The organism is Stutzerimonas tarimensis, assembly GCF_042648805.1.
GTDB classification, from domain to species: Bacteria; Pseudomonadota; Gammaproteobacteria; order Pseudomonadales; family Pseudomonadaceae; genus Azomonas; species Azomonas tarimensis.
The window spans coordinates 144,928-192,551 of sequence record NZ_JBHRXZ010000029.1 but is presented as its reverse complement, the minus strand read 5'-3'; the positions used below and the strand labels follow the sequence as shown (position 1 = coordinate 192,551).

Below are 47,624 nucleotides of genomic sequence, written 5' to 3'. Positions count from 1 at the left end.
GGTGTGCAGGCGCGGCATCTTGTAGTTGACGACGGCAACGCCGACGGTGTCGGGACTGCTGGAAATATCTCCGTGACGCATGGTGTGCACCTCTTGAAACGAAGGCAGGTCAGGCCTGCGGTGGTGTAACCAGGGCGGGACACAGTCCCGGCCCACAGGCTGCCGGCGTACTAGCAGGCAGCTATTTTTTCGGTGCGGTCGCCAACCATCGGGCCGGCGCAATAGAGGAAGACGCATGAGGCATCCGGGCCGGGCTGGCTGCAGGGCGCGGTGGCCAGGCCGAAGCGCTCTTGAAAGAAGACGTGAACGCTTTCGGCGGCGCGCGCGCTGAGCGTTGGCTTCCACAGCCAGATGTCCTGGTCACGGTCCACCGCCCGGCTGGCGAACAGGGCCTGCTCGGCATCGCCGCACACGCCGACGAACCATTGCGGCCGGGCGGCCTCGAGTTCCTTGATGTAGCTGAGAAACTCGAACTTGATCTGCTGGACGCTGTAGGCCATTGCGGTTACCCCGGTATCGGTTGAAGGCGTGGAGAAGAACCGGCATCGCCGAGCCGCTTGCGCCGCTGCTCGACCAGCGCCGTGCCGCGCTGCTTTTCTTCGGCGGACATCAGCTCGATGACCCGCTCGAGCTGGACCAGCGCAGTGCCGACGCCGTGCTGCGCGGCCAGCGACAGCCAGGCGAAGGCCTCGACGCGATCCTTCGTCACGCCCTGCCCCTGCAGGTACAGGTAGCCCAGCCGTGCCTGGGACGGGTAATGCCCTTGCTCGGCCGCGCGCCGGTACCAGTAGGCAGCCTTGGCGGGGTCCTGCTCGGTTTGCTCTCCCTTGGAATACAGCGTCGCCAGGTTGAACTGAGCACCACAGTCGTCGGTGGCGGCGGCCCGTTCCAGCCAACCTAGGCCGGCCGCGACATCTACCTCGCAGCCCTGCCCCATCAGCAACATGGCGCCAACATTGGTCTGGGCCTGCGAGTGCCCGCCGCGCGCCGCCTGGAGATACCACTCGAAGGCCTGGCTGAGCGATGCCGGTGCGCCTTGGCCACCGGCAAGGCAGGCACCGACCCACATTTGCGCGGTGCTGTCACCGCTCTCGGCCAGGTGGCGGAAGAGATGCAGCGCCTGCGGGTAATCGCCGTTCTTGTAGCGCGCTTCGGCGATGGCCAGCGTGGGCTGGGCACCAAGAAGCGTGTCGGATGGGATGCTCATAACAGGTAATTCCTCACGTTGCCGTAGAGTTTCAGGTCACCCTCGTAGCGCGCCTCGGCCGTGATCCGGCGCACCAGGCAGCCCTGAGCCCAGCGGCCGGCGGGATCGGTTTGCAGGGGTGTGTGCTCGACGCTTGCCGGACTCGGTCGCTCCAGGCCCTGCAACTGGGCGCAGAAGGCGGCGGCGCGGATGCCACGCGGGTGAATCAATGCCAGCCAGCGATCACTCAAGGCTTGCTCATCGCCGTCTCCCGCCGGCGCGGTGGAGAACAGCTGTATGCGGCATAGCGTCTTGCCCAGCGCGGTGGGCTGCAGCAGCACCAGGCAGCTTTCGTTGCCCTGCGCCAGCAGCAGCAGGTTGGGAAAACCCCAGAAGGCCAACAGGGCATCGGATCGCACCTCGAAAACATCGTCATCGGGGATCGTCGAGCGCCCCTGCCCGGTCTCCAGCAGATGCTGGCCGAGTAGCTTCCAGTCAGCGTCGTACTCGCGCCAATGCACGGCGATGCGGGTGGCCTCGGCCTCCAGCACGACCGGGAGCGCCCCCAGGTCGGTGGTGGCGAGCGGCCCTGCCTCGGAGTCGAGGTTGACGAAGATCAGCTCGCCTAACGTCTGCACCCGCACCGGTAGCAAGCGCTCGGGGCGCAAGCCGAGGTACTGGTGCATGGCCGAAGCACCATCGCCAAGCTCATCGGCGGTGATCGGACCGCGGTCGCGGCTGTAGCCACAGGAAGTGAAGGAACAGCTGGTCTTGCGGCCGCCTTGACACTGCAGCGGCACGACGCGACAGCCACCATGCTGCGCCTTGTTGAAGGCGCCACGCAGCGAGCCATCTTCCTGGCGCTGGACATGGATGCCATGGTTGCCCAGCGTGTAAGGCAGCAGGTCGCCCGGCTGCGGAATGTCCCGCTGGGTGCCAATGCAAACCCAGTCGCGGGTCCAGATCCGCTCGTCCTCCAGGTAGGCGAAACTCAGTGAACGGTAGGCAGCCAGTGGCAACAGGCTTGCCGGCCCCGTCTGGGCGATGCAGTCGGTGTAGGTTTCCGGGGCACACAAATCCACTTCGCCCTCGAAATACCCCAGTTCTGGTCGACGCGACATGTCGTTACTCCCGTTCTCGTGAAAGCCGGAGGGGGTGCCCCCTCCGGGTACGCTCAGACGCGACGACGGTGCCGGTCTTCCGGCGCGTCGTAGTCCGCGCGGCCACGGTACTGGATGGAGTCCGACGGCGGCGGCGGCAGCGGGCCATCCATCGAGAAGCGGTCCAGCACGTTTTTCACCAGCCGGGAAATGTTGTTGTCGCAGTTGTTCCAGGGCAGCGAGCCGCAGAAAGCAATCGAACTGAAGGCAAAGCAGGCGCCGCCGTTGGGCGTCTCGTGATAGGCGATATCCGAGCGCACACGCGGATGCACGGTGCCGTCGAGACCCTGCTGGTTGAAGCCGAAGTCCTCCATGACCAACAGGTAGGCCTCGGTGTGGCGCCCGGCTGAGGTCGCCACCGTCAGGGTGTGCGGCGGTGAGCCAAGCATGGTGTCGACGATGTCCAGTTCGAGCCCTGCCGCTCCGCCGCCGACCAGACCGAAATTGCCGAGCTTCTCGTCGTAGTCGATGCCCTCGAACGCCCAGCTGACCCGTGGGTCATCGCTTTCCGGCGTACGCGAGTAGTAGGAAGAGATGTCGAAACCCTCCGACGACATGCCGGTACCAGCCACTGAGTGCAAGTAGCGTCCACGGTAGCGCCACATGCCCCCGAGCTCGCCGGTACCCTGGTGGTAGTACTCGCCGGGGTCCGCGCGCCAGGTGCGGATGCCCGACTCGCAACGGCGCATTTCGGTGATCACGCCACGGCCGGTGCCCTCGTAGGCGGGGTGGTACGAATGCACCCAGTACCAGGCGTCGGCCCCCATGTACATCAATCGGCCGCCGCGCTGGGTGTAGTTGTGCAACGCATCGAGCTGGGTGCCGCTGTTATGTTCGGGGTGCGATCCGGTGATGATGACGTTGTAGTTCTCCAGCCGGGCGAGCCCTTCGTAGGTCACGTCCTCGTCGGTGAACACGTCGTATTCATAGCCCATCGTTTCCAGCCAGTAGACCAGGTGCAGATCGGCCGGGTACTGCCAGGGCGCCTGGGCCAGAAAGTGATCGTACTTGGGGCGGATGCTGAGGATCGGACGCAGGCGCGACGACATGCAGATACCGCTGCCGTCGGTATGAGTGTCGTAAATCGACCCGCCATACTCGCGGTGCTCAGCCAGGTACATGTTCTGATGCTGCATGATCGGCACGCGGTAGACGAACAGTTCCGCACCACCAGCGTTACAGGCCACGTGTTCGTTGGCGTAGGCCATGTAGCTGATGGTCGGCACCATCACCGCGATCTTCGATTGCTCCTTGCCGATTTCCGGCACAACCCAGAACGGAATGTAGTCTTCGTCGCCGTCGGCGGTGGTCAGTTTGGCGGCGTAGAAACGGCTCTTGACGTCGGCCGGCACCTGCCACTCGAAGTCCACCTCCCAGCGCGCGTCATCGACGTCGTCGTCATGAAAGTGGATCGCGCCGTATTCCTTAGGTGACTGCTTCCAGTCGAACACGGTGCCGGACCAGTTGTAGCCGGTCAGCGCACGCGTCGGGCAATTCACCAGGCGTGCGTTGAGGTGATACGGGCCGTTGTCCTTGGCCACGATGGTGTTGATGCCGTCGGAGAAGTCCCATGCCGCCACGATGCACTCGGACAGCTCGGCGGTCGGGCCGGTGCTGCGTCGCTCGGTCATGCCCAACTGAGCGCCTTGCTTCATCGCCTCTATCTCGAAGCGGCTCAACGCCCGGCTGCACAGACGGGGCGAATCGATCTTGCCGTTGTACTTGCCAGCAAACACCACGCCAGAGGGCAGTGACGACTTGGCCAGCGGGCCGCCATCGGCCGTCTCTACATAGGCCGCGATCGCCAGCGGAATGGGTTTGTGCACGATCTGGGTGGCAATCGTTTCGCGAACCGGCTCGATGACCGGGTCAAGCGCATACATGATCTGCGGTTCGTGATAGAGGATCGCCTCGCCGGTGGTGGCATCGAAGGTCGCGGCCAGGAAGTGCCAGGCATGGTCTCGCAGCGGCAATGATGTGCTGATCTTCTGGTCGTTGATGCGCAACTCGGCGCAACCGTCTTCGTTGATGAACAGACCGAAGCCTTCTCCGCCGGACCACTTGGTCACCAGCCCCTGGGGTCCATGCTTCCAGTAGCGCGGGTGGGTCTTCGGCGCAGTCGGCCAGACCCAGCATTGAAGCGTGAAGCTTTCCACCTGCAACGGCTTGGCATCGGTGACAAAGCCATAGGAACCGCCGTGGATGACCTGCTTGCGACCCTGCACCTCGCCCTTGAAAGCGCCGGGTACCGCCTTCTCGATAAATCCCGGGCCTCGTGGATTGGTGTCTCCATGGATCATCTGGACGATTTCGGCTCGAAAACTTTCAGGACCATCGCAGTTGACATAGAACTTGATAGCTTCACCGGGATGTACGCTGAACTTGTCGGCATATCCGGTCAATCTCATGGCGGTCATTCTATTGGCTCCATTATTTTTGCACGCAGCTGCCCGGGCGGCTCAAGTTATGAGCCGCGTCGGCAAGGCTTAAATTAATTTAGCGAAGCGGGCTTACACGAACCCAAGTATGTCGTGATCAGGTAACCGGCCAGTTGTCATCCTTGCGTTTCCAGCCTTCGTGATAGTGCTCCGGCATACCCGCATCCTTCGGTAGTTCATCGAGTCGCATGAGAAAGATGTCATGCTGGATTTCCTGCTCGTCGTCATAAACCTTGTCATTGACGAATACCGGGGGCACTCCACGAATGCCCGAGAGGCGGGCAATACGCCACTCCTTTTCAATTTTGGTGCAGACGATGATCAGCTTCCCGGCCACGCTTTCGCCACGCATGCGCAACAGTACCCGCCGCAGATCGGGGTGGTCGATCCAACCCCCGCTGATATCGGTCGTATCACCCGGCGTCGCGCACTGGACGACGGAGAACCCCGCCACGCCTTTCATGGAGTCGACGCACCGGCGATGCTCTTCAATCATGGCGTCGCGTTCCGGTGTGCCCTTGTCAGGTATCGATATCATCTTTCATCTCCTCTTGTGGTCAAAACTACAGCCTGAACTGTTTGCTAAACCGTTAGATGTTCCTCCACCAACTCATCGGTAAGCTGGTCGATAGCGCCGCTGGCGACGATTCTTCCGTTATCCATCATTAGAAAATCGTCACCCAATGAACGGGCGACTTTTATATGCTGCTCGGAGAGAATCAAGGTAATGCCGTGGTCCCTGTTCAGCATCCGCAGCTTGTTTCCGATTTCCGCAACGATATTGGGCTGAATGCCCTCGGTAGGTTCGTCCAGCAACAGCATTTTCGGATTGACGGCAAGCGCCCGGGCAATGGCCAGTTGTTGCTGCTGACCACCGGAAAGCAGCCCGGCGCGGCGTTCGAGGTTATCCGCAAGATAGGGAAACAGTTCCAGGCACAAGTCGGGCACTTCAGTCTTGCCATCGGGGCGCGCGAACGAGCCCAGCAGGATGTTTTCCCTTACCGTGAACTTGCCGAAGATCTGCCGTCCCTGGGGGATGTAGCCGATGCCGTGGCGGCTACGCGCGTGGGTCGGTATGGAGCCCACTTCCTCCCCAAGCATCTTGATGCTTCCGGTGGTGCGATCGGCCAGCCCCATGATGGTCCGCATCAAGGTAGTCTTGCCCACCCCGTTGCGCCCCAGCACGCACAGGCACGAGCCCTGTTTCAAATCGAAGGAGATATCCCGGAGGATCTGCGTCTTGCCATAAAAGGAAGACACCCTGTCGAGGTTCATCAGCATCAGGCAATCTCCTCTTCGGTCCCCAGGTAGACATCGCGGACCTTGGGGTCGGCCTCGATCTCGTCGATGCGTCCCTGCGCCAGCAGGCTGCCCATGTGCATGACCGTGACCACGTCGGCAATCTGCCTGACGAAGCCCATGTCATGCTCGACCACGATCAGCGTGGCACTCTTGCGGATCTCGCGCAGCAAACGCGCCGTTTTTTCCACCTCCACTTCGGTCATGCCCGCAATCGGCTCGTCGAGCAGGAGCAACTGCGGCTCTTGCATCAGTACCATGCCGATCTCCAGCCACTGGGTTTCGCCGTGGGAAAGCAACCCAGCCTCGGTGTGTAGCCGATCCTGTAGGCCGACCAGCAAACAAACTTCGTCCAGGCGCCGCTTCATGCCCGCATCGCTGAACCGGAACATATTGCGGATCGGGTTGGTCACGTGGCTGTAGGCAACCTCAAGGTTTTCCTCAACGGAAAGATCCTTGAACACCGCCGGTACCTGGAACTTGCGCCCCACTCCGCACTTGGCGATCTGGTTCTCGCTCATACCGGTGAGCTCGAAGCCGCGGAAATTCACGCTTCCGCTGGTGGGTTTCAGGCGACCGCTGATCAAGTCCATCAACGTGGTCTTGCCGGCGCCGTTGGGACCGACCAGGCAGGACAAGGTGCCTTCCACCACATCCAAGCTGAAGCCGTTGATCACATGGTGGGTGTCGAACTTTTTATGAAGGTCACGGATTTCCAATACACCCGGCATATCAACCTCCTACCTTGAGCGACCGCGACTTGGTCGATTCGCGAGGTTTCGAACGTCCCGACGGGAGTCGGGCGAGGAGCATCTCGAGCAGGCCTGCCAGGCCACTCGGTAGAAAACGCACCACCAGGATGAAAAAGAAGCCCAGGATCAGTACCCAGGTGTTGAGGAAGGAGTCGCCCAGATAGCTCTGCCCGCCCTGGATCAAAAACGCACCGATGATCGCGCCCAAAAGCGACAGGCGACCTCCGATACCTGCCCAGATCACCATTGTGATACTGAAGGCTACGTCGAATTGCGCTGGCGACACGTACTGCATCAGCAGGGCGAAACAACAGCCGGCCACTGCGGCGATGAAGCCCGAGATGGTGTAGATCAGCGTCTCGTAAAGCGCCACGCTGTAACCCAGGAAGCGCACCCGTTCCGGATCGTTTTTCAGTGCCTTGACGACCTGCCCGAACTTGCTCTGTATCAGCAGTTTGGCCAGCAAAGTCAGGACGGCCAGCAGGACGAACACCAGCCAGAATACGGTCGGCGAATAGGGGTCGAGCATGGTTCCGAAGACTTCCAAGGGCATGGGCGGGCTGATCCCGTTGACGCCGTTGGTATAGGGCTGCACGTCGATCACCAGCGTATAGATCGCGCTGAGCATGGCCAACGAGATGATCGCGAAGAACGGCCCCGAGACGCGGGCCTGAAACATAAGCCCACCGAACAACAGGCAGAATGCAGTCGGTATGGCCAATGCCAGGAACAATCCTCCACCCGTGCTCCAGAACGGCTCCCAGAACCATGGCAGCAGCTCCAGGCCATTGTTCAGCATGAAGGGCGGGACGGGACTCATCTCTGGATCCTGGGACTGCATCTGCATCGTCATGGCCGTGCAGTATGCAGCCAGCCCAAAGGACACTCCCTGGCCCAAGTTGAGGATGCCGCCAATGCCCCAGCACAGGCTGATCGACATCGCCAGCAGGCCGTAGACGCCGTAGATCGCGAGCTGGTTGAGCAGAAACGCGTCTTCGACGGTGGACATGACCAAGGCGAGCACACCGAAAAAGGCCAGGTAGAGCGCCCACTGGGCACGCTTGTCATGGTAGAGATTGCGGGCTGGCATTGACTTCGCCTCCGATGCAGCAAGTTGGGTCGGGCGGTACGCGTTGTTCATCGACGTGTGGCTCCGGCAGCGAACAGTCCCTGCGGACGGAATCGGAGGAAAATCACGATAAGAATGAACAGCAGGAAGCGGGCAAAGGTGGAGTTGAAGAAGAAGGCGAACACCGACTGGATCTCACCCATCAGCGCCGCTGCCGCCACGCTGCCGGCCAACGCGCCCCCGCCGGTGACGACAACCAGGAACGACTCGACCACATAGCCGGCTCCCATGGTCGGCAAGACGATGTTCAATGCCGCGAACAGCGCGCCGGCCAGGCCCGCCAGCCCTGAGCCCAGGGCAAAGGTGTACATGTAGATCCGGCTCGAATTGATACCGAACGAGGCGGCCATCTCCTTGTTCTGGGTGACGGCGCGGATCTTGATGCCGAAATGGGTACGGTAGATCAGGTACCAGGTCGCGCCGACCAGCAACACCGCGCCAACCATCAGAAAGATGCGAAAGCTTGAGAGGCTCAGCGGCCCAAGCATTAAATTGCTGGAGAGAAACTCTGGCATGCTGATGTATTTGGGCTCGCTGCCGAAAATGATGCGTATGCCCTGCATCAGCACCAGCGAGACCCCCCAGGTCGCCAGTAGCGTGTCCAGGGGACGCGCATAGAGGTATCGAACCAGTACCCTCTCGATTACCAGACCGATCAGCCCGACGATCACGAAGGACAGTGGCAGGCACAAAAGGAACGGCACGCCCAGGAAGGCCTGCAGGCAGTAGGCGCTGTAGGCCCCGAGCATGATGAACTCGCCGTGGGCCATGTTGATCACCCCCGCCGTGCCATAAATGATGGTCAGCCCCAACGCGGCGATCAGCCATATGCTGCCGATGCTCAACCCCAGCACCAGCGAATTTGCGAAGGAAACCCACGCGAAATCCATGCCTTTTCCTCTCTCAATACGTAGTGGGCCGGGCAGGCCGGCCCGTTCTAGGGGGCGTCAGATCACGTTCGTGCGAACCGAACCGTTCGGTAACTGCAGACCTTCGGCCGTGCAGATGCCGGCATCCGGGTAGATGGAAAAAGGCTCGGGCGCAACGTGCTCGCTGGCTTGCTTGACGATCTTGAAGCTGCCGTCGGACTGGCACTGGCCGATCTTCGGGACCAGCCAGGTATTGAAGTTCTGCTCGTCGATCCAGGTAGGGCCTTCGGGTGAGATGTCCGCTTCCAGGCGCACTCCCGCCGCGGCGTCCCGAATCAACCTGGGCGTTACCTCTTCCATCCCGTGCTGCGCGATCGCTCGTTCCAGTGCGGCCTTGAACACATACGCGGAGGTATAGGTTTCCTCCATGTTGTAGTGTGTGGTGCCGTTCTTGCCGTATTTGCTGCTGAGGAAGTTTTCGACAAAACGCTGGTTGGTCGGGTTATCCAGTGCCTGAAAATATGGCGCCGAAAGGAAATGACCCGCGCCATACTCGTTGCCCATCGCACGGGTTTCGATCTCACCAGTGGTCAGCGAGGCGATCGGCATCGAGTCCGCACTTAAGCCGGCCTGGCGGAACTGGCGATGGAAGGCGATATCGGAGGAGCCGACCACCGTGGAAAAGATGAAATCCGGCTTGGCCGCGCGGATCTTGTTCAAGACCGGGCCGAATTCGGAGCTACCCAGCGGGATGTATTCCTCGCCTAGCAATTCACCCCCAGCCTGTTCCAGCCAGATCCGCGCGTTCTTGTTCGATTCCTTTGGCCAAACGTAGTTGGATCCCACGAAGAAGACCCGTTTGCCGAAGTTTTCCACCATGTAAGGGATCAGGTCCTTGGAGTGCTGATTGGCCAGCGGCCCAGTACAGACCGTGTTCTGCGTGCACTCCGCCCCCTCGTAGCAGGTCGGGTAGAACAGAAGGTTGTTCTGGCTCATCACCGTGGGTAGCACGGCCTTGCGGCTCGCCGAGGTATAGCAGCCGAACACCGAGATCACCTTGTCTCGCATAATCAGCTCGCGCATTCTCTGGGCATAGACGTTCATGTCCGACATGGCGTCGATGATGATCGGCTCGATCGGTGACCCATTGATGCCCCCCGCCGCATTGATCTCGTCAATGGCGTATTGCATGACCAGGGCCGAGTCTTCCTCTGGCACCGCCAGCCCACCAGTGAGCGAGAACAGAACACCGACCTTGATCGGCTTGCCGGTATCAAGCGTTGCCCCCCAAGCCTCGCGCGCGGAAGGAATGAAGATGCTCGGCGCAGCAACCGCTGCCGCCGCGGTAATGGAGGCATTACGAAGAAATCGGCGTCTTGTAGTGCTCATAATTTGCTCCCTTGATCCTCTGAATAAAGTTGTCACGTGAGGCTTTGATTACACTCAACAAGTTGCAGTAGCCGTGCCAAAAGCCATAACTCCTGGGAAGAATTATTTTTTCCAATGCTTCTATATACTTAGATCAATCCCCCACACTATGCACTCTAATTATTCGAAATTCCGGCCGATTTATTGCCCCAACCAAGTGCATCACGCACCACTTGTTTACAACACTTTAATTCGCAAACAAACAGCACAGCAGCACCCGCTTCTCGAGAATATTCTAGAAAAGTTTTTTATTTATAAATCCTTTTAAATCAACAGGTTATGTAATCAACAATCCGCATAACTCTAGCCCACTTTGACTCCTCCAAATAATTCGGAAGTATTCATGGAAGGAACTTCATCAGGACTGTCATGGCGAAAATCTAACGTACGCCTGCCAAACCGGAACGCGCCGGCTTTGCCTCCAACGCGTCCATCAGCAAGGGACGTATTGACCCGCGGATACACTTTAGTTGTTTCGCCATGACCACAGCACTTTTCGCCAGGACCCTTACCCAGACACCATTATTTCCGGGAAGCTCGCTTGTTCCGACATATACTTCTTCATCGGCGAATGAAACGTTGCGGATATATTCGACCAGTAAAGACGCATTTACCTTACGCGTTAAAATGAAAAATGTGCCCAGCGTGCCGAAACCTCCGTTTATCCCCGTCCGCGGCTCGCCTAGATCGGCTCCTTGTATGCGCATTCGGTCGAGAACCTGAAGGCGTCCCTCCGAATCCCGGACCCGTGTCACGCTGTGGTAATGACCGAAGCGCTCAAGATCACCGCCCGGTCCATGAGCCATACAGACATCCCAGAGAAGCAAGCTTGCCTGGGGGCTCAGGCTTACATCGACTTCGTTCAGCAACTGCGCCCTGGAAAACAGGACTGTTGGCTTGGGCAGGTATTCGAGCAGGGCATTCGCGCCGACTTCCAGGCAGGTGCGCTGGCGGGCCTCCCCCTCTCGCATACCATGAACGATCGTGGAAGCGCCGGTGGACAGGTGCGCCATCGCACCCGGTCCGACCGAGACGGAAAGCCCCAGTTCTTCACCTTCGAAAATGCCTCCCGAGCAGGACTGCAGTAGAACCGTGGCCATCGGCTCGGGGTCGGTCGGCAGCCGCAGCACCCGCCCGACGTGGTAGGGATAACTCACCTGCTGGCGGGCAAGAAAGGTCACGCCATCGGGGGAGCGGGTGAATGCCAGACGCGCCTGCGCCGGCAGCAAGGAAGCCACTCCTGACACTGGCGCGTTCATGCGGCGCGAAACAGCACAGCGGAGCAGATCACATCGACCACTTCGTCGACGCCCTCGCCTGTTGCGCAGTTCGTGAACAGCACAGGCTTGTGCCCACGCGCCTCGCCGGCTTCCCGGCGCATGCGCTCCAAATCCACGCCGACGTATGGCGCAAGGTCCTGCTTGTTGATCACCAACAGGTCGCAACCGAGCACGCCAGGCCCACGTTTTCGTGGAATATCATCGCCGCCGGAGACATCGATGACGAAGATCCAGTAATCCACCAAGTCCAGCGAAAAGGTCGAAGCGAGATTATCTCCACCCGACTCGATCAGTACCAACTCAAGCCCCGGAAAGGCGAGTTCCAGTTCGTCAGCCATCTGCTGGTTGACCGTCGGGTCCTCACGTATTGCGGTGTGTGGACAGGCCCCAGTTTCCACCGCACGCACACGTTGCGGGTCGATCAACCCGCTACGCTGGATACGCTCGGCATCCTCGCGGGTCACCAGATCATTTGTGATGACGGCGAGCTGCACATTGCGCTCGAGCAAGCGCGGGATCAGTCGCTCGAGCAGACGCGTCTTGCCGGAACCGACCGGACCGCCGATGCCGACGCGGGCTGCGCTCAGCTGGCGCCCAGCCGGATCGGCCGAAAGAATGGAAGGATGATCGGGCAGTGGCATGGTCACTTGGCTCTCCTTTTATCGTTATCGCAGCATGTAACGCTGGGTGAGCGGCAGTTCGCTGGCCGGGTCACACGTCAGCAATTCGCCGTCAGCGAAGACTTCGAAGGTCTGTGCATTAACCGTGATCGCCGGGCAGGCGTCGTTATGCAGCATGTCGGACTTGCGCAGAGTCCGCGTGCCGCTGCAGGGAAGCAGCTGCTTGCGCAGCCCGAGCCGGGACCGGGCATCATGCTCGATCGCCAACTGGCTGACGAAGTTGACTGATAACCCCTTCTGCGCCTCACCGAACGCGCCCCACTGCGGGCGCATGGCAAGCGGCTCGCAGGTGTACAGCGAGGCCGCCGAGTCGCCCATCGCCGCATGGACGATGAAACCGCCCTTGATCACCACCTCTGGCTTGATGCCGAAGAATTCCGGCCGCCACAGCACCAGGTCCGCCAGCTTGCCGGGCTCGATCGACCCCACGTAGCGGTCGATGCCGAACACCTTCGCGGCGTTGAGCGTGTACTTGGCTATGTACCGCTTGATCCGTTCGTTGTCGCCGATTCGCGTCTTTTCCTCCGGCAGCCGGCCGCGCTGGTCCTTCATCTTCGAGGCGAGCTGCCACGTCCGACAGATGACTTCATTTATACGGCCCATGCCCTGGCTATCCGAGCCGAGCATCGAAATCGCGCCGAGGTCGTGCAACACGTCCTCGGCCGCGATGGTCTGAGCGCGGACCCGCGACTCGGCGAAGGCGACGTCCTCCGGGACGTTCGGATTCAGGTGATGACACACCATGATCATGTCCAGGTGTTCGTCGAAGGTGTTCACCGTGTAGGGGTTGGTCGGATTGGTCGACGACGGCAGGCAGTTGTCCCGCCCGGCCACTGCGATGATGTCTGGCGCATGCCCGCCGCCGGCCCCTTCGGTGTGGTACATATGGATGGTGCGGTCGCCGATGGCGGCCAAGGTGTCTTCGAGAAAGCCGGACTCGTTCAGCGTGTCGGTATGCAGCTGCACCTGGAAGTCGTACTGGTCCGCCACACTCAGGCAGGTATCGATCACCGCGGGCATCGCACCCCAGTCCTCGTGGATCTTCAGCCCCAGGCAGCCGCCGCGCAGTTGGCCGAGCAGCGATTCGGGCTTGCTCGAATTGCCGCGACCGAGGAAGCCGAAGTTGATCGGCCAGGCTTCCGAAGCCTGCAGCATCTTGCCGACGTTCCATTCGCCGCCGCAGTCGATACCGACGGTGATCGGCCCCAGCGAACCGCCGATCAGCGTGGTCAGCCCCGAGGCGAGCGCGTGCTCGCACAGCTGCGCCGAGTCGAAATGCACATGAACGTCGATCCCGCCTGGCGTGACGATCATCCCTTCCGCATCACGTACGGTGGTCGATACGCCGCAGATCAGGCCAGGCGTGACGCCATCCATAATCTGCGGGTTGCCGGCCTTGCCGACGGCCACGATCAGCCCTTCCTTTATACCGATGTCGCCCTTCACCACGCCCAGCACCGGGTCGATAATGGTGGCGTTGCACAACAGCATGTCCAGCGCGCCGTCGGCGCTGTCGTGACCCGGCATCAAGCCCATGCCGTCGCGCAGGGTCTTGCCACCGCCGTGCAGACATTCGTCGCCCGGCACCGCATGGTCGAACTCGACTTCCGCCAGCAACGAGGTGTCGCCTAGTCGCAGCGCATCGCCGGTCGTGGGGCCGAACATTTCCGCGTAGGCCTTGCGGCTCATCCTGGTCATCTCAAGCTCCCGAGAAATTTTTATCGCGGGCTCGCTGCAACGCGGCCGCCTTGCATGCCGGATCGGCGATCGATCCGTTGGCGAGGCCGCTGAAGCCGTACACCTCGCCAGTGCCGCCGAAGGCCACCAGCTCGATCTCGCGCTCCTCGCCTGGCTCGAAGCGCACCGCGGTGCCGGCCGGAATATCCAGATGCATACCGAACGCGGCCTCACGGTCGAAGCGAAGGTTCCGGTTCACCTCGAAAAAGTGGTAATGGCTACCAACCTGGATGGGCCGGTCCCCCCCATTGAGCGCATTCAATCGGCAGCGGCGCCGCCCTGGGCTCAGTTCGATATCGCCGTCAGCTGGAATCAGTTCTCCTGGCCGGCGATAGTCGCCCTGCGCCAACCGCCCTGGCCGAATCGGCTGATGCACCGTGACCAACTTGGTACCGTCCGGGAAAGTAGCCTCGACCTGCAGTACCGGCATCAGCTCGGCCACCCCGGACATCACCGCGTCGGTGTCGAGCAGGGTGGCGCCAAAGCCGATCAGCTCCGCCACGCTTCGTCCTTCGCGGGCGCCCTCGATGATTTCGTCCGCGATCAGCGCGGTCGCTTCGGGATGGTTGAGGCGTAACCCTTTGGCGCGTCGCTTTCGGGCGATTTCGGCTGCCGTGTAAAGCGTCAGGCGTTCGAGTTCAGTAGGTGTCAGCAGCATGAACGGCTCCGGTCAGTTGAAGAACAGGCGAAGGGCCTGATGCTCATGACGCATCACGGCGATTTCGGTAAGGGGAACGAAGCTGTGGGCGTCCACCACGTCCAGCGGCGGCTTGTCGAGCAACGCCAGCAGGTCACCGCGCACCTCGGCCAGCACCCGCTGGGCTTCGATGTGGCCGAACAGCCCCAGCCGCAACGCGGCGCTCGCCAGCGTGGTGCAGAAACCATGGACGGACGCGACTTCAGCGTCGCCCCAGGCGAGACCGAGATGGCGCCAAAGCGCGCCTTGCACGATCGGCAGGTGGCCCTGCAGCGAGCCATCTCCGACGCACTGCTGCAGGCGCCCCGCCCCAGGTGTGCCGAGCTCGGCATGTACCCGGAGCAAGGACCCGCCATTGCGCCGGGATCCTTCACGCATTTCCTTCGCCAAGGTCATCGCCTCGATCTGACCATCCAGCTCGATCAGCTCCGCCTCATCATTGGCCCCCTGCCAGGCCGCGAACAGGAAGGGACGATCGAAGCTATTCCAGCGGTGGCTCAGCTGGAAACGAATAAAATCCGCGACCACGTCGCCCCGCTCCTGGCGCTGCACGCGGCGGCTGCGCCGTTGCCCGGTCGGTTCGACGGCTGGGAGCCAGTGGTCGGCGAACAACGTCTCAAGGCCCCACGAACAGCCGAGCGTTCCCGCCGGGAAGAAACTGTCGGCCTGCTGGAGCGCGGCCAGGCGACTGGCCAGGGCGCTCACGGCTCGAGGATCCGGGCGCGACCGTCCGCCAGAATCGGCTCGAGACGGGCAAGATAATCGGCGCGCGACCCGCTCTGCGCGATCAGCAGGTGGCCGCCTTCGAAGCGGACGGTCCAGTGCATGTTGCCGGCGAAGTAACCCAACTCCAGCGCCGCTTCGGCATCGAGCGGAGCAATACGAAGCCATTGCTGGTCCTGGGTGCGTACCACGATCGCCCGCTGCGCCTCGATCAGCAACACAGCGCCATTGAACAGATTCAAGCGGCGATCGAGGGCAATCGCACAGTCAGTGCCTTTGTCGCTCAGCAGGCGCAACCGATGCCGCTGGGTATCTTCCGGCGCCAGCCAGAGGCTCTCGACGCGGCCCTCATGCTCGAGGTGATGCAGCTGATCGCCGATATCCGGATCGACCGCCGACCCAAGGATCCGAGTGAGCGTAAGCATGCAAACCCTCCACTGTTCTGTCGCGCCCAAGGTCACCGCTCACGGCGCCCTGATGGGCAAAAAAAAAGCCTGACGCCCAAGTCTGCGAACGCAGGTCGGGTGTCAGGCTTTCTGTGCCTGGGCTGGGGAGACGTCTTTGTCTGACCCAGTTCGTGCATCACCGATCCCATACATGCCGAAGGGCGTATGGCCAAGCGGTGGTGCTAGCGGCAAGGGTCTATCAAGAAATGGGCCAACCGCTGAAGGAGGCATTCCTGCTGGGAAACCTTAATTCTGCACAGGAAAAAGTGCACCATAAGCGTGCTTTTTGGAGCCTGTGCGCACCATCGGCGGTCAGAATCCAAGCGGTAGCCACCCTTCGCCATGCATCCTTACAGAAGCAGCTGCACCCACGAATACGCCGATGGCACCGCTCTTGCAGCACCACCTGCGACTGGACTCATTATTCGCCCGCAACTCAAGGCCGCACAATGTCGAATAACCCCATCTTACTGGGCGGATTGTTTTCTGAATCGGGCCCTCTCAGGGACATTGAGGTCTCTATGCGGCGAGGCACCGAACTTGCCATCGCCGAAGTCAACGAGCAGGGCGGAATCGACGGCCGCCCTTTCCAGCTTTGCCAGCGCGACCCAAGGTCGAAAACTGCACTTTACGTCGAGCATGCCGAGTCGTTAATCCGCGACCAGGGCATCAACTTTTTGCTGGGCTGCTATATGTCCAGGATGCGCAAGATGGTGCTCCCCATCGTCGAACGCTATAACGCCCTCCTGTTCTATCCGGTGTTCTACGAAGGTTTTGAATACTCCGAAAATGTCATCTACACCGGCTCCACGTCGCACCTTAACAACGTGCCACTGGCGAACTACATGTTCGAGCATTACGGCAAGCGTGTCCTGATGATCGGCACCGACTACATCTACCCTTATGAGTCCAATCGCATCATGAGCGATCTTATTTACGAGGAGGAAGGAGAGAAACTTGGAGAATATTATGTACCACTGGATGCATGCCGCGAAGATTATTCAAAACTGTTAAGCCATATCGAAAAGGACCCGCCTTCCTTCATCTTCTGCACCGTGGTAGGTGAAAGCCTCGGCTATCTATACGAAGGGTATCGCCAACTTGGCCTGACGCCTGAAGAGTTGCCGATCGCCAGTTTGACCACCAGCGAAACGGAGATCAGGCGAATTGGCGCACAGGACGTTGCCGGGCATATCACCGCAGCCAGTTACTTCCAGTCCGTAGACACCGAAGCCAATCGCAGGGCGGTGGAACGTCACAAGCAAATGTTCGGTGAGGACCAAGTGACGGATATGTGCTGGGAAGCGGCCTATTTCCAGGTCCACCTGCTTGCAATGGCCATGCGCAGGGCGCGTAGTGAACGCGTCGACATGATCCGCGAGATCCTTCCCTCGCTGGAATACCAAGCCCCCCAGGGAACAATTCGGGTCAACGGCAACAACCATCATACTTACTTGCACGCCCGCATCGGACGCGCCCGGCCGGATGGCCAGTTCGATATCCTCTTTCAAACCACGCACAACGTGGCGCCCGACCCCTACCTCATCTCGCCGAAGCTCGGCTCCTGGGCAACGAGAAGAAGGCGCGGCTGATGACTTTGCGCTCAGGCAAGAAGCGGCGTTTCACACAGGGGTCGGAACCGACGCCCCTGAAAACATTGCGCGAACTGACGGTACTGGTGATTCACCCGGACAATGAAGACGGCCAGAACCTTACCGCGCAACTTCAACGCATCGGTTGTCAAGTACGTACCCAGTGGCCGATTCCGGACCGGGCGCCGGCGGAAACGGACCTCATCATTCTGGCGGTCACGCCGGAAACCCTATCGATCAATGCACCTTGGCTATTTAAGCGCGCGATCCCCATCCTTCCGGTCATCCGATTCGAGAATCCAATCATAATCGAAGCACTGCAACAGTTGGATGCCTTCGCAGTCATCCCCGCGCCGGTGAGATCCTTCGGTGTGCTGGCCTCAATCGTCTTGACACTCAACCAGGCCCAAAAGGCGCGAGACCGGGAGAAGCATGTCAAGCGCCTGGAAGGTCGACTGGCGGTCAACCGGACCATCCAGAATGCGAAAAACATCCTTATCGAGACGCAGGGTCTGAGCGAGCGCGAGGCTTATAATGCGCTACGGGACCAGGCGATGGCCAAACGCGAGCCCGTGGAAAAGATCGCCGAGGCTCTGATCAACGCCCGCAGCTTTTTCGTCAAATGACAGGGCGAGGCCAAGACAACGCTGCTACGCCACGAGCGCATTACTTCTATACCGGAGATCTCACTCGCCAACGCTCGTCGGCTCTGCGGTCATTGCATCGAAGTGCGCGCTGAGGTCTTCTCGAAACCTCGCCGCTCACCCGGCTCCGGCATCTCCTGGGCTGGACAAGTAGACCAGGAAAGTCCGCCACAGGCGCTCGTCGGCCCTCTCGCCCGCCAGCATTGCCCCAGGTCAAACAGGTCATGGGGGCTGCCGGGACAGCGCCGCTGCCATCTTGCGAGTGCCCTCCGCCGCCGAGGGAAACTCTGAAGAAGACTTCCTGATTTGGCAAAATGCCCAGACTCTCACCACGCCCGAGTTCCGATGAAGCAGCTGACCTTCGCTGACGCCGAGTACGCCGGCAAGCGCAAACAGACCCGCAAAGAGTTGTTCCTGATCGAAATGGATCGGGTGGTGCCGTGGAAGGGTTTGATTGCCTTGATCGAGCCGCATTACCCCAAGGGTGAAGGCGGCCGACCGGCCTATCCGCTGATGGCGATGCTGCGTGTCCATCTGATGCAAAACTGGTTCGGCTACAGCGACCCGGCGATGGAGGAAGCCCTGTACGAGACCACTATCCTGCGCCAGTTTGCGGGGTTGAATCTGGAGCGCATCCCTGACGAGACCACCATCCTCAACTTCCGTCGTTTGCTGGAGAAACACGAGCTGGCTGCTGGCATCCTGGCAGTGATCAATGGCTACTTGGGTGACCGTGGTTTGTCGCTGCGCCAAGGTACCATCGTCGATGCCACGCTGATCAATGCGCCGTGTTCGACCAAGAACAAGGACGGCAAACGCGATCCGGAAATGCACCAGGCCAAGAAGGGCAACCAGTATTACTTCGGTATGAAGGCACATATCGGTGTGGACGACGAGTCGGGCCTGGTGCACAGCGTGGTGGGTACGGCGGCCAACGTTGCTGACGTTACCCAGGTCGACAAACTGCTGCACGGCGAGGAAAACATGGTCGGTGCCGACGCGGGTTACACCGGCGTAGAGAAACGCCCAGAACATGAAGGCCGGGAGATGATCTGGCAGATCGCTGCCCGCCGCAGTACATATAAGAAGCTGAGTAAGCGCAGCGCACTGTACAAAGCCAAGCGCAAGGTCGAAAAGGCCAAGGCGCAGGTGCGGGCCAAGGTCGAGCACCCCTTCCGGGTAATCAAGCGCCAGTTTGGTTACACCAAGGTGCGTTTTCGCGGACTGGTGAAGAACACGGCGCAACTGGTGACGCTGTTCGCGCTGTCGAATCTGTGGATGGCTCGCCGACATTTGCTGACGAATGCAGGAGAGGTGCGCCTGTAAGGTGGGAAATGGCCTCCGCGAGGTGCTCTCGGCGGCCAGAAACACCGAAATGGGCGGGTTATCTGATCGTTTTTGGTCGAGTCGCCGCTTTTAAATCGGCAGAGCGGAAATCTGCTGGAGATACAGGGCTACTTCAGACCATCCCGAGGTCTGCACCTCCAGGAAGAGGCGTTGGCCTTGATGCTGGGAGTTTGATCACTGGTAATGACTAAAATCCAGTCTAGACAAACCACATGCAAACGCTGCCAGTTTATTAAATAGAAAATTAAGTCACTCTTAGTGACTAAAGAGACCCCATATGATTCACCCTAAATGACAACGGCTTGCGCTTGCCGCGGCACTTGGCCGGGGGAGTCGTCTTCCCCCGGGTTTCTTCTGCAAACGCTTCAGGTGCGGCTTCGATCAGTTCCTCGGCCTCGTTGAACATGGCCACTGAGGAATCGGCATCCTCGGGACTACGCCCGGATTTGGGTAAGAACAGTTTGCGTTCTCTTCCTGCAACTGCAGAATCAGAGCTGAGCAGGACGGGATCGTCGGGAAGGTTGTCGGCGCCCAAATTTCATGGCGCCGGATTACACCGGCTCAGGCCACGAAGCGCGGTGTCAGAACCTATACAGGTCGACCTCCTGGACCTTAGCGTCGGGACGCATCATGGCAGTGAACTCCAGTGAAAACGGGAGCTCAGCATCCCTGCCGCCGGGGAACATTGTAGGCGGGGTTTATGGAGCGCTTACCGAGCGTATCTTCACGTGCCCATCGATTGCTCACGCGAGGCTTTCACCTGCATTCGGTCAGATATCCGGGACGTATTGCCTGCCAAGCGCTGCAGCTTCAGGAATATTGAAATGTTGGGGCTGCGGAGAGTTCAGTTTCCTCACTCATAACCCAACCGCGACGGATCTAATGGGAGGCGCTTTCAACCAGCCACTCAGGAATGTCCCGCATGCCATGTAATACGCGCCATACGTCGACATGGTCATCGCGTTCAACGTAGAACACCAGATAGGGATAGCGTTTCAGCGGCCAGTAGAGCACCCCTGGTAAATCCAGCTCATGGGCGTACCGAGGCATACCCGAGGCCGGATGGCGGCTGATGTGGGTATACGCGTTTTCCAGGGCATCGATGAAATCGAGCGCAGCCTGCTCGGCCTGCTCACCCAGGTAATAGCCGACAGCGTCCTCTACATCCTGGCTGGCAAGGGCTCGCGGAATGACTGGCTTGGCCTTCATCCTCGAGCCTTACGAACCTTGGCGCGCAGGGATTCGAAGTAGTCGCCATCCACAGGAGCAGTGGGAGCCGACTCAGCCCCGGCCAGTAGCAGACCACGCAGGTGCTGCCGATCCTGATCCTTACGAATCAGCTCCCGTACATATTCGCTACTGGTGCTGTAGCCTCGCTGGCTGACCTGGTCATCGACGAAGGTCTTGAGGGCGTCCGGCAGGGAGATGTTCATGGTGCTCATGGCTCTGTCCGCCTTTGACAAAATTTGCCAAAGTATACACCCCTAGCCCTACCTCACCAGTATCGAAACCACTATGCCGACTTGCGACAAACGAGTGATGGGGCTTGGCCGCAACACCCCTGCAAACCGTGCAGACAGTGCACGGCCATGCCAAGAATGGCGACAGTACAGCGGGGGTTCTACCCCATTTCCACGGACGGTTTGAAAAGGGCTGAAAACTTCAGATCTTGCCTGGCGACTCTACGACGCATTCGTGGGTTATGAAACCGCTCGATGTAGTCGAATAAATCCGCCCGTGCTTCATCACGAGTTCGATACGACTGATGGACAACGCGCTCCCGTTTGAGCTGACCGAAGAAGCCTTCACAGGCTGCGTTGTCGCCGCAATGCCCGACGGCACTCATGCTGCAGACCAGCGTGTTGCGATTCAGAAAGCGCTGGTAGTCGGTGCTGGTGAATTGGCTACCGCGATCCGAATGCAGGATTACTGACCAGTCACCCTGGCGCTGCCAAATCGCCATCTCCACTGCTCGAATCACCATCTGCCGATCCTGGCGGTGATGCATCGACCAACCGATCACCAGCTTGCTGTACAAGTCGAGCACCACACATAGGAAAAGCTTGCCGTCCAGTGTGGCTATTTCCGTGATGTCCGTGACCCACTTGCGCTCCGGCTCCTGCGCGGTGAAATCGCGCTCCAGCAGGTTTTTCACGCCTGCTGGACGGCCACTGGCGACTCGTCCAAAACCACGCCTCTTACGGCGTGGCCAGCCTTGAATTCGCTCAGCCGCCATCAGGCGAGCAACGCGGTTCAAGCTGACGATTTCGGCCTCGTCGAGCAAATCCTCATGCATGCGCGGTGCGCCGATCACGCCACGGCTGTCCTCATGAATCTCACGAATGCGCCTGACCAGACGTGCATTCTCTTGAGTTCGCGGGCTTGGATCACGATCCTGCCAGGCGTAATAGCCACTGGCAGAAACCTTCAGGCAACGGCACATCAGACGTACCGGGTACTCGTTGCGGCAGCGCTGGATCACCGTGTACCGCTCGATGACTCCCTGGCAAAGTACGCTGCCGCGTCTCTTAAAAAATCACGTTCCTTAGTCACCCGGGCCAACTCACGCTTGAGGCGGGCCAGCTCCTCATCTCGCGGACTACCTGTTCCGGGAAAGGCCCTTTCTGTGCCTGGCTGTGCTTCTCGAACCCAGCGTGTGAGCAGGTTCGGAGCCACACCAATCTCCAGGGCCACCTGTCGACAGCTCGCCCCTGAACGACGAACCAACTCGATGGCTTCCCGCTTGAACTCGGGGCTGTATTTCTTGCGCTTCATGAACACTCCTTCAGCTCGGCATGAGCTTACTCGAAAGTGTCCGTGCTAACGGAGTAGAACCCCCCAGCGCCCTGACCTGCCCCTGCGCGTGATCGTCAACCGAGTTCTGGTGCTGCGCCCCTACCAACCCGTCACAGCTCAACAAGGGAGCCTGCAATGAGCACGACCAAACTGCGTCTCGGCCCACTGCCAAAAACCGAGAGCCTGAAGCTGACTTTCACCTGCCCGGCCAGCCTGAAGGCCGACCTCGAGCGCTACGCGGCGCTGCACTCACAGACCTACGGTGAAGAGGTCGACGCCCTGACGCTCGTTCCGCACATGCTAGAGGCCTTCATGGCGAGGGATCGGGTGTTCAGGAGACTTGGTACAACGAGCTGACAACCGAATCGGTTTACCCTGGCTGGCCGCCTGTTATGCCCTTGCCTCCGAAGAGGCTGGTAACAAACGTGAGCGCGGACCTTCGCCCCAAAGGCACTCGAACGAAATTGGCCTGCGTGAATTAAGAAAAAATCAGTAGAATCGAAAAAAATGAAGATTTTCTTGTCGCACTCAAGAAAATCTGGGGGCCAGAGCCAAGCCAAAGGAATTTTTGACATGCACCTAGTCGGTTACGCTTGGCTACGCGAAGCCATGCAGCTGTCCGCATTCCCCTTGCATCTGCCAGCGATTGTGCAGCCTGTCACTCGTTTGAAGAAGATAGGCCAGACCTTGGCTGTACCATCTGCCATCGCACCGGCTGCTGATGACTTGCTCGGCCATGTCCTCTTTGCGCTGAAGCATGAGGGGGTCAATCTTGCCATTCTGGCTCAGGCTCTCCCCAAGATACCAGTCGCAGCCCTGGAGAATGCCCTGCAGGAGGCGCCCAACGGCATCTACATTCGCAAGGCGTGCTATCTGAGAGAAGCATTCACCGGCGAGGAGGTTCCTCAGCATGCTCCGGTTCGGGGGGCTTTCGTGCCGCTCTTCGATCCCAAGCGCTACGTGACCCGCCCGGGAACAAGAAACTCCCGGTGGCGGGTGGAATTCAACGGCCTTGGCGACGTGGGCTACTGCGCCACCGTGGAAAGAACCGCCAGGCTGATCGAACTTCAGGAACACGACATACTTGGCCGGGCGAAAGCCTTCATGGAGTCCCTGCCTCCGGTCATGATGGATCGGGCGATCAACTGGGCCTATTTGCATGAAACCAAGGATTCGTTCGCTATAGAACGCGAAGCGCCGAACGAGGACAAGTCGCGGCGATTCATTCACCTGCTACGCCAGGCACACGAACGCCAGCCGCTGACCGAGGACTATCTGGTAGCTCTGCAGAACGCCACGGTATCGAACCCTTATGATCTAGCTGCGGCATTCAGGCATGAACAAAACCACCTCGCAGGAGCCCTTCAAGGGGCTGCCGGGGTGACTTACGTTCCCCCACCACCAGAGCTGTGCCGCGAACTGATGGAGCACCTCATGCAGTTTGCGAATGAGGCCCCCACCCAGATCGACCCGCTGGTAGCAGCTGGAATCATTTCCTTTGGTTTCGTATTCCTCCACCCGTTTATGGATGGAAACGGACGCCTATCCCGATTCCTGATCCACCAGGCACTTTGCCGCGCAGGCGCCTTGGAGAATGGCCTGCTACTGCCAGTGTCGGTGGCAATGAAACGTGAGGAGCGCCTGTATCTGGAGGCCCTGCAGGGATTCTCCCGCCCAGCCCGGGATTTCTGGGATGTGCAGTGGATCGACTTTGGCAAGTTGGCTTTCGACTTCCAGGGGGATGCCGCGATCTACCGCTACTGGGACGCAACTGCCTGCGTCATCTTCACCATGGAAATGGCTCAGCACGCCCTGGAGGTCGAACTCCGGGAAGAAGCCGCTTTTCTGGAGTGCTACGACGCCGTCTACAGGGCTGTGGATGAACGATTCGACATCCGCGGCAGCGACTTGGCGAATCTGGTGATGATGTGCCTAACCAATGATGGCTTTGTTTCGAAGCACCGTCGTAAACAATACCAGTACAGGGTACCCCCTGAAGTCTTCGACTACATAGAACAGACTGCCCAGCAGGTTCTTAGCGAGCAACACGCGGCTCAAGAAAAACGTCAATAGCCGCATCTTTTTATCGTTTAGGCGAGCTGGACAAACCAATGCATTCAGAGCAGGCAACAGGTTTAAGAAATATAAAAAATGCTCACCATCAGTGAGCATTTTCCGAATTTCGTAAACCCAGACAGAATCAGTCTCAGCGCTCCCGAGGCCCCTTCCATTCCAGCAACGCCTGTAGCGGATCCAGCTCGCCAACAAGCTCACGCGCTTGGGCGAGCTTGTCCATAGCAACACACCGCTCGGCTTCGGGCAGATTCGATACGGAGCTCTCAGCATCACTGAAAAAGGCCTGGATCCGCTTGATGTCATCCCACTGTTTGATGGCGCTCAGCAAATCAGCTCTCGCCTGCTCCCTTGCCTCGTTTTGACGTCGAATCCGTTCTCTCTCCTCGAGCCGGCGTAACTGCTCCCTCCACTCCTGCTGCCGAATCCTGGCCTGCTCCTCGGCCTCTTCTATCAATCGAGCAATTACAGGCGCGGCGTCTGTGAGCTGCTGAACGATGTCATCCAACTGGCCACGCAGCTGGCTTTGCTTGACCTCCTTCCAACTTTGAGACCAATCCGCACCTGGGTATGGAGAGAAAGCCCTTATGCATAGACGGCCGGTCGCGAAGTCCATTCGGGTCGTCCAGTTCCAAGCAGAGCTCAAGCGGCGCAGTTGCTGCGACGAAATCTTAGAGGTAGGGATGTACTCACCATCGATATTCCGAGCTTCCAGTTCCTCAGTCATCTCAAACAACGTCAGCCCGATGGCAACCGTCCCGATGAAGACCACTGTGGGCTTGGAGGGTGACCACAACGCCGGATGCCGGTGCCTTGGCTTCTTGGGTGGGTGCTCATGCTCATCAAACGAGGCCCGGGCATAGGTTCGGTCACTCGGTGCAAACATCACGCTATGGCCAGCAGCCTCCAGCTTGAGAAACAGCTGATTCGCCAGTTTCAGGGCAGGCTCAAGCTGAGGCTTGGTCACCACGACATCCACCAGACGCTGTCTCCCGGGCTTGAGGAACCCCTGGTCGATGACGCGTCCCTGCTCAAAGACCTCATACGCCCCCGCGACAACAGGGTGCTGCCTTGATCGCGATATGCGGAGCTGTTCGGGTTTGATTTTGCGCGGTGCAGGTGCCTTCGGTACCGGTCGAGGAACAGCACCAAGAGCATCTCCCCTGCGCCAGACCTGAAGATCACCAGGCCCAGCCTCAGGCAGCGGTGGCTGAGGACTCGGTATTCCATTCTCCAGCTTTACCCAGTGCCCACGCGGCGGCCGCGGGACATTCATGCGGGTACACACGCGCGCCAAGAAGCTGGAAGAAACACGATGGTGATCCGCGATCTTGGTCATGGGACGCCGCCACACCTCTGCGTACATCTCCTCACGACTGACTGGGCCACCAGGGCTGGAACCAGGTTGCTGGGCTACCTCTTCGGAAGACACGTATCAATCCTCAAGCCTGATATCGCCGACCAGCCAACGGCTGGCCATACGCCACGATCTATCAGGTCAAACCGAACCAAAAAGGTTGTTGTACCAAACCCTCCGTAGCTCCCTCCACCACGTTGTTCGCCCGGCGAGCAGGGGACAGCATCTGCAGAACGGATCAGGGTCGATAAGGAGGCGATATTCATGCCCGCATCATCTGAGCAGATAGCCGCACGCTTGATCACCTGCCCATCCCGAATCCTGCGAGCCAGTGCGGCCCCCGCCTACCTCGGCATGTGCCGCACAGAGTTCAACAAAACCGTCCGGCCTTACGTGCGGGAATTTCGCGTTGGCGTGCAAGGCATCGGCTTTGATCGCGAAGAGCTGGATGCCTGGGCAGACGCCTACATCGACCGGGCCATCATTGAAAAGGAAGGTGCCAAGGGACATGATCACTCCCGCAGCGAGCGCCAAGGAGAAAAACCATGGCGCGAAAAACCATTAGCGGCCTCTACAAAAGGAACGGGACCTGGCACATCGACAAGGTCTTCAGAGGTCAGCGAATTCAGGAAAGCACTGGATCAAGCGATAGGAAGGAGGCAGAGCAGTACCTGATACACAAGCTGGAAAAGCTCCGGGAACAGAAGATCTACGGCGTCCGCACGATCAGAACCTGGCGGGAAGCCGCTACGCGTTACCTGACCGAGTACAAGGATCAGCCGTCGATAGGCCTCACAGCCATCTATCTGGAGCAGTTGGACCCGTATATTGGCGACCAGCCTCTGACTCATGTCGACGACGAGACCCTGGCTCCCTACATAAGGGATCGACTCAAGAGCACCAGAACCCGCGATGGCAAGTTGAAACCTGGCGTCTCACACCGCACGGTGAACATCGCCCTAGAGCGCGTCATACGCATCCTGAACCTGTGCGCCCGAAAATGGCGTGATGAGCAGAAGCGTCCCTGGCTCGACGTAGTGCCAATGATCACCAAGCTGGAAGAGAAGAAAACCAGACGCATGCCCTATCCGATGTCCTGGGAAGAGCAGTCGATTCTCTTCGCGGAATTGCCGGATCATTTGCGCCGCATGGCCCTGTACAAGGTCAACAGCGGCTCACGCGAGCAGGAGGTCGTGAAGCTTCGCTGGGATTGGGAAATACCGATTCCTGAGCTCAACACCAGCGTCTTTCTCATACCGGCGGATTTTGGTGGCCGACATGAGAGCTCCGGGGTCAAGAACGGCGACGAGCGCCTCGTTGTGCTCAACAACGTAGCCAAGTCGGTCATCGAGGGACAGCGTGGGCTTGATCCGGTTTGGGTATTTCCTTACGGACAACCCGATCGAAACGGCAAGGCCACTCCAGTTCACCGGATGAACGATTCGGCATGGAAGAAAGCCAGAGTCAGAGCAGCGAAGAAGTTCCAGGAGCGCTTCATGCGCCCTGCTCCACCTGGGTTTGCTTCGATCCGTGTTCACGATCTGAAGCACACCTTCGGTCGAAGACTTCGGGCATCTGGTGTGACAGAGGAAGACAGGAAGGCTCTGCTGGGCCACAAGAACGGCAGCATCACCAGTCACTATTCAGCCGCCGAGCTGGGCAAACTGATAGATGAAGCCAACAGGATTTCGGCTACCGACTCGCGTGGGCCGGCCCTGACAATTTTGAGGAGGATGGCAGGATGAAAAAAAGTCCCGCAAAAGTCCCTACGCTTCTACGTGTGAAGCGCCCATAAAAAAATCCAGCCACCGCTAAGTGACTGGATTTTCTAGGGATTTTTTGGTCGGGACGGAGTGATTCGAACACTCGACCCCTTGCACCCCATGCAAGTGCGCTACCAGGCTGCGCTACGCCCCGACAATGCTTCCCGCTTGGCTGAAAGCGGGAGAGACTATACCCTAACTGACTGAAAAGAGAAACTTTTTCTATTCACTTGCGCAGGACGACGAGAATATCCTCCAGCTCGGTGATCATCTGGCGAATCAACTGCCGATACTGGGTGCTGTCTTCCCGCGCCTCCTCTCCCGAGAGGCGCTGACGGGCACCGCCGATGGTGAAGCCCTGCTCGTACAGCAGCGCGCGGATCTGCCGGATCATCAGCACATCCTGACGCTGGTAGTACCGGCGATTGCCGCGCCGCTTGACTGGATTGAGCTGCGGAAACTCCTGTTCCCAGTACCTCAGGACGTGCGGCTTGACCGCGCAAAGCTCGCTGACCTCACCAATGGTGAAGTAGCGCTTGCCCGGAATCGGCAGGAGCTCGTCGTTATGACTTGCTTCCAGCATAGGCCTCTACTCTGGCTTTGAGCTTCTGGCCTGGGCGGAAGGTAACGACGCGGCGAGCGGTAATCGGGATTTCTTCACCCGTCTTGGGGTTTCTGCCGGGCCGCTGGCGCTTGTTTCGCAGGTCGAAATTACCGAAGCCCGAGAGCTTGACCTGCTCATTGTGCTCAAGCGCCTGGCGAATCTCCTCGAAAAACAGCTCGACCAATTCCTTGGCTTCACGCTTGTTCAGGCCTAGCTCTTCGTAAAGACGTTCAGCCATCTCAGCTTTCGTCAGAGCCCCCATATGCTATTTCCTTAACGTAGCACCGAACCCTTCTTCCAGTGAGGTGACGATCTCGTGCATGCAGGCGTTCACCTCGTCGTCATTAAGAGTGCGCGAAGGGTGCTGCCAGGTCAAGCTGACAGCCAGGCTTTTTCTAGCCGGATCAACACCTTTGCCCCGGTACACATCAAACAGCTTTAGACCGATCAGGTGCTCGCCACCGCTACGGCGAATGACCTGCAGCAGCGCTTCGCCCTCGACGCCCTCATCCACCACCACCGCCAGATCGCGATTCACTTCCGGGAACCGGGACAGCTCGGCAAAGCGCGGCAGGAGCCCCTTCTCTATCGCTGCCAACGACAGCTCGAAAAGGTAGACAGACTGATCAATGCCCAACTTTGCCGCCAGCTCGGGGTGCAGCGCACCGACCAGGCCGACCGTTTCACCGGCCCGCTCGATCCTTGCCGTCTGGCCGGGATGCAGCGCCGGGTGCCCGCCCTTGACGAAGCTGAACGAGGCGCCGGCGCCAGCCGCGGCCAGCAGCGCCTCGACATCGGCCTTGATGTCGTAGAAATCTACGTTGCCCTTGTCGTTGGCCCAGCCATCCGGGAACCTGCGCCCGGTAATCAGGCCAGCGACCATCGGCTCCTGGCGCAGCGACTCCAGCCTGCCCACGAAGCGCAGGCCACTCTCGAACAGGCGGATACGGCTCTGCTGGCGGTTGAGGTTGTGCTCCATGGCCTTGATCAGGCCCGGCCAGAGCGAAGCGCGCATGGCGGCCATGTCCGATGAGATCGGATTGGCCAGCATCAGCGGCTCGACACCCGGCGAAAACAGCTGGAACAGCTTGGGATCGATGAAGCTGTAGGTGATCGCTTCCTGATAGCCACGGGCCACCAGCAGCCGGCGGATATCGGGTAACTCGATCTGCGCCTCGGCACGAACGCTCGGCGCAAGACGGGCCCGGGGATAGCGCACGGGAAGGCGGTTGTAGCCATAGAGGCGCCCCAGTTCTTCGATGAGGTCGATTTCCAGCGAAATGTCGAAGCGATGGCTCGGCACCGTCACGCTCCAGCCCTGCTCGCCGAGGCTGCAGCTCAAGCCGAGCGCGCCAAGCATCTGCTCGATATCGGCCGGCGGGATATGCAGCCCGAGGACCTGCTCCACCCGCTCTGCGCGCAGGGTAATGGGGGCGACCGCTGGCAGGTCGCGGGTCGAGCAGACTTCAACCAGCGGGCCGGGCTCGCCGCCGGCGATCTCCAGCAGCAGCGCGGTGGCGCGCTCCATGGCGGTGGCCGCCAGCTGCGCGTCGACGCCGCGCTCGAAGCGATGGGACGAATCGGTGTGCAGCCCGTAGGAGCGGGCCTTGCCAGCCAGCGCGATGGTGTCGAAAAAGGCGCTCTCGAGGAACAGGTCGCGTGTATCCCCGGCGACACCGCTGTGCTCGCCACCCATGACCCCGGCGATGGCCAGCGGCCGCTGATGGTCGGCGATCACCAAGGTATCGTCACGCAGACCGATTTCCAGGCCATCCAGGAGGACGAGCTTCTCATCCGCCGAGGCCATCCGCACCCGGATGCCGCCCTGAATCTGCTTCAGGTCGAAGGCATGCATCGGCTGACCCAGTTCGAGCATCACATAGTTGGTGATGTCGACCACGGCATCGATGCTGCGGACATCGGAGCGCCGCAAGCGCTCCACCATCCAGCGCGGGGTCGGCCTGGACAGATCGACGTTGCGTACCACGCGCCCGACATAACGCGGGCAGGCCGCAGGAGCCAGGACCTCGACCGGCAGGCTGGCATCATGGGTCGCCTGTACCGGCTCGATGCCTACCGGCGACACCTCCGCACCGTAGATGGCACCCACTTCGCGCGCCAGCCCCGCGATTGACAGGCAGTCGCCGCGATTGGGGGTGAGGCCGATCTCGATGGCGACATCGTCCAGCCCCAGGTAATCGCGCAGGCTGTTACCTACCGGTGCGTCGGCCGGAAGCTCGAGCAACCCGTCGTTGTCGTCACTGATGCCCAGCTCGGAAGCCGAACAGAGCATGCCGTTCGATTCGGCACCGCGCAGCTTGGCCTTCTTGATCTTGAAGTCGCCGGGCAGCACCGCCCCGAGCGTGGCAAACGGAACCTTCAATCCGGCGCGCACATTGGGCGCACCGCAAACCACCTGGAGCGTCTCGTCGCCCTTGCTGACCTGGCATACGCGCAGCTTGTCGGCGTCCGGGTGCTGCTCGACGCTCAGCACCTCCCCCACCACGACACCGTCGAACGCGGCGGCCACCGGGGTCACGGCATCGACTTCGAGACCAACCATCGACAAGCGGGCCACCAGCTCGTCGCGCGAAACCTGCGGAGCCACCCAGGTCCGCAGCCATTGTTCACTGAACTTCATCCTGCTCTCCTCGTAATCTCTTGGGCCGTGGCGGTACTAGCGAAACTGCGCCAGAAACCGCAGGTCGTTGTCGAAGAACAGGCGCAAATCGTTGACGCCGTAACGCAGCATGGCCAACCGCTCCACGCCCATGCCAAAGGCGAAGCCCTGGTATTTCTCCGGGTCGATCCCCGACATCTTCAGCACGTTGGGATGCACCATCCCGCAGCCCATGACCTCGAGCCAGCCGGTGTGCTTGCAGACCCGGCAGCCCTTTCCGCTGCACATGACACACTGCATGTCGACTTCGGCCGAAGGCTCGGTGAAGGGGAAGAACGAAGGCCGGAAGCGCACGCCCAGATCCTTCTCGAAGAACACCTGGAGAAACTGCTCGATGGTGCCCTTCAGATCCGCGAAGCTTATCCCTTCATCGATCAGCAACCCCTCGACCTGATGGAACATCGGCGAGTGGGTGATATCCGAATCGCAGCGATAGACGCGGCCCGGGCAGACGATACGGATCGGCGGCTGCTGGGACTCCATGGTGCGCACCTGTACCGGCGAAGTGTGGGTACGCAGCAGCATGTTGGCGTTGAAGTAGAAGGTGTCGTGCATCGCCCGTGCAGGATGATGCCCGGGAATGTTGAGCGCCTCGAAGTTGTGATAGTCGTCCTCGACTTCAGGACCCTCGGCGACGCGATAGCCGATACGCGTGAAGAACTGCTCGACCCGCTCAAGCGTGCGCGTGACGGGGTGCAGGCCGCCGGACACCTGGCCGCGACCAGGCAGCGAGACGTCGATGGTTTCCGCCGCGAGGCGCTCGTTCAGCGCCAGCGCTTCGAGATTCGCCTTGCGGGCATTGAGCGCTTCCTGGACACGCTCCTTGGCCGCATTGATCAGCGCGCCGACTTTCGGCCGCTCTTCGGCAGGCAGGCCAGCCAGGCTCTTCATCACCTGTGTCAGGTCGCCTTTCTTGCCGAGATACTGCACCCTGAGCTGTTCGAGGGCAGTGACATCTTCACTTTGTTGCACGGCCTCGAGCGCTTGCGAGACCAATGCATCCAGGTTTTCCATGTACAACCTCCAGAGGGTCTTGCAGAACAGCCATGGGCTGTCTTCACGAGCCGTTTCGCAAAAGCCCCTAATCCCATACGAAATAGGGGAAGGGCCGAAAAGCCCTTCCCCTATCGATAACGCCGCTACGGATTCCGAAGAATCGTGACTGCCAAGGGCTTAAGCCAGATTCGCTTTAGCTTTCTCGACAATCGCAGCGAATGCCGCTTTTTCGTTCACTGCCAGGTCGGCCAGAACCTTGCGGTCGATCTCGATGGATGCCTTTTTCAGGCCAGCGATCAGGCGGCTGTAGGACAGGCCGTTCTGACGAGCACCAGCGTTGATACGAGCAATCCACAGAGCGCGGAACTGGCGCTTGCGCTGACGGCGGTCACGGTAGGCGTATTGGCCAGCCTTGATTACCGCCTGCTTGGCAACGCGGAACACGCGTGAGCGTGCGCCGTAGTAGCCTTTGGCGAGTTTCAGAATCTTTTTGTGACGACGGCGAGCGATGACGCCACGCTTAACACGAGCCATGAGTAATTTCCTCTAGTCTTGACCGATCAACGAACGCGCAGCATGCGCTCCACCTTGGCAACATCAGACGGGTGCAGCAGCGAAGTGCCCCGCAGCTGACGCTTACGCTTGGTGGTCATCTTGGTCAGGATGTGGCTCTTGAAAGCGTGCTTGTGCTTGAAGCCGTTTGCAGTCGGCTTGAAGCGCTTCTTGGCACCACTCTTGGTTTTCATCTTTGGCATGTTCGGTACTCCACGTAGTGGGTGATTACAAATAACCGCAAGGCCTGCCAGTGCCCTGGTGGTTACTTCTTCTTCTTGGGAGCGATGACCATGATCAGTTGGCGTCCTTCCATCTTCGGATGCTGCTCAACCGAACCGTATTCGGCGAGGTCGGCTTCGACCCGCTTCAACAGCTCCATGCCCAGCTCCTGGTGGGCCATCTCACGACCGCGGAATCGCAATGAAACCTTGGCCCTGTCCCCTTCATTGAGGAAGCGCATCAGGTTACGCAATTTGACCTGATAGTCTCCCTCTTCCGTCCCTGGACGAAACTTGATTTCCTTGACCTGAACCTGCTTCTGGTTCTTCTTGGCCGCGGCGACCTGCTTCTTCTTTTCGAACAGGTGCTTGCCGTAATCCATGATCCGGCAGACTGGCGGAACGGCATCTGCCGAGATTTCCACCAGATCCAATTTGGCTTCTTCAGCTACGCGAAGCGCTTCATCAATCGAGACGATGCCTATCTGCTCACCGTCCGCACCAATTAACCGAACCTCGCGTGCCGAGATATTCTCGTTGATCGGGGGTTTCGGCTGAGCTCGTTTGTCTTGTCTCATTTCACGCTTAATAGTCTTTACTCCGTTATTTTTCGGCCACGTCGGGAAACCGCCTGCGCAAGCATCTCCATGAACTGCTCGACCGGCATGGAGCCCAGGTCGACGCCTTCGCGGGTGCGCACAGCCACGGACCCCGTCTCGAGCTCCCGGTCACCGATAACCAACAGGTAGGGAAGCTTGAGCAAAGTATGCTCGCGGATTTTAAAACCGATCTTTTCGTTTCTCAAGTCAGCCTTTGCCCGGAACCCCTGTTGATTCAGGCGTTTCTCGACTGACTGGGCAAATTCGGCCTGTTTGTCGGTGATATTCATCACCGCCACCTGGACCGGGGCCAACCACGCCGGGAAGGCTCCCTCGTAATGCTCGATGAGAATGCCGATGAACCGCTCGAAGGATCCGAGGATCGCCCGGTGCAACATGACCGGATGCTTGCGCGCGTTATCCTCGCTGACATACTCGGCGCCCAGGCGAACCGGCAGGTTGAAGTCGAGTTGCAGGGTACCGCACTGCCATACACGACCGAGACAGTCCTTGAGCGAGAACTCGATCTTCGGCCCGTAGAAGGCGCCCTCACCCGGCTGCAGGTCGTAGGGCAGGCCGGCGCTGTTTAGCGCGGCGGCCAGTGCCGCTTCGGCGCGATCCCAGAGCTCATCAGTGCCGACGCGTTTTTCCGGACGAGTGGACAGCTTGAGCTGGATATCGTGGAAGCCGAAGTCCGCATAGACCTCCTGGGTCAGCTTGATGAAGGCTGCCGACTCGGCCTGCATTTGATCTTCAGTGCAGAAGATGTGCGCGTCGTCCTGGGTGAAACCCCGCACCCGCATGATCCCGTGGAGCGCACCGGAGGGCTCGTTGCGGTGGCAGGCACCGAACTCGGCCAGGCGCAGCGGCAGCTCGCGGTAGCTCTTGAGCCCCTGGTTGTACACCTGCACGTGGCACGGGCAGTTCATCGGCTTGATCGCGTAGTCGCGGCTTTCCGACTCGGTGGTGAACATGTTCTCGGCATAGTTCGCCCAGTGCCCGGACTTCTCCCACAGCACCCGGTCCACCACCTGCGGGGTGCGGATCTCCAGGTAGCCGTTTTCGCGCTGGACGTTACGCATGTACTGCTCGAGCACCTGGTAGATGGTCCAGCCGTTGGGATGCCAGAACACCATCCCCGGCGCTTCTTCCTGGGTATGGAAAAGGTCGAGGCGCTTGCCCAGCTTGCGATGGTCGCGCTTCTCGGCTTCCTCGATGCGCTGGATGTAGGCGGCCAGCTGCTTCTTGTCAGCCCAGGCGGTGCCATAGATGCGCTGCAGCTGCTCGTTCTTGGAGTCGCCGCGCCAGTAGGCTCCCGATAGCTTGGTCAGCTTGAAAGCCTTGAGGAAACGCGTGTTCGGCACGTGCGGACCGCGGCACATGTCGACGTATTCTTCGTGGTAGTACAGCCCCATAGCGGTCTCGTCGACCATGTCGTCGATCAGCCGCAGCTTGTAATCCTCGCCACGCGCCTTGAACACCTCGACCACCTCATCACGCGGCGTCATCTTCTTGATGACGTCGTACTCGGTGTCGATGAGGCTCTTCATGCGTTCTTCGATGGCAGCCAGATCATCCAGGGTAAAGGGGCGCTCGAAGGCAATGTCGTAGTAGAAGCCTTCGTCGATCACCGGCCCGATGACCATTCTCGCCCCCGGAAACAGCTGCTTTACCGCATGTCCCACCAGGTGCGCGCATGAGTGGCGAATGATCTCCACCCCTTCCTCGTCCTTGGCGGTGACGATCTGCAGCGAGGCGTCACCTTCGATCAGGTCGCTGGCATCGACCAGGCGGCCGTCGACCTTGCCGGCGATGGTCGCCTTGGCCAGGCCCGGGCCGATCGACTGGGCGACCTCGGCCACTGAAACCGGCCGCTCGAACGAACGCTGACTGCCGTCGGGAAGAGTGATGGTGGGCATGGCGCCTCCTCTCCTAGTGGTGACCCCTACCAAAGGCCACGTGGGTTGGGATGAGCCAGTAAAGCTGGTCAGGGGCATTCTGCCGCACGGAGGCAGAGGCGAAAGCCGAGTCGCGCCGGACCTGAGTCACTGGGGAAATATCGAATCGTTCCGATCGCAGGCAGAGGGATGACAGCAAGCGGGTCGCAGCCAATGGCTAGCGATAGGCCAACCTCCTGCGCCCGTCCTTGTGCGCCCGAAGACTGGATGGGGCCTGAATAGGCGACGAGGCCTGTTTCAAGCCGACGGATACTAGCACAGCCCTGTGCTGACGCAGCGTTTTTTCGCGGTCTATCTCAGCGACCTGCCCCTGCCTGGGCGAGGGCCGAGCAGCAGCCAGGCCACCAGGCCGACAATCGGGAACAGCGAGATGCCAATAGCCCACAGCGCCTTGACCCCAACACTGGCGTCACTGCGAAATACGCCGATGATTGCCCACAGGTTCAGCAGCAGGACGGCTGCCAGCGCCAGCATCAGCCAGACCTGCATGCCGGTGTTGGTGGGATCGAACAGGGCGGTCATGGGCAATCCTTGTCGAGGGGCATGCTCAACTGGTCTCGTCCAGCAGTGCCTTGGCCTCGCCGATGAGCTCCATGGCACCGTCATGGTCGCCGGCCAGGTGCGCTTCCTCTGCGTCGTCACGCAACGACTGCACCCGCTGCTGGAACGCGGGGTCCACCGGCGGATTGGCTTCCACTCGCTCGTCGATCCTGGCGATCTCGGACGGGCACTGATGGGCCCAGGCAGGCCCGGCGACCAGCGCCGCGGCTATCAATAACGCATGCAGTTTCATCGTAGTTTTCCTCGCAGCTGTACTGAATGGGTACCGGCCCTGTCCGCAGCCGGTCAGACCGAGGCCCACCACAAAACGGGCGGTGCCAGCGACTGAGTGATGGACAGCTCCCTTCTTGGACCGCCCTCGATGGATTTGCTCCCCGGCGCGCGCATCGCTCGTCCGGGTCAGTCCAGATCCGAAGCCTCGTGGCGTTCAGGCACCTGTTCGCTGGCCTCGCCCCAGGTCCGGTTCACCTTGCGTCCGCGAATCACCGCGGGGCGCTGGGCCAGTTCATTGGCCCAGCGCTGAAGATGTTGATAATCCTGCACCGAGAGGAATTCCGCCGCCTTGTACAGATCGCCCCGTACCAGCGCGCCGTACCAGGGCCAGATCGCCATGTCGGCGATGCTGTAGGCGTCCCCGGCGATGTAGCGCCGCTCGGCCAGTGCCCGGTCGAGTACATCGAGCTGGCGCTTGGCCTCCATTGCGTAGCGGTTGATCGGGTATTCCAGCTTTTCCGGCGCGTAGGCGTAGAAGTGGCCGAAGCCACCGCCAACAAAGGGCGCCGAGCCCATCTGCCAGAACAGCCAGTTCAGCGTCTCGGTACGTGCCCGCGCTTCGGTGGGCAGGAAGGCCCCGAATTTCTCCGCCAGATAGACGAGGATCGAGCCAGACTCGAAGACCCGCACAGGCGTCTCGCCGCTGTGGTCGGCCAGCGCCGGAATCTTCGAGTTCGGGTTGATCTCGACGAAGCCGCTGGAAAACTGATCGCCCTCGCTGATGCGGATCAGCCAGGCATCGTATTCGGCGCCGGTGTGGCCAAGGGCAAGCAGCTCCTCGAGCATGATGGTGACCTTCACCCCGTTGGGCGTGCCCATCGAATACAGCTGCAGCGGATGCCTGCCCACCGGTAGTGGCTTGTCGTGGGTAGGGCCAGCAACCGGGCGGTTGATGCTGGCGAAGGTGCCGCCCGAGGCGGCGGGCTCCCAGACCCGGGGCGGCTGATAAGAGGTGGTGTCGCTCATGTGTGCTCCCTAATATGGATGTCCGTCACGGGGACCAAGTCCAGACAGGCTGAGAGGCGCTGTCAAGCCTTGCCCAGCGTCCGGCGCAGGCTGGCGTTGCCGATGGCCAGCGCCAGGCAATCCTCGGCCAGGCCCAGGGCGGCATTGGCCACTTCGCCCGAACGGCCGTAACGCTTGCGCAGACGAATCGCCACGACGGACGAGACACAGGCGGCCGTCGCCCCGATCAGCGCAGGCGCCAATACGGGCTCGCGCCGCACACCGGCCAGCGCTGCCGCGCAGAAGCCACCCGACACCGCACGCGCCAGCAGGGACGGGGCGATCGTCCGGTCCGGTGCGAAGGGCATCTTGTCGCCCAGGAGCTCACCCACCGCCAACGGCAGCAGCCACCGTTGCGTCCTTGGCGCCGCCAACCGCTCGGCCGGCCCGCCCGCGCCGTCGATGTCCGACCTTTCGGCCAACGCTGCCCCGACCATCGTTGGCGCCAGCATGCTGCGCATACCCGTCACCACCCCAATGGCCAACGCACCCCATAAAAGGCTGCCTGATCCTGTCATGTTCCGGTCTCCCGATGATTGAAGGGTTCGACCGGGTCAGGTGGGGTGGCGTTCAGGTGTGAGGACGGGCAGTTGAGGCATGCCCTGCCCCATAAGCCGGTCGATGGCCGCGCCTGGCCCCCGCTTGTTTGTAGGCGCGAGCTCGCTCCCGAATGGGCGAGATTGCTTGGCCCCGGCGCGGCCCCGTTCGCGAGCAAGCTCGCTCCTACAGGAGTAAGGACCCGGGCCGATAAGCAGGTGCGGGGCACGACCGGTTCGCGGAGCTGGAGTTACGCGCTGCCGATCCCTAATGGCCTATTGCAACTTCCCGGGAAAAAAATGCTAAAGCCTTTCGGGCAGGCGCCGATAAGGATTTGGAACGCGAACTCATCGGGCTTCTGAAGCCACCGACCTAGAGGTCGCAAGCTCAGGCAAACACAGGTCCTTCGGAGGACAGCATCATGGCCTTGACCGTCAACAGCAACATCACTTCCCTGAACGTTCAGAAGAACCTGAACAAGGCTGCCGGCAACCTCGGCGAGAGCATGCAGCGCCTGTCCAGCGGCCTGAAGATCAACAGCGCCAAGGACGATGCCGCCGGCCTGCAGATCTCCAACCGTCTGACCAACCAGATCAGCGGCCTGAACACCGCGGTCAAGAACGCCAACGACGGTATCTCCATCGCCCAGACGGCCGAAGGCGCGATGCAGGAATCCACCAACCTGCTGCAGCGCATGCGCGAACTGTCCCTGCAGTCGGCCAACGGTTCCAACAGCGAAGACGACCGCAAGGCCCTGCAGGAAGAATTCACCGCCCTGTCCGGTGAACTGACCCGTATCGCCAAGACCACCAGCTTTGGTGGCAAGAATCTGTTGGACGGCACCTTCGGCAGCACCAGCTTCCAGATCGGCGCCAATGCGAATCAGACCGTTTCTTTCGGACTGAGCAGTGTCGCGTCCAAAGATCTGAAGGGCACTTACAGCAGCGCTTCTGCTGAAGGAGCTGCGCCTGCTGGTCTGCAGGCTAAGACGACCGGGGATGTGGTGAATGTCAGCACCGTGGATGCAGCTGCGGTAGCCTCCACCTACACCAGCGGCGGCACAGGCGCGATTACCGACTTCAGCGGTGCCAACGCAGCCACCTTCCAGATTGGCGGCACCAGCATTACCCTGAACACGAACCTGACCAACACGGCAGGCGTTGCGGGCGAGATCCAGGCACAATTGACCGCAGCCGGCAACACCAGCATCACAGCAGCGGAAAGTGGCGGTAACATTGTTCTGACCAATGCCGCTGGCACAGGTGTGACCGTCACAGGCGGTGAAACGGTGTTTGGCAACGCGCCGACCAGCGTTGAAGGCTCTCCAGCAACAACCGCAGGCACCGCCCCCATTACCGGCACTTCCGTCATCGGCTCTGCTGGCGCCATAAAGGTGAACGACCAAGACGTCACCTTTACTGCCGCCGATGACGTCGACACTATCCTTAGTGCCATCTCCACCGCCACCGGCGGCGCCGTAACCGGCACCGTGGAAAATGGCCGGATCACGCTGACCTCCAGCGATGGAGCACCGGTCAAGCTGGAAGATGCCACCGGCACCGCCGGTCAAGGTGCCCTGGCGAAGCTGGGCCTGAAGGCCGGTGAAACCGATGCCAAGCTCCAGTCTGCCACTTCCATAACCCTGAACGGCACGGAGATCAAGTTGGGCGAAGGCGACGACATGGACACCATCGTCACTGCCATCAACACCGCCAGCACCGGTGTTACCGCCAGCAAGAACGAAGACGGCACCCTGAAGCTGAGTTCGGACAAGGATTTCACTGTCGCCGATGGCGCCAAGGGCACCGGCTTGGCAGCGCTGGGCCTGGCCGCAGGTTCCTCGGCAGCCGTTACCCAGGAAACGACCGTCAGCAACCTGGACATCAGCACCGCCGAAGGCTCCCAACAAGCCATCCAAGTCCTCGACGGCGCCATGCAGCAGATCGACAGTGAGCGTGCCAAGCTCGGTGCGGTGCAGAACCGCTTCGACAGCACTGTTTCCAACCTGCAGAACATCGCTGAGAACGCTTCTGCCGCCCGTAGCCGGATCCAGGACGTGGACTTCGCTTCGGAAACCGCGGAAATGGCCAAGCAGCAGACCCTGCAGCAGGCCTCCACCTCGGTATTGGCGCAGGCCAATCAGCTGCCCTCCTCGGTCCTCAGCCTGCTGGGCTAAGATCAGGGTTTCGGGTGAACCACGGGGGAGGTGCGAGAGCGCCTCTCCCGTCTTTGCATGGGTAGATCGCCATGGATCTTTCATCGATTGGCAGCAACAACCTGATGTCGGCACCCGCGAACGCGGGCGCGACCCACGCCGCCAGCTTGCCCGCCAAGCAGGCCCCAAGCGCACAAGCCGAGGCCGCCCGCGCCGAGGAAGGCACCCGTCCGGCCAACCTGGACGATGCCGTTTCGCAGATTCAGGACTTCATTCAGTCCATCGATCGCAGCCTTCATTTCAAGCTGGACGACAGCAGCGGTCAGGTGGTGGTGCAGGTCTATGCCGGTAGCGGCAATGATCTGATCCGGCAGATTCCCAGCGAAGAGGCCCTGCGTCTCGCCGAGCAGTTGGAAGAAGCCCGCAGCCTGTTGTTCAGGGCCCAGGCATGATCATCTTTAGCGTCTGGCTCGATTCCTGCTGGTAAAGAGGATATCGACGCAGCGCGTCAGAATTCCAGCGAGGAGGCTCCATGTCAGGCACCACGATCACAGGGCTCGGCTCCGGCCTTGATATCGACGGGCTGGTCAAGGCGATGGTGACGGCCGAGAAGGCGCCCAAGGCCGCCCAGATCAACCGCCAGACGGCCATCGCCAGCACCACTCTCTCGGCCGTGGGCACCCTGAAAAGCGCCGTCGACACCTTCCAGACCACCCTCAGTGGGCTCACGCGCAACGCCTCCAACTTCGCTCCGCTGACGGCCAAATCCACCAAAGAGGACGTGGCCACCGTCACTGTCGGCAACGGCGCCGCGCCGGGCAAATACGCCCTGGAAGTCGAGCAATTGGCCACAGGCTCCAAGATTGCCAGTCAGGTGATCAGTGGCGGCTCCTCGGCCAGCTTTGGCGGCGGCAGCCTGTCCATCTCCCTCGGGTCGGCCACGTACTCGGTCAACGTCAACGATGGTGCGACGCTTTCGGAAATCCGTGACAGCATCAATACTCGGCTATCCAGTTCGGCGGGCATCAGTGCCAACATCGTGACCGACTCCTCCGGCTCGCGCCTGGTGCTCAGCTCCGAGACCACTGGTGAGGGCACGGATCTCACCATCAGCGGCAGCAACCCCAGCCTGTCGCAACTGAACGTCGAGGCGGGTGTACAGCAGAGCGGCACCGGCGCCGGTTATCTGGTTCAGGCGCAGGATGCCCGGTTCAGCATTGACGGCCTGTCCATGACCAGCGCCACCAATACGGTGAGCAATGCCATCAGCGGGCTGACCATCAAGCTTGAAGGCACCGAGTCGACCACCCTCAACGTCGGCGCCAACACCGAAGGGATGAAGACCTCGGTGGAGAGCTTCGTCACCGCCTACAACACGCTGGTGACCATGACCAACGCGCTGACCAAGGTCACGCCGGGCGCCAATGGTGAAGTCGCGGACGCCGGCGCGCTGCTGGGCGACGCCTCGGTGCGGACCATGATGAACTCGCTGCGCAACGCCATGGCCACGCCCTCTGACGCCAGCGGCGAGCTCAAGGTGCTGTCGCAGCTGGGTGTCAGCACTCAGAAGGACGGCACCTTGGCCATCGACAGCGCCAAGCTGGAAAAAGCCCTGGCGACCAACCACGCTGCGGTAGGCGAGTTCTTTTCCGGTGACGAGGGGCTGCTGACGCGTATGGGCAAGTCGGTCAGTGCCTACAGCGAGACCGGCGGCATCCTTTCCAAACGCCAGGACAACCTGCAGGCGAACCTGACCAAGCTGTCGGAGGAGCAGGCGGCCCTGGACCGTCGGGTCGAGAAGCTCGAGACCTCGCTCTATTCCAAGTTCAACAGCATGGACATCCTGCTCGGGCAGATGGAAAGCACCCGCAACAGCATCTACTCGATGTTCGACGCGCTGATCGCCCAGCAGCGCAGCCGTTAAACAGGCCGTTCAATAACGTAGGCGAGGCAGGCAGGACAAGGCCGATGGCGGCCCGCAAAAACGGCCGAAAAAGCGGAGTCTAACTTTTGTGCCTGAGGGTTTTGACCTGGCTCGTGATCGGGGCTGTTTAACGCAGTATTGCCAAGGCAGGTAGTTTCGACGGCCTGGTAAACGCGCGCCTGCGCCAGCTCTCTTGCGCTGCAGTCTCATCGCTATCACGGCCTAAAGTTCATGAGTACCACGTCGATATAGAGGTTAATCCAGCCACTCTTGCGCAAGGAACCTCACATGAACGCCTCGGCCGCACTTCGCCAATACCAGACCGTCAACCGCAACGCCCAGGTGCTGGAAGCCAGCCCGCACCGCCTCATCCAGATGCTGATGGAGGGCGGGCTCGAGCGCATCGCCCAGGCCCGCGGCGCGCTGGAGCGTGGGCAGGTGGCCCTGAAGGGTGAGCTGATCGGCAAGGCCGTGGCCATCATCGGCGGGCTGCGCGAGGCGCTGAACCCGGAAGTGGGTGGTGAATATGCCGCCAACCTCGACAGCCTCTACGAGTACATGATGCGCCGCCTGACCGAAGCCAACCGCCACAGCGACGTGGAGCGCCTGGACGAGGTTTCCGGCCTGCTGCGCAAGGTCAAGGAAGGCTGGGACGGCATCGCCGGCGCCTGATCGCCACGCACATCGAACAACAGAGCCCGGCAACCGCCGGGCTCTGTTGTTTTGGCCGTGTGGGAGCGGCGTCGGCAGCGCAGTTCTTGTAAGAGCGGGCCCTGACCGCGATTGGGCGGCGCGGTGGTTGCACGAGCGGTGCGGTGGTTGCAAAGCGTCGCGGTCGGGGCCCGCTCCTACAGGGTAGTGGCGAAACGCCCCGATTTCGCGCCTGAAGCCCGCACGATCACTGCGCTTTTGTAGGAGCGGGCCCTGACAGCGAATGGGCGGCGCGGTGGCTGCACGAGCGGCGCGGGGGCGAAAAAACGTCGCGGTCTGGGCCCGCTCCTACAGGGGTGGTGGCTGCTGGTCGTGGCGAAAACCCCGATTTGCGCCTATTCCACAGGCGTCATTGGCGGCCAGGTCAACCCTGCTTCTTGCGTATCCAGTACAGATAACTGCCCTCGCCTTCTTCCTGGCCGACCAGTTCGTGGCCGAGGAACAGGCAGAACTTGGGGATGTCGCGCTGGGTGGAGGGGTCGGTGGCGATTACCTTGAGCATGTCGCCTGGGCCCAGGTCGCGCACCTTGTTGTGCAGCATCATCACAGGCTCCGGGCAGTTCAGGCCGGTGGCGTCGAGGGTGGCATCGACGGGCAGGTCGTTGGGGCTGGTCATGGAACCTCCGATTCAGACGCCGGGATTTTCACCCATTGCCGGCGCGGGGTCGAGGCATCGCGCCGGCAAGCGGTACGAACGCGCTGCTGCCCGGGTCACAACCGCCTGAGATGGCAGGTCACTTCTTCCCGGTCGTGGTAGAGCTGCTTGCAGGCGATGCTGGCGCGCACGCCGCGGGCATCGAGGCCATCGGCGATTCGCTCCAGCAGGCGCTTCACTTCGGCGTAACGCTGTTTCATCGGCAGCTTGAGGTTGACCACCGCCTCGCGGCACAGCCCCTCGCCGATCCAGGTTTCCAACAAGGCGGCGTTGCGTGCGGGCTTTTCGACGATGTCGCAGACCATCCAGTCCACCGGCCGGCGTGGGCGGAAGGCGAAGCCGTCGACCCGCTGGTGATCCACCAGACCCGAGTCCATCAGCTCCTCGTTCATCGGGCCGTTGTCGACGGCGGTCACGCGCATGTGCCGGTTGACCAGCTGCCAGGTCCAGCCTCCGGGCGCGGCGCCGAGGTCGACGGCGGTCATGGCCGGTGCCAGGCGTGCGTCCCATTGGTCGCGGGGGATGAAATGGTGCCAGGCTTCCTCCAGTTTGAGGGTCGAGCGGCTGGGCGCCTGACGGGGAAACTTCAGCCGTGGGATGCCCATGGGCCAGAGCGCGCTGTTATCGGCATCTGCGACCCCGACGAAGGCTTCGCGGCCGCTACGGAACGTCAGCAGCAGGCGCGGCCCATGACCGTCGTCCTTCAAGCGCCCCGCCTTTTCCAGTGCGCGGCGCAGCGGCCCTTCGAACTTGCGGCAGAAGGTGGACAGCTCCTTGCCATCATTGGTGTCCATGACCTCGAGCCAGAGGCCTGAAAACACCGGAGCCTCGGCCAATTGATCGAGCAGGACGCCAATGCGATCGCGCTCCGGCAGTTCGACCCAGGTGCCCCTGGCCCACTGACGGACAAAGATCAGGCTGGAAAAGGACACCGCCTCCATAAGCCGCTGCGCCCCACCCGGCTCGGTGCAGACGAATTCAGCACAGGCCGTGCCGGCCTTGGATTTGGCGTAGCCAGGCACGCCGACACGCGCCGCCTGATCGCCGATCTCGGCGCAGACCTCGGCCTCGAAGCCGGGGCGGCAATGCAGAAGAAGAGTATTCGTGGCGGTTTCCATGGGTAGCTGACCAGAGAGCGTGGCCGCGCATCATAGCCGAGGACGGGAACCCCTGCCGCCCCGGTCAGTCCAGAGCTAGGTTAAGCCAAATGCGACGGCGCCAGGCCTGTACCGATCGAGCGTCTACCGGGCGGAATCATCAACCCATTCGGTTATGCCTGGCCGCCTCTTCGCTTCCAACGGCCCACAGGGGTCAAGGAGAACGACATGCCCTCGCTGGATAGCCTGAACTGCCGCCGCACCCTCGAGGTGAACGGCAAGACCTACCATTACTTCAGCCTCCCCGAGGCCGCCCACCAGCTTGGCGACATTAGCCGCCTGCCCGCCTCGCTGAAGGTGCTGCTGGAAAACCTGCTGCGCCATGAAGATGGCGTGACCGTGCAACCCGGCGATCTGGACGCGCTGGCCGGCTGGCTGAAGACCCGCAGTGCCGATCAGGAAATCCAGTATCGACCGGCGCGGGTACTGATGCAGGACTTCACCGGCGTGCCGGCGGTGGTCGATCTCACCGCCATGCGCGATGCGGTTTCCAAGGCGGGTGCCGACCCTCAGCAAATCAATCCGCTCTCGCCGGTGGATCTGGTGATCGATCACTCGGTAATGGTCGATCGCTTCGGCAATGCCGACGCCTACGAGCAGAACGTCGAGATCGAGATGCAGCGCAACGGCGAACGCTACGAGTTTTTGCGCTGGGGCCAGCAGGCGTTCGACAATTTCCAGGTGGTGCCGCCAGGCACCGGCATCTGCCATCAGGTCAACCTCGAATACCTCGCCCAAGTTGCCTGGACCCGTGATGAGGACGGCGAAACGGTGGTGTATCCCGACACGCTGGTCGGCACCGACTCGCACACCACCATGGTCAACGGTCTTGGCGTGCTGGGCTGGGGCGTTGGCGGTATCGAGGCTGAAGCGGCGATGCTCGGCCAGCCGGTGTCGATGCTGATTCCGGAAGTCGTGGGCTTTCGCCTGACCGGCGAGTTGAAGGAAGGCGTGACCGCCACCGACCTGGTGCTGACGGTTACCCAGATGCTGCGCAAGCAGGGCGTGGTGGGCAAGTTCGTGGAATTCTACGGCCCAGGCCTGGACACCCTGCCGCTGGCCGACCGCGCCACCATCGGCAACATGGCGCCCGAGTATGGCGCTACCTGCGGCTTCTTCCCGGTCGACGGCATCACCCTCGATTACCTGCGCCTGACCGGCCGCGACGAGGATCGAATCGCCCTGGTGGAGGCCTATTACAAGGCCCAGGGGCTGTGGCGCGACAGCAATTCGCCTGACCCGGAATTCACCCACACCCTGGAGCTCGAGCTGGGCAGCGTGGTGCCGTCCCTCGCCGGCCCGAAGCGCCCCCAGGACCGCGTCGCCCTGACCGATATCGGCTCGAATTTCGATCTGCTGCTGGAGACAAGCGGCAAGAAAGCCGAAGCCGACCGGGATTTTCCGGTCTCCGGAGAAGCCCATGGTCTCAAGCATGGCGACGTGGTGATCGCCGCCATTACCTCCTGCACCAACACCTCCAACCCCAACGTGCTGATGGCCGCCGGGCTGGTGGCAAAAAAAGCCGTCGAACGCGGACTGATCCGCAAACCCTGGGTGAAGACCTCGCTGGCGCCCGGCTCGAAGGTGGTGACCGACTATCTGCTCAAGGCTGGACTGAACAACTACCTGGATGAGCTGGGCTTCAATCTGGTGGGCTATGGCTGCACCACTTGTATCGGCAACTCCGGCCCGCTGCCGGACCCAATCGGCCAGTCGATCACCGATAACGATCTGATCGTCTCGTCGGTCCTGTCCGGCAACCGCAATTTCGAGGGCAGGGTGCATCCGTTGGTCAAGGCCAACTGGCTGGCCTCGCCGCCGCTGGTGGTGGCGTTCGCCCTGGCCGGCACTACCCGTATCGACCTGTCCCGCGAGCCGCTGGGCGAGGACAATCAGGGAAATCCGGTCTACCTGAAGGACATCTGGCCCACCAGCCAGGAGGTCAATGCGGAAGTGGCCAAGATCGACGGGGACATGTTCCGCCGCCGTTACGCGGACGTGTTCAGCGGCGACGAGCACTGGCAGGCGATCCCGGTCACCCCGGGCAATACCTACGAGTGGAACTCGAACTCGAGCTACGTGCAGAACCCGCCTTATTTCGACGCCATCGGCGAACCCGCGCCCGAGCCGCAGGACGTTCTGGATGCGCGCATCCTTGCGCTGTTCGGCGACTCGATCACCACTGACCACATCTCGCCCGCCGGAAACATCAAGGCCAGCTCGCCGGCCGGCGAGTACCTGCAGTCGCTGGGTGTGCAGCCCGATGACTTCAATTCCTACGGGTCTCGTCGCGGCAACCACGAGGTGATGATGCGCGGCACCTTCGCCAACATCCGCATCCGCAACGAGATGCTTGGCGGCGAAGAAGGTGGCAATACCCTCTACCAGCCCGGCGGCGAGAAGATGCCCATCTACGATGCCGCAATGAAGTACCAGGCCGAGGGAGTGCCGCTGGTGGTGATCGCCGGCAAGGAGTACGGCACCGGCTCGAGCCGCGACTGGGCAGCCAAGGGCACCAACCTCCTGGGCGTCAAGGCGGTGATCGCCGAGAGCTTCGAGCGCATCCACCGCTCCAACCTGATCGGCATGGGGGTTCTGGCGCTGCAGTTCATCAACGGGCAGGACCGTCAGTCGCTCGGGCTCACCGGCCAGGAAAAGCTGTCCATTCGCGGGCTTTCGGCGAACATCAAGCCGCGCCAGAAGCTCACCGTCGACATCGAACGCGCCGATGGCAGCCGCGAGAGCTTCGAGGTGCTCTGCCGTATCGACACCCTCAACGAGGTGCAGTATTTCAAGGCCGGGGGGATCCTGCATTATGTGCTGCGGCAGATGATCGGGCAGGCTTAGATTAAGTCGCGATCCACTGCTGCGATGTCCACCGGCCCGCTCTTGTATGAGCGACCTTGGTCGCGAATGGCCGCCGCGGCGGGGTTTCGGCCGGTTCGCGAGCGAGCTCGCTGCTACGGGGTAGGTTTCGGCCATTCGCGAGCAAGCTCGCTCCTACAGGGGCTGGGTGGGTCGCGGAACTTGTGTCATCCACCGGCCCGCTCTTGTAGGAGCGACCTTGGTCGCGAAGGCCGCCGCGGAGGGGTTTCGGCCATTCGCGAGCGAGCTCGCTGCTACGGGGTGGGTTTCGGCCATTCGCGAGCGAGCTCGCTCCTACAGGCTGGATGGGTCGCGGAACTTGTGTCATCCACCGGCCCGCTCTTGTAGGAACGACCTTGGGCGCGAAGGCCGCCGCGGCGGGGTTTCGGCCATTCGCGAGCAAGCTCGCTCCTACAGGGGCGGATGGGTCGCGGAACTTGTGTCATCCACCGGCCCGCTCTTGTAGGAGCGACCTTGGTCGCGAAGGCCGCCGCGGCGGGGTTTCGGCCATTCGCGAGCAAGCTCGCTCCTACGGGGCTGGGTGGGTCGCGGAACTTGTGTCATCCACCGGCCCGCTCTTGTAGGAACGACCTTGGGCGCGAAGGCCGCCGCGGAGGGGTTTCGGCCATTCGCGAGCGAGCTCGCTCCTACGGGGCTGGGTGGGTCGCGGAACTTGTGTCATCCACCGGCCCGCTCTTGTAGGAGCGACCTTGGGCGCGAATGGCCGCCGCGGCGGGGTTTCGGCCATTCGCGAGCGAGCTCGCTCCTACGGGGT

At 61.1% G+C, this 47,624-nt stretch carries 46 protein-coding genes and 1 tRNA gene; 11 read left to right on the top strand and 36 right to left on the bottom strand.

Annotation, left to right across the window (positions count from 1 at the left end):
• Positions 1-170: 170 nt before the first annotated feature.
• The 16 genes from ACFOMF_RS18160 to ureE form a co-directional block, all read right to left on the bottom strand.
• The gene (locus ACFOMF_RS18160; RefSeq protein ID WP_386367548.1) at positions 171-500 is read right to left on the bottom strand and encodes a hypothetical protein; all 330 of its coding nucleotides are present in this window, start codon (positions 498-500) and stop codon (positions 171-173) included.
• A gap of 5 nt (positions 501-505) precedes the next feature.
• Positions 506-1,207 (bottom strand): tetratricopeptide repeat protein, encoded by a 702-nt coding sequence (locus ACFOMF_RS18155; RefSeq protein ID WP_386367546.1) that lies wholly within the window; start codon positions 1,205-1,207, stop codon positions 506-508.
• Positions 1,204-2,307 (bottom strand): hypothetical protein, encoded by a 1,104-nt coding sequence (locus tag ACFOMF_RS18150; RefSeq protein WP_386367544.1) that lies wholly within the window; start codon positions 2,305-2,307, stop codon positions 1,204-1,206. Before ACFOMF_RS18150 ends, ACFOMF_RS18155 begins: the two co-directional genes overlap by 4 nt.
• A gap of 53 nt (positions 2,308-2,360) precedes the next feature.
• On the bottom strand, positions 2,361-4,763 hold the full coding sequence (locus tag ACFOMF_RS18145) for a N,N-dimethylformamidase beta subunit family domain-containing protein (protein ID WP_386367542.1): 2,403 nt from the start codon (positions 4,761-4,763) through the stop codon (positions 2,361-2,363).
• A 118-nt stretch (positions 4,764-4,881) separates the two neighbouring features.
• Positions 4,882-5,322, bottom strand: coding sequence for a hypothetical protein (locus ACFOMF_RS18140; RefSeq protein ID WP_386367540.1), 441 nt, complete (start codon positions 5,320-5,322; stop codon positions 4,882-4,884).
• A 44-nt stretch (positions 5,323-5,366) separates the two neighbouring features.
• Positions 5,367-6,065 carry an urea ABC transporter ATP-binding subunit UrtE gene (gene urtE / locus ACFOMF_RS18135; RefSeq protein ID WP_386367538.1) on the bottom strand — a complete coding sequence of 233 codons (699 nt, stop codon included), beginning with the start codon at positions 6,063-6,065 and terminating at the stop codon, positions 5,367-5,369.
• Entirely contained in the window at positions 6,065-6,814 is a 750-nt protein-coding gene (urtD, locus tag ACFOMF_RS18130; protein WP_386367536.1) for an urea ABC transporter ATP-binding protein UrtD, read from the bottom strand. Before urtD ends, urtE begins: the two co-directional genes overlap by 1 nt.
• Before the next feature lies 1 nt (position 6,815).
• Positions 6,816-7,925 carry an ABC transporter permease subunit gene (locus tag ACFOMF_RS18125; protein WP_386367534.1) on the bottom strand — a complete coding sequence of 370 codons (1,110 nt, stop codon included), beginning with the start codon at positions 7,923-7,925 and terminating at the stop codon, positions 6,816-6,818.
• 47 nt (positions 7,926-7,972) lie between these two features.
• Positions 7,973-8,854 carry an urea ABC transporter permease subunit UrtB gene (gene urtB, locus ACFOMF_RS18120; RefSeq protein WP_386367531.1) on the bottom strand — a complete coding sequence of 294 codons (882 nt, stop codon included), beginning with the start codon at positions 8,852-8,854 and terminating at the stop codon, positions 7,973-7,975.
• Between the two features lie 57 nt (positions 8,855-8,911).
• Positions 8,912-10,258, bottom strand: coding sequence for a transporter substrate-binding domain-containing protein (locus tag ACFOMF_RS18115; protein ID WP_386367529.1), 1,347 nt, complete (start codon positions 10,256-10,258; stop codon positions 8,912-8,914).
• A gap of 383 nt (positions 10,259-10,641) precedes the next feature.
• Positions 10,642-11,490: an urease accessory protein UreD gene (locus ACFOMF_RS18110; RefSeq protein ID WP_386367526.1), complete on the bottom strand. Its 849-nt coding sequence runs from the start codon at positions 11,488-11,490 to the stop codon at positions 10,642-10,644.
• Between the two features lie 26 nt (positions 11,491-11,516).
• Positions 11,517-12,182 (bottom strand): urease accessory protein UreG, encoded by a 666-nt coding sequence (ureG, locus tag ACFOMF_RS18105; RefSeq protein WP_386367571.1) that lies wholly within the window; start codon positions 12,180-12,182, stop codon positions 11,517-11,519.
• 24 nt (positions 12,183-12,206) lie between these two features.
• Positions 12,207-13,919 (bottom strand): urease subunit alpha, encoded by a 1,713-nt coding sequence (gene ureC, locus ACFOMF_RS18100; RefSeq protein WP_386367523.1) that lies wholly within the window; start codon positions 13,917-13,919, stop codon positions 12,207-12,209.
• A 1-nt stretch (position 13,920) separates the two neighbouring features.
• Positions 13,921-14,616, bottom strand: coding sequence for an urease subunit beta (locus ACFOMF_RS18095; protein WP_386367521.1), 696 nt, complete (start codon positions 14,614-14,616; stop codon positions 13,921-13,923).
• Positions 14,617-14,628: 12 nt separating this feature from the next.
• The gene (locus ACFOMF_RS18090; RefSeq protein ID WP_386367518.1) at positions 14,629-15,360 is read right to left on the bottom strand and encodes an urease accessory protein UreF; all 732 of its coding nucleotides are present in this window, start codon (positions 15,358-15,360) and stop codon (positions 14,629-14,631) included.
• Positions 15,357-15,803: an urease accessory protein UreE gene (ureE, locus tag ACFOMF_RS18085; RefSeq protein WP_386367516.1), complete on the bottom strand. Its 447-nt coding sequence runs from the start codon at positions 15,801-15,803 to the stop codon at positions 15,357-15,359. Before ureE ends, ACFOMF_RS18090 begins: the two co-directional genes overlap by 4 nt.
• Positions 15,804-16,273: 470 nt before the next feature.
• On the opposite strand from ureE, the gene ACFOMF_RS18080 reads away from it, so the two are divergent.
• The 3 genes from ACFOMF_RS18080 (at position 16,274) to ACFOMF_RS18070 (ending at position 19,386) form a co-directional block, all read left to right on the top strand.
• The gene (locus ACFOMF_RS18080; protein WP_386367514.1) at positions 16,274-17,416 is read left to right on the top strand and encodes a transporter substrate-binding domain-containing protein; all 1,143 of its coding nucleotides are present in this window, start codon (positions 16,274-16,276) and stop codon (positions 17,414-17,416) included.
• On the top strand, positions 17,416-18,042 hold the full coding sequence (locus ACFOMF_RS18075; RefSeq protein ID WP_386367511.1) for an ANTAR domain-containing response regulator: 627 nt from the start codon (positions 17,416-17,418) through the stop codon (positions 18,040-18,042). Before ACFOMF_RS18080 ends, ACFOMF_RS18075 begins: the two co-directional genes overlap by 1 nt.
• A gap of 363 nt (positions 18,043-18,405) precedes the next feature.
• Entirely contained in the window at positions 18,406-19,386 is a 981-nt protein-coding gene (locus ACFOMF_RS18070) for an IS5 family transposase (RefSeq protein ID WP_386367509.1), read from the top strand.
• A gap of 900 nt (positions 19,387-20,286) precedes the next feature.
• Here ACFOMF_RS18070 and ACFOMF_RS18065 read toward each other — a convergent pair.
• The 3 genes from ACFOMF_RS18065 to ACFOMF_RS18055 form a co-directional block, all read right to left on the bottom strand.
• Entirely contained in the window at positions 20,287-20,616 is a 330-nt protein-coding gene (locus ACFOMF_RS18065; protein ID WP_386367506.1) for a type II toxin-antitoxin system RelE/ParE family toxin, read from the bottom strand.
• On the bottom strand, positions 20,613-20,849 hold the full coding sequence (locus ACFOMF_RS18060) for a type II toxin-antitoxin system ParD family antitoxin (protein ID WP_386367504.1): 237 nt from the start codon (positions 20,847-20,849) through the stop codon (positions 20,613-20,615). The genes ACFOMF_RS18065 and ACFOMF_RS18060 overlap by 4 nt, the downstream gene beginning before the upstream one ends.
• A gap of 179 nt (positions 20,850-21,028) precedes the next feature.
• Positions 21,029-22,182 (bottom strand): IS3 family transposase gene (locus tag ACFOMF_RS18055; RefSeq protein ID WP_449342994.1). Its coding sequence is split into 2 segments (ribosomal slippage): positions 21,029-21,945 and positions 21,945-22,182, totalling 1,155 coding nucleotides; the frame shifts between segments, so codons are not numbered across the junction.
• Between the two features lie 156 nt (positions 22,183-22,338).
• Between ACFOMF_RS18055 and ACFOMF_RS18050 the strand changes: the two genes are divergently transcribed.
• Together ACFOMF_RS18050 and ACFOMF_RS18045 are read left to right on the top strand one after the other, a co-directional pair.
• The gene (locus ACFOMF_RS18050; protein WP_386367499.1) at positions 22,339-22,560 is read left to right on the top strand and encodes a DUF2274 domain-containing protein; all 222 of its coding nucleotides are present in this window, start codon (positions 22,339-22,341) and stop codon (positions 22,558-22,560) included.
• Between the two features lie 216 nt (positions 22,561-22,776).
• On the top strand, positions 22,777-24,276 hold the full coding sequence (locus ACFOMF_RS18045) for a Fic family protein (protein WP_386367496.1): 1,500 nt from the start codon (positions 22,777-22,779) through the stop codon (positions 24,274-24,276).
• Between the two features lie 133 nt (positions 24,277-24,409).
• Here the strand turns inward: ACFOMF_RS18045 and ACFOMF_RS18040 are convergent, their stop codons facing one another.
• On the bottom strand, positions 24,410-25,615 hold the full coding sequence (locus ACFOMF_RS18040) for a hypothetical protein (protein ID WP_386367493.1): 1,206 nt from the start codon (positions 25,613-25,615) through the stop codon (positions 24,410-24,412).
• A gap of 291 nt (positions 25,616-25,906) precedes the next feature.
• Entirely contained in the window at positions 25,907-26,143 is a 237-nt protein-coding gene (locus tag ACFOMF_RS18035; protein ID WP_386367490.1) for a hypothetical protein, read from the bottom strand.
• Positions 26,144-26,178: 35 nt separating this feature from the next.
• On the opposite strand from ACFOMF_RS18035, the gene ACFOMF_RS18030 reads away from it, so the two are divergent.
• Positions 26,179-27,378 (top strand): tyrosine-type recombinase/integrase, encoded by a 1,200-nt coding sequence (locus ACFOMF_RS18030; RefSeq protein ID WP_386367489.1) that lies wholly within the window; start codon positions 26,179-26,181, stop codon positions 27,376-27,378.
• 95 nt (positions 27,379-27,473) lie between these two features.
• On the opposite strand, the gene ACFOMF_RS18025 is transcribed toward ACFOMF_RS18030, so the two are convergent.
• The 13 genes from ACFOMF_RS18025 to ACFOMF_RS17965 form a co-directional block, all read right to left on the bottom strand.
• Positions 27,474-27,550 (bottom strand) — tRNA-Pro (locus ACFOMF_RS18025).
• A gap of 72 nt (positions 27,551-27,622) precedes the next feature.
• Positions 27,623-27,979: a MerR family transcriptional regulator gene (locus ACFOMF_RS18020; RefSeq protein ID WP_386367486.1), complete on the bottom strand. Its 357-nt coding sequence runs from the start codon at positions 27,977-27,979 to the stop codon at positions 27,623-27,625.
• On the bottom strand, positions 27,960-28,262 hold the full coding sequence (gene ihfA, locus ACFOMF_RS18015; protein ID WP_386367483.1) for an integration host factor subunit alpha: 303 nt from the start codon (positions 28,260-28,262) through the stop codon (positions 27,960-27,962). Before ihfA ends, ACFOMF_RS18020 begins: the two co-directional genes overlap by 20 nt.
• A 3-nt stretch (positions 28,263-28,265) precedes the next feature.
• Positions 28,266-30,641, bottom strand: coding sequence for a phenylalanine--tRNA ligase subunit beta (gene pheT / locus ACFOMF_RS18010; RefSeq protein WP_386367481.1), 2,376 nt, complete (start codon positions 30,639-30,641; stop codon positions 28,266-28,268).
• A 36-nt stretch (positions 30,642-30,677) separates the two neighbouring features.
• Complete coding sequence (gene pheS, locus ACFOMF_RS18005; protein ID WP_386367478.1) at positions 30,678-31,694, bottom strand: phenylalanine--tRNA ligase subunit alpha; 1,017 nt, start codon at positions 31,692-31,694, stop codon at positions 30,678-30,680.
• 159 nt (positions 31,695-31,853) lie between these two features.
• Positions 31,854-32,210, bottom strand: a complete 357-nt coding sequence (rplT, locus tag ACFOMF_RS18000; protein WP_386367475.1) for a 50S ribosomal protein L20 — start codon at positions 32,208-32,210, stop codon at positions 31,854-31,856.
• Positions 32,211-32,236: 26 nt separating this feature from the next.
• The gene (gene rpmI / locus ACFOMF_RS17995; protein ID WP_386367472.1) at positions 32,237-32,431 is read right to left on the bottom strand and encodes a 50S ribosomal protein L35; all 195 of its coding nucleotides are present in this window, start codon (positions 32,429-32,431) and stop codon (positions 32,237-32,239) included.
• A gap of 62 nt (positions 32,432-32,493) precedes the next feature.
• Positions 32,494-33,027 carry a translation initiation factor IF-3 gene (infC, locus tag ACFOMF_RS17990; protein ID WP_386367470.1) on the bottom strand — a complete coding sequence of 178 codons (534 nt, stop codon included), beginning with the start codon at positions 33,025-33,027 and terminating at the stop codon, positions 32,494-32,496.
• A gap of 17 nt (positions 33,028-33,044) precedes the next feature.
• Positions 33,045-34,967: a threonine--tRNA ligase gene (gene thrS, locus ACFOMF_RS17985; RefSeq protein ID WP_386367468.1), complete on the bottom strand. Its 1,923-nt coding sequence runs from the start codon at positions 34,965-34,967 to the stop codon at positions 33,045-33,047.
• A gap of 330 nt (positions 34,968-35,297) precedes the next feature.
• Positions 35,298-35,528: a PLD nuclease N-terminal domain-containing protein gene (locus tag ACFOMF_RS17980; RefSeq protein ID WP_449342993.1), complete on the bottom strand. Its 231-nt coding sequence runs from the start codon at positions 35,526-35,528 to the stop codon at positions 35,298-35,300.
• Positions 35,529-35,553: 25 nt separating this feature from the next.
• Entirely contained in the window at positions 35,554-35,799 is a 246-nt protein-coding gene (locus tag ACFOMF_RS17975) for a hypothetical protein (RefSeq protein WP_386367465.1), read from the bottom strand.
• Between the two features lie 167 nt (positions 35,800-35,966).
• A complete protein-coding gene (gene yghU, locus ACFOMF_RS17970; RefSeq protein WP_386367463.1) occupies positions 35,967-36,806 on the bottom strand; it encodes a glutathione-dependent disulfide-bond oxidoreductase in 840 nt (279 codons plus the stop codon).
• A 62-nt stretch (positions 36,807-36,868) separates the two neighbouring features.
• Positions 36,869-37,363, bottom strand: coding sequence for a DUF4126 domain-containing protein (locus ACFOMF_RS17965; protein WP_386367461.1), 495 nt, complete (start codon positions 37,361-37,363; stop codon positions 36,869-36,871).
• Positions 37,364-37,803: 440 nt separating this feature from the next.
• Here ACFOMF_RS17965 and ACFOMF_RS17960 point away from each other — a divergent pair, with 440 nt between their 5' ends.
• From ACFOMF_RS17960 to fliS, 4 genes are all read left to right on the top strand, one after another.
• Positions 37,804-39,558 carry a flagellin N-terminal helical domain-containing protein gene (locus ACFOMF_RS17960; RefSeq protein ID WP_386367459.1) on the top strand — a complete coding sequence of 585 codons (1,755 nt, stop codon included), beginning with the start codon at positions 37,804-37,806 and terminating at the stop codon, positions 39,556-39,558.
• Between the two features lie 71 nt (positions 39,559-39,629).
• Positions 39,630-39,989, top strand: coding sequence for a flagellar protein FlaG (locus ACFOMF_RS17955; RefSeq protein WP_386367457.1), 360 nt, complete (start codon positions 39,630-39,632; stop codon positions 39,987-39,989).
• An 80-nt stretch (positions 39,990-40,069) separates the two neighbouring features.
• Complete coding sequence (fliD, locus tag ACFOMF_RS17950) at positions 40,070-41,461, top strand: flagellar filament capping protein FliD (protein WP_386367455.1); 1,392 nt, start codon at positions 40,070-40,072, stop codon at positions 41,459-41,461.
• 288 nt (positions 41,462-41,749) lie between these two features.
• On the top strand, positions 41,750-42,133 hold the full coding sequence (gene fliS, locus ACFOMF_RS17945) for a flagellar export chaperone FliS (RefSeq protein WP_386367452.1): 384 nt from the start codon (positions 41,750-41,752) through the stop codon (positions 42,131-42,133).
• Positions 42,134-42,536: 403 nt separating this feature from the next.
• Here fliS and tusA read toward each other — a convergent pair whose 3' ends face one another.
• Positions 42,537-42,788 carry a sulfurtransferase TusA gene (gene tusA, locus ACFOMF_RS17940; protein ID WP_386367450.1) on the bottom strand — a complete coding sequence of 84 codons (252 nt, stop codon included), beginning with the start codon at positions 42,786-42,788 and terminating at the stop codon, positions 42,537-42,539.
• Between the two features lie 95 nt (positions 42,789-42,883).
• Positions 42,884-43,945 (bottom strand): 23S rRNA (cytidine(2498)-2'-O)-methyltransferase RlmM, encoded by a 1,062-nt coding sequence (gene rlmM / locus ACFOMF_RS17935; RefSeq protein WP_386367449.1) that lies wholly within the window; start codon positions 43,943-43,945, stop codon positions 42,884-42,886.
• Positions 43,946-44,152: 207 nt separating this feature from the next.
• Between rlmM and acnA the strand changes: the two genes are divergently transcribed.
• A complete protein-coding gene (gene acnA / locus ACFOMF_RS17930; RefSeq protein WP_386367446.1) occupies positions 44,153-46,831 on the top strand; it encodes an aconitate hydratase AcnA in 2,679 nt (892 codons plus the stop codon).
• Positions 46,832-47,624 lie beyond the last annotated feature (793 nt).

Excerpts from the sequence above, each read along its gene's own strand:
- ACFOMF_RS18150 (WP_386367544.1), bottom strand. The coding sequence starts at position 2,307 with ATGTCGCGTCGACCAGAACTGGGGTATTTCGAGGGCGAAGTGGATTTG.
- ureE (WP_386367516.1), bottom strand. The coding sequence starts at position 15,803 with ATGCTTACGCTCACTCGGATCCTTGGGTCGGCGGTCGATCCGGATATC.
- ACFOMF_RS18060 (WP_386367504.1), bottom strand. The coding sequence starts at position 20,849 with ATGAGCACCATGAACATCTCCCTGCCGGACGCCCTCAAGACCTTCGTC.
- rpmI (WP_386367472.1), bottom strand. The coding sequence starts at position 32,431 with ATGCCAAAGATGAAAACCAAGAGTGGTGCCAAGAAGCGCTTCAAGCCG.
- tusA (WP_386367450.1), bottom strand. The coding sequence starts at position 42,788 with ATGACCAGCCCCAACGACCTGCCCGTCGATGCCACCCTCGACGCCACC.
- rlmM (WP_386367449.1), bottom strand. The coding sequence starts at position 43,945 with ATGGAAACCGCCACGAATACTCTTCTTCTGCATTGCCGCCCCGGCTTC.
- ACFOMF_RS18095 (WP_386367521.1), bottom strand. The coding sequence starts at position 14,616 with ATGCTGCTGACACCTACTGAACTCGAACGCCTGACGCTTTACACGGCA.
- ACFOMF_RS18075 (WP_386367511.1), top strand. The coding sequence starts at position 17,416 with ATGACTTTGCGCTCAGGCAAGAAGCGGCGTTTCACACAGGGGTCGGAA.
- ACFOMF_RS17980 (WP_449342993.1), bottom strand. The coding sequence starts at position 35,528 with ATGACCGCCCTGTTCGATCCCACCAACACCGGCATGCAGGTCTGGCTG.
- ACFOMF_RS18160 (WP_386367548.1), bottom strand. The coding sequence starts at position 500 with ATGGCCTACAGCGTCCAGCAGATCAAGTTCGAGTTTCTCAGCTACATC.
- ACFOMF_RS18020 (WP_386367486.1), bottom strand. The coding sequence starts at position 27,979 with ATGCTGGAAGCAAGTCATAACGACGAGCTCCTGCCGATTCCGGGCAAG.
- ACFOMF_RS17965 (WP_386367461.1), bottom strand. The coding sequence starts at position 37,363 with ATGACAGGATCAGGCAGCCTTTTATGGGGTGCGTTGGCCATTGGGGTG.
- ACFOMF_RS17975 (WP_386367465.1), bottom strand. The coding sequence starts at position 35,799 with ATGAAACTGCATGCGTTATTGATAGCCGCGGCGCTGGTCGCCGGGCCT.
- ihfA (WP_386367483.1), bottom strand. The coding sequence starts at position 28,262 with ATGGGGGCTCTGACGAAAGCTGAGATGGCTGAACGTCTTTACGAAGAG.
- ureC (WP_386367523.1), bottom strand. The coding sequence starts at position 13,919 with ATGACCAGGATGAGCCGCAAGGCCTACGCGGAAATGTTCGGCCCCACG.
- pheS (WP_386367478.1), bottom strand. The coding sequence starts at position 31,694 with ATGGAAAACCTGGATGCATTGGTCTCGCAAGCGCTCGAGGCCGTGCAA.
- ACFOMF_RS18145 (WP_386367542.1), bottom strand. The coding sequence starts at position 4,763 with ATGACCGCCATGAGATTGACCGGATATGCCGACAAGTTCAGCGTACAT.
- acnA (WP_386367446.1), top strand. The coding sequence starts at position 44,153 with ATGCCCTCGCTGGATAGCCTGAACTGCCGCCGCACCCTCGAGGTGAAC.
- ACFOMF_RS18070 (WP_386367509.1), top strand. The coding sequence starts at position 18,406 with ATGAAGCAGCTGACCTTCGCTGACGCCGAGTACGCCGGCAAGCGCAAA.
- ACFOMF_RS18125 (WP_386367534.1), bottom strand. The coding sequence starts at position 7,925 with ATGCCAGCCCGCAATCTCTACCATGACAAGCGTGCCCAGTGGGCGCTC.
- yghU (WP_386367463.1), bottom strand. The coding sequence starts at position 36,806 with ATGAGCGACACCACCTCTTATCAGCCGCCCCGGGTCTGGGAGCCCGCC.
- infC (WP_386367470.1), bottom strand. The coding sequence starts at position 33,027 with ATGAGACAAGACAAACGAGCTCAGCCGAAACCCCCGATCAACGAGAAT.
- urtD (WP_386367536.1), bottom strand. The coding sequence starts at position 6,814 with ATGCCGGGTGTATTGGAAATCCGTGACCTTCATAAAAAGTTCGACACC.
- ACFOMF_RS18050 (WP_386367499.1), top strand. The coding sequence starts at position 22,339 with ATGAGCACGACCAAACTGCGTCTCGGCCCACTGCCAAAAACCGAGAGC.
- thrS (WP_386367468.1), bottom strand. The coding sequence starts at position 34,967 with ATGCCCACCATCACTCTTCCCGACGGCAGTCAGCGTTCGTTCGAGCGG.
- rplT (WP_386367475.1), bottom strand. The coding sequence starts at position 32,210 with ATGGCTCGTGTTAAGCGTGGCGTCATCGCTCGCCGTCGTCACAAAAAG.
- urtE (WP_386367538.1), bottom strand. The coding sequence starts at position 6,065 with ATGCTGATGAACCTCGACAGGGTGTCTTCCTTTTATGGCAAGACGCAG.
- ACFOMF_RS18030 (WP_386367489.1), top strand. The coding sequence starts at position 26,179 with ATGGCGCGAAAAACCATTAGCGGCCTCTACAAAAGGAACGGGACCTGG.
- ACFOMF_RS18155 (WP_386367546.1), bottom strand. The coding sequence starts at position 1,207 with ATGAGCATCCCATCCGACACGCTTCTTGGTGCCCAGCCCACGCTGGCC.
- pheT (WP_386367481.1), bottom strand. The coding sequence starts at position 30,641 with ATGAAGTTCAGTGAACAATGGCTGCGGACCTGGGTGGCTCCGCAGGTT.
- ACFOMF_RS18065 (WP_386367506.1), bottom strand. The coding sequence starts at position 20,616 with ATGAAGGCCAAGCCAGTCATTCCGCGAGCCCTTGCCAGCCAGGATGTA.
- ACFOMF_RS18080 (WP_386367514.1), top strand. The coding sequence starts at position 16,274 with ATGTCGAATAACCCCATCTTACTGGGCGGATTGTTTTCTGAATCGGGC.
- urtB (WP_386367531.1), bottom strand. The coding sequence starts at position 8,854 with ATGGATTTCGCGTGGGTTTCCTTCGCAAATTCGCTGGTGCTGGGGTTG.
- ACFOMF_RS18045 (WP_386367496.1), top strand. The coding sequence starts at position 22,777 with ATGCACCTAGTCGGTTACGCTTGGCTACGCGAAGCCATGCAGCTGTCC.
- ACFOMF_RS17960 (WP_386367459.1), top strand. The coding sequence starts at position 37,804 with ATGGCCTTGACCGTCAACAGCAACATCACTTCCCTGAACGTTCAGAAG.
- ACFOMF_RS18140 (WP_386367540.1), bottom strand. The coding sequence starts at position 5,322 with ATGATATCGATACCTGACAAGGGCACACCGGAACGCGACGCCATGATT.
- ACFOMF_RS18040 (WP_386367493.1), bottom strand. The coding sequence starts at position 25,615 with ATGACCAAGATCGCGGATCACCATCGTGTTTCTTCCAGCTTCTTGGCG.
- fliD (WP_386367455.1), top strand. The coding sequence starts at position 40,070 with ATGTCAGGCACCACGATCACAGGGCTCGGCTCCGGCCTTGATATCGAC.
- fliS (WP_386367452.1), top strand. The coding sequence starts at position 41,750 with ATGAACGCCTCGGCCGCACTTCGCCAATACCAGACCGTCAACCGCAAC.
- ACFOMF_RS18035 (WP_386367490.1), bottom strand. The coding sequence starts at position 26,143 with ATGTCCCTTGGCACCTTCCTTTTCAATGATGGCCCGGTCGATGTAGGC.
- ACFOMF_RS17955 (WP_386367457.1), top strand. The coding sequence starts at position 39,630 with ATGGATCTTTCATCGATTGGCAGCAACAACCTGATGTCGGCACCCGCG.
- ureG (WP_386367571.1), bottom strand. The coding sequence starts at position 12,182 with ATGCCACTGCCCGATCATCCTTCCATTCTTTCGGCCGATCCGGCTGGG.